Origin of the sequence: Streptomyces sp. NPDC091287 (assembly GCF_044768525.1) — a bacterium.
GTDB lineage: Bacteria > Actinomycetota > Actinomycetes > Streptomycetales > Streptomycetaceae > Streptomyces.
Window position 1 is genome coordinate 1 of sequence record NZ_JBIVUV010000020.1, and the last position, 45,546, is coordinate 45,546.

Consider the following 45,546-nt stretch of genomic DNA (forward strand, 5'->3'; position numbering starts at 1 on the left):
GAGCTGATGACCGGGCGGGGTCGGTCCAGGGGCAGCTGGAGGATGGCGGGAGCGTCCGCCAGCTCCGCACGCCAGAACTCCACCTGAGACGACAGATCGGTTTCGGGCCCCTGAGCCGTCACCCACAGCATGTGGTCGTCAGGGGCCAGTCGCACCAGGCCGGCACGGAGCAAGGGCTCGGCTGCGGAGCCCGAAGACCCTGAAGAGTCGAGTGCGAGGTCGAACGGCGCCAACGCTTCCTGCGTGACCCGCCGAAGCGCGGCGGCCTCGGGGTCCGGCTCCGCCGACACGTCCACGACCGGCAGGACAACCGGCGGCCGTTGGCCACCCGGGTGGCCTCCCGCGGAGTTCAACGTCGCTCCCAGCGCTTCGACGTCCAGCTCGCCCCTCAGTCGGACAGCGCCAGGTATGTTGTAGAACGGATTGCCCGATTCCAAGGTCACGTCAGCCCACTTTCCCGTTATGTGACATGGCAATGAGTAAGTCACAGCCCCATCAGGCTGCGCGCCGCCGCATCGACGATTGCCGTCACGCGTTTGACATTCGGTTCTAGAAAGAAATGATCGCCGTCGATCTCGACGCTCCGGAATCTCCCCGTCGTGAAGCGGGACCATTGCCGGACGTAACTCAGCGGAGTTCCCTCGTCCTGGCTCCCGTAGAGGCCGATCACCGGGATCGGCACTCCTCGCTCACGGATTCCCTGTGCCGCGTCCGACAGGTGCAGATCCGCCTTCAGCGCAGGCAGCATCATCTGTGCGAATGCCGGATCGGCCGCCAACTGCGCATGGAGGCCGCTCACGGATGCGAGCCGGCTGAGGAGTTCTGCGTCCGATAGGCCACGAGCGCTCGACCTCAGCGGGCCGCTCCACGGGGATCGCCGTCCGGAGACGAAGAGCACGGCATCGGATTCGCTCCGGTCGCCGAACAGTTCCTGCCCCACGCGGGCCGCCAGTGTCGCCCCGAGGCTGTGCCCGAACAGGACGGTCTTCTCGTCGGCCAGTGGTGCGATCGCCTCGACGAGTGCGCTCACCACCCGCTCGGCGTCCGCCTCGGCCGGCTCCGCGACGCGGTCCTCCCGGCCCGGAAGCTGGACCGCGTAGACATTGACCAGCCGCGACAGGTGGCGGGGCCAGTCCCGGAAGACCCTGGCCCCGCCACCCGCATAGGGAAGACAGATGAGATTGCACAGGGTCACGGGGCGATCCGGCGTAAGATTCTTGAGAATCTCACCCATCCTCCCCACCTCGCTCCGTGCGGTCGTTCCCTTTCGCGCGTGCAGTGTCGGGGATGTGCTGCTCAGTCAAGGTAGGACTCAAGCGTGCCCGTCCGGCGAACGTCCAGGGTGGCGCAGTGGAAAGAGCCGCCGAAGCTGTTGAAGTTCCGGAAGTTGCACGGAATCGGAGTGAATCCCCAGTTCTTGAACATCTGGATCATCGGTTCGTCCTGGGCTTCGACGATCACCCGCTTTTCGTCCAGCATGAGGATGTTCATGTTGATCCACTTGCTCGTCATGTAGAGCGGGTGCGAGTCGGGGATCACCGGAGCCGGAGCGGCCATCACGTCCCAGCCCTTGAACATGGAGGGAACGTCGAGCACGCGCTCGGGGTTGATGAGCAGCTTGCCGGGCGCCAACGGCGCGATGGTTGCGTCGATGTGCATGGGGTGCGGGTCGTCGAACTCCACCACCCTGACGCGGTACTCGTCACCCAGGCAGCGGCGGACCCACTCGATGCCGAACTCATTGGTGACGTTGCTCTTCTGCGCGACGATGTCGCGCCCGAAGCGGAGGAAGTCGGCGGCGTCGAAGGTGGGCTCGAACTCGGTCACCACCAGACGCGTCGGCTCGCCTTCTGCCGGCTCGGTCCAGTCGAGATCGTACTGGGCGTCCGTGAGCTCCGGCTTGGGGCCGGCGGTCCACCGCGCTCCGCTGTGGAAGTACTCCTTGAGCAGTGGCCGGTACGCCAGGGTCTCGTAGTAGCGCGACCGCCAGGCCATCGGGCACTCGATGATCTGGTCGCCCACGACCAGCAGGGCGTCGCGCGGCATCGCGGCGTACAACCCGGTGCTCGTCCACGCGCCGGTCGAGTAGGGCTGGGACTGCGGGATCGGCTCTGGGCGGCGCACGGTGACGCCCTCGCCCTCCAATATGCGGACGAACTCCTCCAGCTCCTCGCTGGCGGCCTTCACCTGGTCGGCCGGGAACGCCTGTCCCGCGTACTTCTGGAACGTGCCGTGCTGATTGGTGGGGAGCACCGGTGCCAGCGACGAGTGCCACGGCGGGAAATGAGCATCGTCCATGATGCCCACGATGACTTCTTCGAGCGGATCCCACTCCGTGTGGGACGAGACCTTGCTGCTCGTGGAGACCTGCGGTGTGTACTCGTCGGGGCGGAAGATTTCAGACATCAGGATGTTCATCCGTCCTAGTGGTGTGTGCGGGATGTTCGCTGGTGGACCCGTGGACGACGACGGGAGCGTCAGTCGTAGATGTACGAGTCCTTCTTGGAGAGCCGCTTTGCTCGCCGCCGCCAGGCGAGGTACCGGCCCAGTGAGCGAAACGGGCTCGTCAATTTGCCTATAACGCCGAATCTAGAAGACATTGATCCCATATTTCTTCGTGAACATCTGAGCGTCGTGGGCATTGTCGACCATCGGCTCGTCCTTGATGTTCAATGACGTGTTGAGCAGCATCGGAACGCCAGTCTTCTCGTACCACTCCTCCAGTACCTGGCGAAGTACCGACGAGCTGTCTTTCCTGACTACCTGGACGCGTGCTGTGCCGTCCACGTGCGTGACGCTTGCATAGTCGTGCAGGGCCCGGCTGGTGAACTGCATGTACTCGTTCATGGGGCCTTCGAAGTACTCGCCTGCGAACTCTTCCAGAATCGCGGGCGCGAACGGGCGGAAGAGCTGCCGCCGCTTGATGCGGTTCACCGTGTCCTTGAGGTCGTACCGGCAGTCCGCCAGGAGGCTGCGGTTCCCCAGCGCGCGCGGCCCGAACTCCGCCCGCTCCGATGCCACGCCGCAGACCTTCTCGGCCAGGAGCTCCTCCACGATCGCAGACGGGTTGGACCGCGGGAGCTCCGTCCCGAGATACGGATCGACCCACGTCAGCTTGGCGCGTCGAACCAGGGCCGCGGCACCGAGCGCGCTGCCCGCGTCACCGGGGTTGGGCATGATCCACAGGTTCTTGCCCTCGATGCGCGAGTTGGCGACGCAGTTGAGCGCGCATCCGCCCATGAGGACGAGGTTGTCCTTCGGGCAGAGCTTGACGAGCTCCAGCAGCTTCTCCTCGAAGAGCAGCTGGACGGATGCGGCCAGGTCCTCGTTGCGCGCGTCGGGGTAGATGTCGTCGCAGCCCAGGTGCAGATTCCTTTCCAGCAGTGGGCTCAGGTCGTAGCGGGGCTCCCCATAGGCGGCCATGCCCATCGTGATGTACTCGTCGGAATTCGGCTTGAGCCCGATGCGCTTGGTGATCGCGGAATAGAGCAGACCCAGCGAGTAGGGATAGCGCCAGCTGCGCACCTTCTTCATGTTGTCCCATATGGAAATGGTGTCCCATTCGCCGATCGCATCGACGACGAGGATGTTGCAGTCGTCAAAGGGCGCCGTGTAGTAGCCGGCTGCGGCATGGGACTCATGGTGAGAGAAGGAAACGTCTGCACGGGTGCGCCGACGCGCCAGCTTCTGCCCCGCGTAGAGCCGCCGCGTGGCCTTGAGCCAGGGGCGCTCGTAATACGCGACCGTATCGGCCTTGCGCATCATCTCAAGCTGTGTGGGATGCAGCCAGCGGTCTCCCTTCTCCCGGGAGTAGCGCTCGCTGTGTGAGGCGTGAATGATGTTCGTGTCGTCCAGAAGACATAGTGCAGCGTCGTGAAAGCCTTCCGAAAACCCCGCTATGAGTGCCAATGTGAACTCCTTAGTCGGTGACTGCTTCACGTATCGGCCGGTCTGGAGCGGCCAACCCGCTGGCAAGGATGTTGTTCCACAGGGCCAACATGTCGGCGATCTCCGCCTTCGAGTACAGCCCGTCACGACACAGGATCGACACCTCAAGGCCGTCCCCGACCGCGGTCACCTCCAACGAGAAGTCGTGTCGCACGCTGTCGCGGTCCTCCGCGTACTCGTCGATCGCAATCAAGGTGTCGCCCGCCACGCGGTCCGTGCTCTCTTCCTGGTTGAGCGCGAACCAGACCTCCATGTACGGGGTTTGGTTGGGGCGGCGTGGGGGGCGGGTGGCGGCGACGAGGAGGTCGAAGGGGAGGTCTTGGTGGTCTTGTGCGTCGAGGACGGTTTCGCGTGTGCGGTGGGTGACGTCGCGGAAGGTGGGGTTTGCGCCGAGGTCGGTGCGCAGCACGAGGTTGTTGACGAAGAACCCGATGAGGTGGTCGAGGTGGGGGTGGTTGCGGCCTGCGACGGGGGTGGCGATGACGATGTCGGTGTGGCCGGTGAGTTGGTGCAGGAGGATGTTGTAGGCGGCGAGGAGGACCATGAAGGGGGTGAGGCCTTCGTCGCGTGCCAGGGTGCGCAGGTCGGTGGTGAGTTGGGGGTCGAGGGTGAAGCTGTGGGTGTCGCCTTCCCACCGCGGATCGGCCAGTGGCTGCCTGTCGTAGGGCAGTTGCATGTAGGCGGGGGCTCCGTCGAGCTTGTCGCGCCAGTACGTCTCCAGCGCCTGCCTGCGATCCGCGGTCAGCAGCACCTCCTGCGACAGCGCGTAGTCCGCGTACTGCACGGGCAGGTCCGGCAAGGGCGCGGCCTCGGGTTCGCCCGCGCACAGCGCCGGGTAGAACGCGGCCAGCTCGTCCAGGAACACGGCGGTCGACCAGCCGTCGGTCACGATGTGGTGCATGTTGAGCACCAGGACGCTCTCCTGAACGCTGGTCACGATCAGCCGCGCGCGGAACAACGGGCCCCTGGCCAGGCGGAAGGGCGTGGTGAGCTCTTCCCGGATTGCAGCGTCCACGTCGTCCGGGCTGCCGTCGCGGCAGTCCACCACGGGCAGGGCGACCTCGTACGCCGGGCCGATCACCTGGACTGGGACCCCGCGCTCCGCCGCGAACACCGTCCGCAGCACCTCGTGCCGCGCAACGATGGCGCTCAGAGACGCCTGCACCACGTCGGGGCGCACCGGACCGCGGAGCCGCAGGATCAGGGGCGTGGTGTACGCCAGGCTTCCGGGCGTCACCTGGTCGGCGAGCCACAGCCTGCGCTGGCCGTACGACAGCGGTACCCGGTCCGAGCCCGCAGGTCGCGGCAAGGGCACGGGCCGCGGGCTCACTCCCCGCAGGCCTTCGATGTGACGGACGAGGTCATGGACGGTCGCGTGGCGCAGGAACTCGGAGAAGTCGATCTGCACCGCGAAGTTCTGCTCCAGGCGCGCGATGATGCGCGTCGCGCCGAGGGAGTCGCCGCCGAGCTCGAAGTAGTTGTCCGACACTGAGATCGGGCTGATCCCCAGGACGTCCTCCCAGGTGTCGGCGACGATGCTCATGGCCTCGGACATCGCCTCCCGGTTGCCGCGCTCCACCTGCGGCGGATCGATCTCCAGGAGCTTGCGCCGGTCGACCTTTCCGTTGGTGGTCAGTGGGAAGGCATCGACGTACGTGATGGTGCGCGGGATCATGCTCTCCGGCAGGACTTTCTTGAGCTGCGAGCGCAGCAGCGCCTCGTCAGCCGGAGCAGCTGTCGTCGCCCTCACGTAGGCACGCAGGAGCGAGGAGCCGTGCTTGTCCTTGTCGGCGACGACGGAGCATTCGGCGACCCCTTCGACCGAGCTAATGGCCGTCTCGACCTCGGCCGGCTCCACGCGGACGCCGTGGATCTTCACCATGTCGTCGCAGCGCCCGACGAATTCCAACTCGCCGTCCGGCGTGATGCGACCCAGGTCGCGCGTGCGGTACAACTGATGACCGCGCCGGTCCGTGAACGGATTCGGCACGAAGCTCTCCGCCGTCAGGGCGGGCCGGCCCAGGTACTCCTGGCCGACGCCGACACCGCCGATGTAGATCTCGCCGACCTCCCCCTGCGGCACCGGCTGCATCGACTCCGACAGCAGGTAGATGTCCGTGTTCGGCAGCGGACGCCCCGCGAGGTTCGAGGGCGAGTCGGCGCCGAGGACGCCGATCGTCGAGGAGATGGACCCCTCGCTCGCCCCGTACACCTGGCCCACGTCGGCGTGCGGCAGCCACTTCTTGACCAGCGCGTCCTGGAGGGCGTCGCCGCCCAGGACCAGCTGGGTGATCAGCGGGACGTCCTCGGGCTCGATCACCGCGAGGGGCCCGGGCGTTCCCATGTACAGCGTGACCGCATCGCGCCGCAGCGCTGCACTGATGACCCGCGCACCGCGCCGCTCCTGCCGGGGGACGACGCTCAGCTGCGCGCCGTTCAGCAGCGCCATCCACACCTCGGCGGACATCACGTCGAAGGAGGTGGTGGCGAGCTGGGCGATGTTGGTCGCGGTGCCGATGTCCATGGCCGCGCCCATCCCGAGCGCCCAGTTGCACAGTCCGTCGTGCGTGATGACGACGCCCTTCGGATGCCCCGTTGACCCCGAGGTGTAGACGACGTACGCGGGCCGTTTGGCCGCGGGGGCGCCCGCGGCGGCCCACTGCGACGACTCCTCCACGGGCGTCAGCCGCTCATAGTCCAGGGACGACCAGTCGTTCGGAGCCGTGTCGTCCTTGTGGGAGACCAGGACGGAGCAGCGGGCGTCACGCGACAGCCAAGCATTGCGCTCGGCGGGCGCGGCCGTGTCCAGGCACAGGTAGACCGCACCGATCCGGACGGTGGCGACGATCGCTACGACCAGGGCGATTCCGGGCTCCAGCGACAGCCCCACGACATCGCCCGTGCCGACTCCAGCGGCGGTCAGCGCTGCGGACACCGCCTGGCTCGACGTGTCCAGCTCGGCGTACGTCAGGAGCTCGCCCATGCACAGGAGTGCCGGCGCATCTGCATGCCGGCTGACGACGCCAGCGATCTCGTCGATCAGATTGAGGTCCAGCAGGTCCCCTCGCTCGGGGCCGGCGAGCGACTCGCCCTCCTTGAGCTCGGGCAGGCTGTTGTGACCGGCGGTGATCGGAGTGCCGCCCCGGGACGTGCCGTGCCGCAGTACGTCGACGAACCGCTCGCTCAGCGACGCGATCGTGTTCGCGTCGAACAGGTCGCTGCGGTAGTTGACTTGGATTTGCATACTGGTGCCCTCGAAAACCTGGAAGGTCAGGTCCAGCGACGAGCCGGGCAGTGGCGCCTGCGTCGGGGCCGCCATGAGGTCACCGATGGCGTACTCGGAGACGGACTCCGGCTGGTAGACCAGCGACGTCTGCAAGTACGGGGTTTGGTTGGGGCGGCGTGGGGGGCGGGTGGCGGCGATGAGGAGGTCGAAGGGGAGGTCTTGGTGGTCTTGTGCGTCGAGGACGGTTTCGCGTGTGCGGTGGGTGACGTCGCGGAAGGTGGGGTTTGCGCCGAGGTCGGTGCGCAGCACGAGGTTGTTGACGAAGAACCCGATGAGGTGGTCGAGGTGGGGGTGGTTGCGGCCTGCGACGGGGGTGGCGATGACGATGTCGGTGTGGCCGGTGAGTTGGTGCAGGAGGATGTTGTAGGCGGCGAGGAGGACCATGAAGGGGGTGAGGCCTTCGTCGCGTGCCAGGGTGCGCAGGTCGGTGGTGAGTTGGGGGTCGAGGGTGAAGCTGTGGGTGTCGCCTTCCCACTGCGGATCGGCCAGTGGCTGCCTGTCGTAGGGCAGTTGCATGTAGGCGGGGGCTCCGTCGAGCTTGTCGCGCCAGTACGTCTCCAGCGCCTGCCTGCGATCCGCGGTCAGCAGCACCTCCTGCTGCACCGCGTGGTCCGCGTACTGGAGGGGCAGCTTGGGAAGCGGCGAGGGCTCGCCCGCGCACAGCGCCGGGTAGAGCGCCGCCAGTTCGTCCTGCAGGACGATGGCTGACCAGCCGTCGGTCACGATGTGGTGCATGTTGAGCACCAGGACGCTCTCCTGAACGCTGGTCACGATCAGCCGCGCGCGGAACAACGGGCCCCTGGCCAGGCGGAAGGGCGTGGTGAGCTCTTCCCGGATTGCAGCGTCCACGTCGTCCGGGCTGCCGTCGCGGCAGTCCACCACGGGCAGGGCGACCTCGTACGCCGGGCCGATCACCTGGACTGGAACCCCGCGCTCCGCCGCGAACACCGTCCGCAGCACCTCGTGCCGCGCAACGATGGCGCTCAGAGACGCCTGCACCACGTCGGGGCGCACCGGACCGCGGAGCCGCAGGATCAGGGGCGTGGTGTACGCCAAGCTTCCGGGTGCCGCTTGCTCAGCAAGCCATAATCTCCGCTGTCCGTAGGACAACGCCTCCCTGCGGATTCCCGAGTTCAACGTGCGGCCCTCTCGGAGTTGTCTGTGCCTACTGCATCTCAGCCAGTGGATCTTAACGGTGAGATGAGTGGTGTCAACAGAATTTAAGGCGGGCGGAGATGTGCTCGCAGGGAGCGTAAGTCACCCTGCGATGAAAGAAGTCGGAGGTCACCGTGGAACAACCCGGCCCGCTACTTGACGCGTTGGCTGGGCGCTCAACGGGACCGGGCAGGCAGGGTCCCAAGCGCATGGAGTATGCATCGGTCATGGTATGACGGGCCGTGGCGGAGCGCCACAGGTCTCCAGATCATTAGCAGGTTCCTGCTACCGCGAGCAGGAGATTCGCCTGCTCAGTAGGGCTAGTGCATTGTCCACGAACGTTTGCCGGGGTTGATCAGGCGGCTTGAGGCCGTGGCCGTCCCCAGCGTTGTTGGCGTTCGCTTCGGACTTTGGCGCGTTCGCGGCGTTGGGCGGCCAGGACGTCCGGGTGGCGGGCATTGGCGTTGCGCCACCGCAGGTAGTCCTGCAGCTTCCGGGCCAGTGCCGGGTGGTTGGGGTGGTTGGAACCGCCCATGATGAAGTTCCGTAGAGGGCCGAAGAGCTTGCGGAGACTCCAGTGCGTGAACGGCTGCCCCAGTCCGACGGGGCGTGTCTTGGCCGTCGTGATGATGAACTCGCGTTCGTCATCGCTGATCAGGCGGGGACGGGCTCTCGCCCACCGAGGGTCCAGCGCGGCCAGGCCCCTCTCGTTGAACGCGTTGATCACGTCCCGAACGGTGTCCTCATGAGCGGTGACCAGCCGGGCGATCGCTGTCACCGGGGTGCCCGACGCCGACGCCATGATGATCAGAGCCCGTCTGACCCGCACGGACTCATGCCTGCCCCGCCGGACGATCCGCTGCAGCCTCTGTCCCTCTTCATCGGTTAACCGCCTTGCCCCGACCAACTCCGCCATTGACCTCACCCTCAACAGCGATCACGTTGCCATCAAGAGTGAGGCTGGCAGACCCCCACCGCGAACATCAACCGCCCCTGTCACCCGACCCGGCGAACATTAGTGAACAAGGCGCTAGATACCTCGCGTACTGGACTAAAACAGACCACGCTTCGGTGGTGCCCCGTGTCGTCCTTGGGTATTCGCTGTCCCATCAATCGGTAGTACCTTGACAGTGGTCAAGGCCGGGGGTTCAATGTGATCATATTCAAGCGGGATATCCAAAACTCACGGTTGAATAATTCTTGCTATCCGGGCAGTTCGCCCCATGAAGCGGACATTTTCTGCATCGAGGAGATACAGCAAGTGCGGGTCCCCTGATATGCGCGCCTCACGAGGTCCTCTGAAGAGTCGCAATTTCCGCTTGCTCGTGACCTGCAACGTCATTTCTGTTGCTGGCTCGTCGATTGCGAACGTCGCCATACCCTTCGCGGTTCTCGGGGTGGGCGGCTCGGCGACCGATGTGGGGTTCGTGGCGACCGCCAAGCTCATCCCCATCGTCGCGTTCCTGTTGATCGGCGGGGTGCTCGCGGACCGGTTGCCGCGTCATAGGGTCCTGGTGGCAGCGAATGGCCTGCAGGCTATCGCCGCAGGTGCGGCGGCTGCACTGATCCTCGGCGGGCACGCGCGAGTCTGGCAGCTGGCGGTGCTGGCCGCAGTGAGCGGCATCGGCGTGGCGATGAGCTATCCGGCGTCCCAGGGGCTGCTCCCACAAACGGTGCCGGCCGATCAAAGACCGTCGGCGGTATCCCTGGACCGCATGTCCAGGAACACGGCGTCCATTGGCGGAGCTGCGCTCGGCGGCGTTCTCATCGTGCTGTGGGGGCCGGGCTGGGGGCTCGTTTTCGACGCCGCGAGCTTTGCCGTCGCCGGAGCGCTGAGATTCCGGATGCAATTCCCCGGCCTGCCGCGGGTGCAGGTCTCCAGCATGCTGACCGACCTGCGCGCCGGCTGGCGCGCTTTCACTTCGCGTCGCTGGCTATGGATGATTGTTGCGCAGGCCGCGGTCATCACCACCGTGAGTTCGGCTCTGATCAGCGTGCTGGGGCCATTGGTCGCGCATTCCGATCTCGATGGCGCGAGCAGTTGGGGATTCATCGTGGCCGCCTACGGTTTCGGCGCGGTCGTGGGCGGCTTCGTCTTGCTCAGGTTCCGGCCCAAGCGAATACTCCTCGCCGGAATCCTGTCGCTTCCCGCTCTCTCCCTGTTGTTCTTCGCGCTCGCTGTTCCTCTGTCGACCCCTCTCGTCGTCGCAGCGTCGTTCCTGGCTGGGGCATTCCTGGAAGTATTCGAGGTGAGCTGGGTTATCACGCTGCAACAGGAAATACCGCCCGACGAGCTTTCCCGCATATCCTCTTATGACGCGCTGGGAAATTACGCGCTCGCCCCGGTGGGAATCGCCGCGGCCGGCGGGCTTGCCGGCTCCTTCGGGGCCTCGGTCATCCTGACGTTCAGCGGCGCCCTCATCGTGCTCCTCACCTGCGCTGTCCTCTTCGTGCCCGAAGTCCGGCACATGCGACGGCGGCTGCCCGCGCCTTCCGGCACCGGCGATGCAGTGACCGTTCCATCAGCGGCGGGCGACAACTGAAACGTAAGCATTCAGAAGGCCCGGTCGGGTGCTCGTCTCCTGACGATGCGATAGGTGGCGGGTGGGTGCAGAGCTGTATCAGTGGTCATGTTGTCGGGGCTGGAGTCTGCGTCGCCTGAGGATCTCCTCGTGGTGATCGGGACAGGTGGCGGTCGTGGAGGCTCAGGCGGCGGAACTGGCCGCGTCCAAAGAACGGTTGACGGAGCGGGTGGCGGAGTTGGAGCGTCGCTTGGGGCGCAACTCCCAGAACTCCTCGATGCGGACGTCCTGGGATACCTTCGGTCGGCCGGAGAAGTAGCCGCAGATCAAGAGCGGGCGCAAGCGGGGACGTCAGCCGCCGCCGTCAGGTCCGTGATATCCCGTTGACCACGGTGTAGGTGACCGAGTACCGGTGCCGATGCGCGTGCGGGACGGTGACCGCCGCGCGGATGTCCGATGAGATCGCCGGATCCCCCTCCCCTTTCCCCTCCTCCTACGGCCCGAACCTGCGGGGCGCTCGCTGTCTATCTGCTGGTCTTCCAGCGCATCCCCGCGGAGCGGACAGCGATCCTGATCCGGGATGTGACCGGAGCCGAGGCACCAACTGCTGCAGCGAGCGAGCACTCCGCCCGGTCAAGACCCACTTAAGATCTCCGGATGTCACCAAGCCGCCGACGGCGCCACGGCATGGCGTGCCGTGCGCTCCTGCCTCGACTCCGCCCGCAAACACGGGCTGAGCGCCTTCGTGGCCATCCGCAGCGCCTTCACCGGCGACCTCTGGATGCCACCCATCGAACAAGTTGCCTGATCAGGGCACTTCACACACCATCATCAATCAGTCGCATTCCTTCTGCATGCGTACACTGAAACCCTGTCAAAGATCTTTGGCCCGGGTGCTGGTCCGCCCAGATGAGGAGTGCTCTGTGAACGCAGTCCTACCCTTGGACGTTGTCGATGCGGCGCTGTCCAGAGAACTCGCTGCTGGGATGACGGAAGTGGAGAGACGGCTGATCGAGTCCGTGGCAACGGACAACGACGTTCTCGCCGCGGCGGCACGTCACTTGATCAGTGCCGGCGGGAAGCGCCTGCGACCGTTCCTGGTCTTCCTGGGAGCCCAGTTCGGCAACGAGCGCGACGAGCGTCTGGTGTCGGCGGCGGTCGCTGTGGAGCTGACGCATATCGGCACCCTCTACCACGACGACGTCATGGACGAGGCGACCATCCGACGCGGCGTGCCCAGCGCGCACCTGCTGTGGGGCACGCCGATCGCCGTCTTGACCGGGGACTTCCTCTTCTCCCGCGCGTCTCTACTGATAGCGGGTCTGGGCGACGAGGCGATCCAGCTCCACGCGAAGGCGTTCATGCGCCTCGTCGACGGCCAGTCGGCCGAGACGGCCGGACCACCGCAGAGCGAGGACGACGGCCTGGGCCACCACCTCGGTGTGCTGGGCAACAAGACCGCGTCGCTGTTTGCCGCCTCCGGTGAGCTGGGCAGCCTGCTGTCCGGCGCCTCCGCCGAGGTCACCGCGCGCATCGGCAGGGCCTGCGAGGCCTGGGGGATGGCCTTCCAGTTGTCGGACGACGTGCTCGACGTGACCAGCGAGTCAGAGGAGTCCGGCAAGGCTCCGGGAGCCGACCTCCGGGAGGGCGTTCCCACCCTGCCGATGATCTACGCGCTGCGCTCGTCGCACCCCTCGGACGCACGGCTCGTGGAACTGCTGCGTGCCGGCCAGCTGACGGACCCGGCACAGCACGCGGAAGCCCTGGCGCTCCTCCAGAAGCATCCGGCCATCGACATGGCCCGGGCCGAGGTGCGGGAGTGGGCTGAGGTCGCCCGACGGGAGATCCGGGCGCTGCCCGACGCACCGGCACGCGCGGTGTTTGAGGCGCTGTGCGATTTCGTCGTGGAGAAGACCCGCTGAACCCTCCGAATTCTTTGCACCCTCTGATTAGCGGCCGCCGATCCGGACCGGGCCCTGGTCATGGTCCTGCGGGCAGCCGGCCCGCTGGCGGAAGTCGCCGTACGGGACCGGTCCGTTCGCACGCGTCACAACGACCAGGCAGGAGGACCGGGAGCCAAGGCTGGGCCTGCGGGCCGACGGTCTGAGGTTCCCCTCGTAGCGTGGAGTCCGTGACAGCATGTGGCGTTCACAACGAGGCGGGGTCCCACCGCGGGTACCGTGCCATTCTTCGAGGCGCTGGACCTCCCCGATGAAGAGGAATCCGTCATCGACGAGAACTTCCACGACAAGGAAGCTCCGCACTACCGGTCCTGCTGCGAGATCCCCCGCACGAAGATCTCGAAGGCGTGGCTCCTCGACTGGATCGAGGAGCGAACACCGGAAGGTGTCGTCGTGGACCTCGGCAGCGGTACGGGCAGAGTAGCCGAACACCTCGCGTCGTCCCCCCGCCGTGTCGTCGCGGTGGACCGTTCCGTCGGGATGTTGGTACGCACGTCAGAGCTTTCCGCCCGAGCGGGGCGTTGCCCTGCGGGGCGACATCTGGAGCCTGCCCCTCAAGGACGGGGTGATCGACGGGGTCATCTGCTCGGGCGTCCATCTTCCCGAGTGGCGGCGCGCACTGCGAGAAGCGGCGCGCGTGCTGCGCCCCGGCGGGCGACTCATCGTGCGGGAACCCAACGCCCGCTGCAAGCTCTTCGAGCCCACCGAGAAGGCGATGAACTGGCGTGCCGCCAAAGGCGGTACGGCTCAGGAGGCGACGGAGGGAGAGCCGCAGGAAGGCCTCTCACCCGTTGAGAAGCCACTCTCGCCCAAGCACTTGGTGGAAGGCGCCGAGGCCAAAGGATTCGAAGTCACCACACTGGGGTCGGCCATGCTCTTCGGCTCGACTCCGCTGCAGCCGACCCGCTCCGCGGGGACATCCCACCAGCTCACGCTCTTGCACAGCATGTAGAAGACGTCCAACAGGGCAAACGCATCCCGCCCGTTGGCACGCACCAACTCGTAAGGGTTGTGAAGGTCTCCTCGGCCACTGTGCGCTGCTTCGCGCATGGGGCTCGGCATCACGGCGCGAAGCAATCGACGGGCTGCTCGGGGAGCGGCAGTCCCGAGGCTTAAGCCGAAAATCCCCAGATTCTCCCCAAGCGGTTTCGAGAGGGTCAGCCCAGGTGAGAGCGCCATCTAGTGTCCCGTGGATGCGAAGGATGCGATGCCGTATAGCCTGGGAAAATGCTGACCGAAGTCATCGCGACCCGCTACGTCACGCCCCTGCGTGAGGGGGGTTCGCTCCCCGGGATCGTCGAGGCCGAAGACCTGGGCACGTACGTCATGAAGTTCACCGGGGCGGGACAGGGGCGCAAGACGCTCGTCGCGGAGATCATCTGCGGGGAACTCGGCCGTCGGCTGGGGCTGCGGGTGCCGGAGCTGGTGACCATCGAGCTCGACCCCGTCATCGGACTCGCCGAGCCCGACGAGGAGGTGCAGGAGCTGCTCCGCGCGAGCGGCGGACTGAACCTCGGGATGGACTACCTGCCGGGCTCGTTCGGGTTCGATCCGCTCGCCTACGAGGTCGGGGCGGCCGAGGCCGGGCGGATCGTCTGGTTCGACGCGCTGATCAACAACGTCGACCGCTCCTGGCGCAACCCGAACCTGCTCGTCTGGCACGGCGACCTCTGGCTCATCGACCACGGCGCGACCATGATCTGGCACCACAACTGGCCCGGCGCCCAGGCCTCCGCCGACAAGCCGTACAACGCCTCGGACCATGTCCTGGCGCCCTTCGGGCCGGACATCGCGGCCGCGGCCGCCGAGCTCGCCCCGCTGGTCACCGAGGAACTGCTCACCGAGGTGGCCGCCGACGTGCCGGACGTCTGGCTGGCCGACGAGCCCGGCTTCGCCTCCGCCGACGAGGTGCGCCGGGCCTACATCGCACCTCTGCTCGCGCGGGCCGCCGACATCCACGGGCGGATCACGCTGGACGCACCGGCCGCGACCCGGCCCTCCCAGGCGCCGGGCTGGCTCACCGAGCGGCTGCCGCCCCGGCCGGAGCGGGCCGCCGACGACCGCGCCGCGGCGTCCGCCCGTACCGGTGAGGAGGGTGGCCGATGACGCGCCGCGACGTCTTCGAGTACGCGCTCCTGCGCGTCGTGCCCCGCGTCGAGCGGGGGGAGTGTTTCAACGCCGGGGTGCTCGTCTACTGCCGGGCACACTCGTTCGTCGCCGCCCGTACGCACCTCGACGAGGCGAAGCTGAAGGCTCTGGATCCGAGGGCCGATGTCATCGGGGTGCGGGCCGCCCTGCGCGCCGTCGAGGGGGTCTGCGGCGGCGGTGAGGGGGCCGGTCAGGCGGCGGGCGACGACGCCGGGCGGCGGTTCCGCTGGCTGATCGCCCCGCGCTCCACGGTCGTCCAGCCCGGTGCCGTGCACAGCGGCCTGACCGCCGACCCGGCCGGTGAGGTGGAACGGCTGCTCGACCTCCTCGTGCGCTGATCCACGCCCCGGCGGGACCATGACGGCACAGCGGCGGGCGCTCCCGCCCGGTGTGACGTGCGGCCCGCCGGGGCGTGCGCCGTTGACACCGGGTGCCAGGGCTTCTAGCGTCTCGTCTGCTGAAGGTACTAAGCGGTTGCTCAGCGGTCGGGAGTCTTTCTGACAGGGAAACGCCCCGACCCCCGCTGGGCCCCGATCCAAGGGCGAGGAGAACCAAGCATGTCCACCACCGAGCAGCGCGTCGCCATCGTGACGGGAGCGGCGCGGGGCATCGGCGCCGCCACCGCCGTACGTCTCGCGGCCGAGGGCCGTTCCATCGCCGTACTCGATCTCGACGAGGCGGCCTGCAAGGACACGGTCGAGAAGATCACCGCCGCCGGGGGCACCGCGCTCGCCGTCGGCTGCGACGTGTCGGACGCCGGCCAGGTGGAAGCCGCCGTCGCGCGGGTCGCCGCCGAGCTGGGCGCGCCGACGATCCTCGTGAACAACGCGGGCGTGCTCCGCGACAACCTGCTGTTCAAGATGAGCGAGTCCGACTGGGACCTCGTGATGAACGTGCACCTCAAGGGCGCGTTCCTGATGGCGAAGGCCGTCCAGGCCCACATGGTCGAGGCCAAGTTCGGCCGGATCGTCTCGCTCTCCTCCTCCTCGGCCCTCGGCAACCGGGGCCAGGCCAACTACTCCGCGGTCAAGGCGGGGCTCCAGGGCCTCACCAAGACGCTCGCCAAGGAGCTCGGCAAGTTCGGCGTCACCGCCAACGCCGTCGCGCCCGGCTTCATCGTCACGGAGATGACCGCGCAGACGGCCGCCCGCGTCGGCATGGGCTTCGAGGAGTTCCAGGCGGCGGCCGCCACCCAGATCCCGGTCCAGCGCGTCGGCCGTCCCGAGGACGTCGCGAACGCCATCGCCTTCTTCGCGGGCGACGACGCGGGCTTCGTCTCCGGCCAGGTCATGTACGTGGCCGGCGGACCCCTCAACTGATCCGAAGGGCAGCGGACATCATGACGGTGCAGGACAGCGGAAAAGTCGCCCTGATCACGGGCGCGAGCCGGGGCATCGGCTACGGGATCGCCGAGGCGCTCGTCGCCCGCGGCGACCGGGTGGCCATCACCGGGCGGGGCGAGGAGGCCCTGAAGGAGGCCGTCGAGCGGCTCGGCTCCGACCGGGTGATCGGCATCGCGGGCAAGGCGCACGACGAGGCGCACCAGGCCGTCGCGGTCGAGCGCACGATGGAGGCCTTCGGTCGGGTCGACTACCTGGTGAACAACGCCGGGACGAATCCGGTCTTCGGCCCCATGGCGGAGCTCGACCTGAACGTCGCCCGCAAGGTCTACGAGACCAATGTGATCTCGGCGCTGGGCTTCGCCCAGCGGACCTGGAAGGCCTGGCAGAAGGAGAACGGCGGGGCGATCGTGAACATCGCCTCGGTCGCCGGGGTCTCCGCCTCACCGTTCATCGGTGCGTACGGCATGAGCAAGGCGGCGATGGTCAACCTGACCCTCCAGCTGGCCCACGAGTTCGCCCCGGTCGTCCGGGTCAACGCCATCGCCCCGGCCGTGGTCAAGACCAGGTTCGCCGAGGCCCTCTACGAGGGGCGCGAAGCGGAGGCGGCCGCCGCCTACCCGCTGGGCAGGCTCGGCGTGCCCGAGGACATCGGGGGCGCGGCGGCCTTCCTCACCTCCGCCCAGTCCGACTGGATCACCGGTCAGACCCTCGTGGTCGACGGGGGAATTTTCCTCAACGCCGGCGTGGGCTGAGAGCGGCCTGGGCCGGTTTGGCCCTGATTGAGTCAAGTGCCCCGCCGGGCCAGCGGATTGACCCGGTGGGGCGCTGCGGTATGGTCTGCCGACCCATGGCTGATCGAGGAGCGTGCACGTGTTCTACCGGGCCAGTCTGCAGGCTGCTGCAGCCCTAGCTTCCCTTTCTCTGCTGGCCGGCTGCGGTCTCCTTTCCGACAGCGGATCGGAAACGGACCAGAAGATAACCGTCGGGACGACCAGCTCACCGTCCACACTCGATCCCGCGGCGGCCTGGGACGGTTCCTGGGAGCTGATGCGGAACGTCTACCAGACCCTGGTGAGCTTCCCCTCCGGCAGCACGATCCCGGAGCCGGACGCGGCGGAGTCCTGCAAGTTCACCGACGCCACGAGCATGGCGTACCGGTGCACGCTCAAGAAGAACCTCAAGTTCTCCAACGGCGAGAAGCTCGACGCCGAGGCCGTGAAGTACTCGATCGACCGCATCGTGGACATCCACTTCAAGGGCGGCCCGGCGGGGATGCTCGACTCCCTGGACCGGATCGAGACCAAGGGCGACGACACGGTCATCTTCCACCTGAACAAGTCCGACGCCACGTTCCCGTTCATCCTGGCCACGCCCGCCATGTCGCTCGTCGCCCCCGGCGACTACCGCAAGGACAAGATCCGCGACGACGGCAAGGTCACCGGTTCCGGCCCCTACCTCCTGGAGTCCTACGAGGACCGGGTCACCGCCGAGCTGAAGAAGAACCCGGACTACAAGGGCTTCGCCAACCGGAAGAACGACGCGGTCACCATCCGCTACTTCGAGAAGTCCGCCGACATGGTGAGCGCGCTCAAGGCGGACGAGATCGACGCCACCTACCGGGGTCTGACCGCCGAGGAGGTCGTCAGCCTGGAGGACAACAAGGACGACAACGCCGGCCTCCAGATCGTCGAGAGCACCGGCGCGGACATCCGCTTCCTGGTCTTCAACCCGAAGGACCCGGCCGCCGCGAACCCCGCCGTCCGCAAGGCCATCGCCCACGTCGTGGACCGCGACGCCCTGGTCGCCAAGGTCTACCGGGGAACCGCCGAGCCGCTCTACTCCATGGTCCCCAAGGGCATCGCCGGACACACCACGAGCTTCTTCGACACCTTCGGCGACCCGGACGTCAAGAAGGCGAAGAACATCCTCACCAAGGCCGGTATCACCGAGCCCGTGAAGATGAAGTTCTGGTACACCACCGACCGGTACGGCTCCTCCACGGAGCCCGAGTTCGAGGAGATCAAGCGGCAGCTGGAGGACTCCGGGCTGTTCGAGATCACGCTGCAGGGCGAGCCCTGGAAGGTCTTCCAGGAAGGCTTCAACAAGGGCGAGTACCCGGTCTTCGGCCGCGGCTGGTTCCCGGACTTCCCGGACCCCGACAACTTCATCGCCCCCTTCGTGGGCAAGGAGAGCGTCACCGGCACCCCGTACATCAACAAGGAGATCACCCAGCAGCTGATCCCCGCCTCGCGGCAGGAGAGCGACCGGGGCGCGGTCAGCAAGCAGTTCGAGCGGGCCCAGGAGATCCTCGTCGAGGACGTCCGCCTGCTGCCGCTGTGGCAGGGCAAGCTGTACGTCGCCGCGGGCGAGGACATCGGCGGCGGCGAGCGCGCACTCGACCCGCAGACCGTGATGCAGATGTGGGAGCTGTACCGCAAGGCCAGCTGGTAGACGTCGTACGGAGGGGCTTCCGGGGCCCGTTGTCAGTGGCGACCGGTAGGTTCTGGGATCAAGAACCTGTTGCTCACCGGAGGTTGTGGACGTGACCGATATCGACCTGCTGCCCGAGTCCTGGCGCGCTGTCCTCGGCGAAGAACTCCAGAAGCCGTACGTCAAGGAGCTGGCGGACTTCGTCGAGGAGGAGCGGGCCAAGGGGCCCGTGTATCCGCCGCGCGAGCAGGTCTTCGCCGCCCTGGACGCCACGCCGTACGAGCAGGTGAAGGTCCTCGTCCTCGGCCAGGACCCGTATCACGGCGAGGGCCAGGGACACGGGCTCTGCTTCTCCGTGCGCCCCGGTGTCAGGACTCCGCCGTCGCTGCGCAACATCTACAAGGAGATGCAGCAGGAGCTCGGCCTGCCGATCCCGGACAACGGCTATCTGATGCCCTGGGCCGAGCAGGGCGTCCTCCTGCTCAACGCCGTGCTCACCGTCCGGGGCGGCGAGGCCAACTCCCACAAGAACAAGGGCTGGGAGAAGATCACCGACGCGGTGATCCGCGCCGTCGCCGACCGGCCCGACCCGGCGGTCTTCGTGCTCTGGGGCAACTACGCGCAGAAGAAGCTGCCCCTGATCGACGAGGAGCGCCACGTGGTGGTGAAGGGCGCGCACCCCTCGCCGCTCTCCGCGAAGAGGTTCTTCGGCTCCCGCCCCTTCACCCAGATCAACGAGGCCGTGGCCGCCCAGGGGCACCAGCCGATCGACTGGCGGATCCCCGAACTCGGCTGACGGGCCCCGGCTGACCGGCCTTGACGCCCGTGTCTGACCGGATATGCGGAAGCCCGGCGTTAGCGTCGGACCGACGGCAACCGGCTGGACCGGCGACGGAGGAGACCGCAGTGGTGGAGCAGCAGGAGGCGTCCGATGACGCCGTCATGACCAGGATCGGCCAGGCGATCATGCTGCTCCACGGAGGTGACCGGGAGGAGGCCCGCAACCGCTTCGGCACGCTCTGGTCGGAGCTCGGAGCGGACGGCGACGCCCTGCACCGCTGCACCCTCGCGCACTACATGGCCGACACCCAGGACGACCCCGGCGACGAGCTGGCCTGGGATCTGCGCGCGCTGACGGCCGCCGAGGGGCTGAGAACCGCCGAGGGGCCGGGCGACGAGCCGGACGGCGGGGACGGGCCGGGCGGCGGGGAGGGGCGTGGCGGGGCCCGGGCGACGGAACACCGGGACACCCCGGCCGTCCGGGCGTTCTACCCCTCGCTACACCTCAACCTCGCGGCGGACTACCTCAAACTCGAGCGCCCCGACTCGGCCCGTATCCACCTCCAGCGGGCCCGCGCTGCGGCCGAGTCGCTCGCGGACGACGGGTACGGCGGCGGGGTCCGCGCCGCCATCGACCGGCTGGAGCTCCGCATGCGGGAGCAGTGACCCCGGGCGCCCGCGCGGAGGCGGGAGCGTCAGCGACCGTACGTATCCGAGCAGATGCGGGACTCCGGACTGCCCGCCGGCCAGCCGCCGTACCCCCGGCCGAGCGCGCAGACGTCAGCCCCGCCGCCGGGGACGCGCGGCAGGACGGGCACGGTGACGGACGGGACGCCCGGGACCCGGCGCGGCGTCCGGGACCCCGGCGGGTCCGGGCGCTCCCGAGGAGGGGAGGCCGCCGCCGGTGCGGTGCGCCGGGCCCGCGGTGGGGAGCCGGCCGCGGGCGCGGGGGAGGACGGCAGGGCCGCCCGCGGGCTCGGATCCGGCACGGCCTCCAACGCCTCACGGGCGGGCGGCTGCACGATCTGCGGGGCCACGTCCTGGGCCGGCCCGGTGGCGCCGGGATACGGTGGGGGAACGGCCCGGGGCTCCACCGAGACGCAGCCGGAGACGGCCGTGACCGTCAGCCCGACCAAAAGTTTCGCGGCGATTCTGGTTCTCTGCACCTGGGTAACTCTGCGGTGCGGCCCGCCCGCCGGGGGCCCGGTGGGCGCGGAATGGCCCGCACGAGTGACCCGGTCAGCACGGTGTCACGCCGGCGCCGGCGCCCGGGTCCCGCCCGCGGCCGCCGGAGACGCGACCGTCAGTCGCCGGTGGCGCCGTCCACGCGCTCGCGCACCAGGTCGGCGTGGCCGTTGTGCCGGGCGTACTCCTCGATCATGTGCGTGTAGATCCAGCGCAGATTGAACGGCTTGCCCGCCGAGCCGACGCCCTTGGAGAAGTCGTCCAGGCCGAACGCGGCGGCGTTCTTCCGGGCCGCCGCGACCTCCGCCCGCCAGGTGGCGTCCGCCTCGGCCCAGGTGTCCGACTCCGTCACATGGAACTCGCCGTCGGGGTCCTCCTCGGTGCAGTAGAGGTCCGGCAGCTCCTCGCCCGCCAGCACCTCACGGAACCAGCCGCGCTCCACCTCGGCCATGTGCCGAAGGAGCCCGAGCAACGTGAAGGCGGACGGCGGCACCGAGGCCTCGCGCACCTGGGCGTCCGTCAGCCCCGCGCACTTCATGGCCAAGGTCGCGCGGTGGTAGTCGAGCCAGCCCTCCAACATGGGGCGTTCGGCGGCGTCGAGAGCGGGTTCGGTGCGTTCCGGAGAAGTCATGGGGGCCATAGTTGCTCATGATCATGGCCCTGGCCAGGGAATTCGCGAGCGGACCGGCAGAAGGTCCCAGGACGGCCGCGACGTATGCTGCCGGGGCGTGAACAGCCGCGCACAGCGGCGCGGCACGGCGACAGGGAGACCTCGTGAAGATCGGTTGCATCGGGCTCGGCGACATCGCGCAGAAGGCGTACCTGCCGGTGCTCAGCGCCGTACCGGGGGTCGAACTGCATCTGCAGACCCGCACCCCCGCCACGCTCCACGCCGTCGGCGACACCCACCGCGTTCCGGCCGACGGCCGTCACACGACCCTCGACTCCCTCCTCGCCGCCGGGCTGGACGCGGCGTTCGTGCACGCCCCGACCGCCGTGCACCCGCAGATCGTGGAACGGCTCCTCGAAGCCGGTGTCGCCACCTATGTCGACAAACCGATCGCCTATGAGTACGCCGACTCCGAGCGGCTGGTGAACCTCGCCGAGGAACGCGGCGTCAGCCTCGCCGTCGGCTTCAACCGCCGCCTCGCCCCGGGCTACTCGCAGTGCGCGGAGCACCCGCGCGAGCTGATCCTCATGCAGAAGAACCGGGTCGGACTGCCCGAGGATCCCCGCACGATGATCCTCGACGACTTCATCCACGTCGTCGACACCCTGCGCTTCCTGGTCCCGGGCACCGTCGACCACACCACCGTGCGGGCCCGGATCGTGGACGGGCTGATGCACCACGTGGTGCTCCAGCTGTCCGGCGACGGATTCACCGCGATCGGCATGATGAACCGGCTGAACGGGTCGACCGAGGAGATCCTCGAAGTCTCCGGCCAGGACTCCAAGCGACAGGTCATCAACCTCGCGGACATCGTCGACCACCAGGGCCGTCCCAGCGTGCAGCGGCGCGGCGACTGGGTCCCCGTGGCCCGGCAGCGCGGCATCGAAGCCTGCGTGCACGCCTTCCTCGACGCCGTGCGCCGGGGCGAAACGCTCAGTGCCCGGGACGCCCTGGCGACCCATGAGCTGTGCGAGCGGGTGGTCCGGGAGGCCCTGGAGCAGGCCTCCTGAGCGCCCGCAGCCCCTCGACTGCGCACAGCACGGCCAGCGCCGCCAGCGCCCCGTACACCGGCCAGTCGCCGAGCCGCCCGTAGAGCGTGCTCCCGCGCGCCAGCGGCAGGTCGAACACCTCCGTCGCGCTCGCGTCCGTGCCGAGCGGGCGGCCCACCCGCTCCCCCCGGGGCCCGTACGCCGCGCTGATCCCGGTGAGCGTCGCGTGGACCATCGGGCGGCCGTTCTCGGCGGCCCGCAGCGCCCCCAGCGAGGCGTGCTGGGCCGGGGCCCAGCTGTCCTGGAACGTCGAGGTGGCGGACTCGGCGACGATCACCTGTGCCCCGTCGCGCACCAGCCTGCGGCTCATGTCGGGGAACGCCGTCTCGAAGCAGACCAGGGGGCCGATCCGCAGCCCCCGCGCCCCGTCCGGCAGGGTCATCACCACCTGGCGGTCGCCGCGCAACCGGTCCTCGCCCGCCGCCTTGCCCACGGAGGTCGCCCACCCCAGCAGGGAGCGGGCCGGGACGTACTCGCCGAACGGGACCAGACGCATCTTGTCGTAGCGGTCCCCGGTCGGCCCCTCGGGGCCCACGAGCACCGCCGACTTGAAGATCCCCGACCGCCCCGAGCCGTCCGTCTGCCGGGCGTCCACATTGACCAGCAGATCCGCGCCGACCCGGCGGGACAGGTCAGCCAGCCGCCGCGCGGTCTCCGGACGCTCCCACGCACCCGCCCCGATGCTGCTCTCGCCCCACACCACCAGGTCGACGTTCCGGCCCCGCAGCGAACGGGTCAGCTCCTCGCCCCGGTCGAAGCGGCGCGCGACGCTTCCCGGCCCCTCCACGACGCCCGGCTGCACGACGGCGATCCTGACCGTTCCGGTGTTCGTGGGCCGCGGCGCCCAGGCCCACACCGCCGCGACGGACAGGGCACACACCACCAGCAGGACGCCGGCGGCCGTACGGGCCGCGCGGTCGGCGACCAGCAGGGCCGCGCCGGTGTTCACCGCGAGCACCAGCAGACTCACCAGCCACACCCCGCCCACCGAGGCGACCCGCAGGGCGGGGGCGACCTCCCACTGACTCGCGCCGAGGAGCCCCCAGGGCCCGCCGAGCCCCTCCCAGGACCGGATCAGCTCGATCATCAGCCACCCGGAGGGCACGACGACCACGGCGGCGACGGCACGCGACACGGAAGGGGACCCGCCGAGCAGCCGGGACACCAGCAGCCCCCAGGGCGCCCAGAGCAGTCCCAGCAGGGCGGCCAGCAGCACGATGAAGACGTGGAGGCTCGGCATCAGCCAGTGGTGCACCGCGATGACGAAGCCGATGCCGCCGATCCAGCCGTCCAGCGCGGCCCTGCGGGGTGAGGGCGCGGTGCGGATCAGCAGCAGCCAGGGGACCAGCGCCACATAGGCGAACCACCAGAGTCCGGGCGCGGGAAAGGCGAGCGCGGGCAGCGCCCCGGCGAGCAGCGCCGCCGCGCCCCGGGCCCAGGGGGACGAGAGCGCCCCCGCGCCGGCGGAGCCCCGGCCGCCGGCCTCCGGACCGTCCCCGGAGGCGCCGTCACCGAAGACGCCGTCCCCGGAGGCGCCGCCTGCGCCGGAACCGCCTTCAGCAGCCGCGCCCTCACCGGACATGTTTTCGCCGGGCGCGCCGGCCGCGTTCCGGCCGACCGGGAGACGCCCGCCCCGGATTCGCATGCCGTGCCCTCCTCGGTCGTGCGCGGGCGGGCGGGCGCCGTCACCGCGTCAACCCCTGGACACCCAGTGTGGGGGAGGTGATCCCCGCCGGACACAGGGCGCGGGCCGAGCGGGGCACGGCGGACGGGCCCGGCGCCCTTCGGGCGGCGGCGACGGCAGTGCGACGGCGGGGCCTACGCGCCCTGCGCCCTGCGCCACTTCTCATGGACGGTGACCGTACGGATCAGCCAGCCAGGTTCGGCGCGGTGCAGCTCGAAGGTGTAGCGGCCGCCGGTCACGAAGTCGGGCGTGGCAACCCCGGCCTGCCCGGAATCCGCCCGGCCCGGCGTGTCCGCCTCCGGCCCGTCCGCCGCCGTCTTCCTGGCCAGGCACATCGGATTGAGGTAGTCGGCCCGTACCTCGGCCCGGTCGCCCGTATAGCCGCCCAGGTCCTCCAGGTCGATCCGGCGGTTGACGATGAGGTGCTGACGTACGGGGAAGAGGCGCATCGTCTCCTCCAGCCACCGGGCGATCTCGTCGGCCGGGCCCTCCACACCCCCGGCACCCCGGTAGTCCGCGCGGCCGTCCGGGGTGAACAGGGCGCCGTAGTCCGACCAGGCCCCGTCGTCGACGGCCACCGCGTACCCGGTGATCACCGCATCGATGGCAAGCCGGTCCAGCACGGTCGCGAGTGCCACACGCTGTGTCATCGGGCAAGTCTCGGTCAAGCCGCCCGCCAGGCCAAGGGGCCCGCGCCGACGGGCCGCGTCCGGCGACCCGTCGGGGCGGGGGAGAACGGCTCGGCAGAGCAGGGGAATCGGCTCAACAGGGCACGACGGCGACCGGTCCCAGCGCGTGCGTGACCGCCGTCTGCGCCACCGGGGACAGCCCCAGCCCGAGCGACTCGCCGCCCTTGCGACGGCCGATCACCGTCAGGGCCGCCGTCGCCGACGCGGTCACCAGGGTGCGCGAGGCCGAACCGTTGACCGGCTCCCGGACGATCTCCACCTGCGGGTACTTCTCGTGCCACCCCGAAGTCAGCTCGGCCAGGGTCCGCGCGGCCGAGCCCGCCGCCTCCTGCCGGTCCAGGACGGGGCCGCCCGCGAGCATCGAGGAGAACATCGTCCAGCCGTGCACGATCCGCAGCCGGGCACCCGGCCGGGAAGCCGCGGTGGCGAAGGCGAACTCCAGGACCGCCTCGCTGCTCTCGTCGGCTGCCACCCCCGCCACGATGTCGGTGAAGGCCCCCGCGTCCCCGGGACGGCTCTCGTCCCCCTCCGGGCGGTCCTCCTGCACGACCACGACGGGACAGCTCGCCATCGACGCGGTGGCGAGGCTGTTGGAACCGACCATCAGCGAGCGGAAGCCGCCGAGCCCGCGCGAGCCGACCACGATCATCGACGCGTCCCGGCCGAGCGAGACCAGGGCCGCCGACGGGAAGTCCAACGGGGCCAGCGTCGAGGGCCGCAGCTCCGGAGCGATGAGCGCGCTCCGGCGCACGGACTCGGCGAGGAGGGCCTCCGCCTCGCGCCGTCCGGTCTCCTCGTCGACCTGCCGGGTGATGGGGCGGACGTGGACGATCAGCAGGGGCAGCCCCCGCCGCACGGCTTCGTGGGTGGCCCAGTCGAGCGCCTGCCGACTGTGCGTGGAGCCGTCGACTGCGGCGATCACGGGAAGATCGTTGGTGGTCATGCCTCCGAGCGTACGTCGCCGGGCGGACGGCTCTCACTCGTGGTGGCGGGCGGCTCTCACCGCTGGTGTGGGCGGCTTTCACCAGTGGTGGCGGACGGCCTCTCAGTCGTGGTTATGGGTGGAGGTGGTGTCCTCCGGGGGTGTGCTGCGCCCGCCGTCGCTGCCGCTGGCCACGACGGCGACCAGGGCCACCACGACCGCCACCACCGCGAGCCGGCCGCCCAGCCGCAGCGCCCACCCCGTGCGGGCCTTCGCGGTCGCCCCGGGCCGGCCGGGCAGCTTCTCGGAGCGGCGGGCGGGCCGCATCAGGCGCAGGAGCAGCAGCACGGCGATCGGGAGCTGGAGCAGCCAGACACTCGTGCGGAACCAGCCGTCGTACCAGACGTTGGTCCCGTACAGCAGGGTGTGCCAGACGCTGAGGACGTAGACGACGATCACGCAGCGGTGCAGTACCCGCCAGGTCTTCTGGCCGATGCGGTGGCGTACGTAGAAGATCAGGCCGAGGGGGATCGCGAGGTACAGGGCCGCCTGGCCGATGGGGAGGGCGATCTTGCCGGTCCCCGAGTCGTAGCCGCCGGGGACGAGGGCCTCCACGAAGGCGGTGGCGACCGCGGAGTTCCAGGACGCGGTGTCGTGCCGGACCAGTTCGGCCCCGAACAGCAGGGCGTGGGCCGCGATCAGGGCGATGGTGTTGAGGCTCGTGGTGCGGTGCAGGCGTTCCAGCCGGGGGCCCGAAAGCGGCAGGCGGCCCGGCCGGGGGCCGGACAGCATCAGCCCGAGGATGACGGTCCCCCAGGCCCAGAGCAGGGCGGACCAGCCGAACGCCTGGCTGAGGAAGTACATCCAGAAGCCGCCCGCGTCGGCCATGAACGGCATCACGGTGACCGTGGACGAGGTCTTGTTGCGGATGCGTATGTAGAGCAGGACGAAGATCGCCGCGGTGATGAGGAGCGCCACCAGGCCGTCGGGCCACGAGGCCCGCAGGTCGGAGCGGAGCGTCGGCCGTCTCGGCTCTCCCGGCCGCCGGGGGGCGGGGACCTGGCCGTCGTCCGGTGCGGTGCTTTCGGTGGCCGCGGCCACGGTTCCAGGTCCGGCCTCGGTGGCCGGCGCGGTGCCTCCGGGCGTCTCGGCGGCCGCTGCCGGTTCAGGGGTGGGGAGTGGGTTCGTCATGCGGCCTCTTCGGGGCGGGGGCATCGGGTGGCGGGGGCGGTGCGGCGGCCCCGGGCCACGAGGCGTACGCAGACGCGTTGTTGGAGCAGTCGGACGCGGGGAGGGGAAAGTTCCCGCCCTTCACGTGTGACATGGATCACACTGAGCTGCCGGTGGGGCAAACGCGGCGAACTCCCGTTGTTTCGGCATCTGGTGCTCTTCTCTCCGGGGTGGGTGCGACTGGCACGATGGCTGCCATGGGAGCCGGAACCGCACTCCGACTCGGACGCACCGCGCTGTTCGCGGTGGTGTGCGTCGCCGTGTCCGGACTCGGCCACGCGCTGATGTCCGGCGCGCCCCTGCCCCTGCTCGTCCAGGCCGCCGCGCTGCTGCCGGTGTGCGGGGCGGGATGGTGGCTCGCCGCGCGGGAGCGGAGCGCTCCGGTGACCGTGACGGCCCATGTCCTGGGCCAGTTGGGGCTGCACGCCTTCTTCGCCTGTGCCGGATCCTGGCTGCCGTCCGGCGTCGGCGCGCACCACGCGGGCGGCGGGCGCCGTGCGTCGGACGCGATGAACCATTCCGCTCACGAGGTCCCGATCGGCGGCTCGTCGGACCTGATGGGACTTCTGGCCGCCTTCGACGGGGCGGCGTTCACTCTCGGCATGGCCGCCGCCCACGCGGTGGCCGGGCTGATCTGCGGCTGGTGGCTGTGGCGTGGCGAGGTCGCCCTCGCCCGGCTGGGCCGCTGTCTGGTGCTGTTCGTCCGGGCACCGCTGCGGACGGCCTGGCGCCTGTGGTCCGCGACGCCGCCCGCGCCCGCGCCGCCCGTCCGACGACGTGTCCGCCACCGGCCCCGCCGACCCCGGGACCTTCTCGCCCTGCACGCCATCTCCCGGCGCGGGCCACCGCTCTCCCCCCGCTTCCTCTGACCTCCATCCGCCCTCCGGCCGCTGTGCGCCGGAGGCGGTACGGGTGTGCGCCGCGCACACCCGTGACAGGCATGCCGGTTCACCGGGCCGTCCCCGACGGGGCCCGGGACCGGTCACCGGAGCCGGGCGACCGCTGCCGCGGCTCCGCAAGGACGCGAAGGACTGCTGTGACACTTCCTGCTCCCGCGCTACCGGCCACCGCGCTACCGGCCACCGCGCTACCGGACACCCTGCTACCGGCCACCGTGCTACCGGCCACCGCGCTCCCGGCCCCCGCACCACCGGCCGTCGCAAAGCCCGCTGCCGCCGCGCCGCCGCCCGCCTCCCGGCCGCCGGTCATCCGGGTGTCCACCACCCGCCTGCCCCGCCCCCGGGTCCCGGCCGCCCGGCAGAACGACGGGCAGATCACCGACTGGGCGCTCGCCGCGGGCGGCGGGGACCGGGACGCCGCCGACCGCTTCGTCCGGGCGACCTACGAGGACGTCCGCAGATTCGTCGCCTATCTCAGCTCCGACGTCCCCGGGGCCGACGACCTGGCTCAGGAGACCTACCTCCGGGCGATGAGCGGACTGGCCCGGTTCGGGGGGCGTTCCTGCGCCCGGACCTGGCTGATGTCGATCGCGCGACGCGTCGTCATCGACCGGCACCGCGCCGCCGCCGTACGCCCCCGGACCGCCGACACCGCGGACTGGCAGACCGCCGCGGAACGCGCCCAGCCCCGTCATCTCCCCGGATTCGAGGAGTCCGTCGCGGTGCTGGACGCCCTGCGCCGACTGGACCCGGCACGCCGTCAGGCCTTCGTCCTCACCCAACTGCTGGGCGCGTCCTACGAGGAGGCGGCGGCCGCCGCCGGCTGCCCGATCGGCACCGTGCGCTCCCGCGTGGCCCGCGCCCGCCGCGAACTCGCCGGGCAGTGGCGCGCGGCGCCGACCGAAGCGCACCGGCGCCCGCTCCCCGCATCGGCCTGACCGACCTGCCCAGCCCTTGGTCGGCGCCCGCCCGCGATCCCTAGGGAGTGTCCGCAAAGTATCGTCGTCCGCCCTCTGGGCGGGGCCCGCGGCGTCTGGTGCGTGCTCTCGCAAGGCGCCGGAGTGTCCTAGTAGCGGAGCTACTCGGGCATTTCGGCAACGCCGCGAGAGTGCGTGCCAGGCGTCGTGGGCCAGACGAGACTTTGCGGACACGACCTAGGGGTCCCGGGCGGTGCGCCGTCGGCGGAGCAGAAGCACCGGCAGCAACAGGCACTGGAGGCAGACCGCCACCCAGAACCCCCGCGCCGAACCCGCCGACTCCGCCGCCCCGTACAACTGCCCGCCCACCACCCCGCTGGCGAACGCGCCGATGCCCGCCGCCAGGCGCTGACGCCCGAACACGTTCGCCGGGGCGGCCGACGAACGGGCCAGCGCCTCCAAGTCGTTCTTGAGGAAGAGCACGATCTCCCCGAGGCACAGCAGCGCCCCGCCCACCGCGATCCCCGCGTGCCCCCCGGCCCCGATCGCTGCCATGCCCGCCGCCATCGCGCCGAACCCCCACCGCAGGGCGGCCGGGTAGCTCAGTGCCGCGACCCGTTCCGCCAGCAACGGCTGTGCGACGACGAGGAGGGCCGCGTACCCGGTCAGGACGGCCCCGTAGAAGGCCGCCGATGTCCGGGGGACCGCGTACAGCGCCAGATAGTGCTGGAAGAACATGAACGCGTACACGCTCAGCACGGTCACCACGAACGGGGAAGGCCCCGGGTGCGGGGCGCCGGACCCCGGGGCCCGACCGGCGGCGGGCGCTGTGGAGGACCCATCGGACGACCTGTCGGACGACCCATCGGACGACCCGTCGGAGGGCCGGTCCGCCGCGCCCGCCGGCAGCAGCGCGTGCCCGGCCCCCACGAGCGCGAACAGCACGGTGACGCAGGAGAACAGCACCCCGGGGGAGCCCATGACGAGCGGCGCGGCGGCCGGAGGGCCCAGCGCCATCCCCGCGTTGAACGCCGAACTGCTCGCCGACAGCAGCCGGGGGCGCTGCGCCTCGGCCGCCCCCTCCACCAGATACGCCTTGTTCGCCGGGAGGTACAGCGCCGCGCCCGCCGACACCAGCAGCAGCGCTCCGACCGCAAGGACCGGGCTCGTCAGCCCGGGGACGAGCGCGGCGAACCCCGCCGTACGCAGTCCCAGCGCCAGCAGCATCGCGCGCCGCAGCCCGATCCGCCCGGTCACCGGCCCCGCCACCACCCCGCCGGCGAACTGGATCAGCGAGGCGACGGCCAGCACGATGCCGACCGTGCCGAGACCGAGGCCGAGCCGTTGGTGCAGCAGCACCGACATGTAGGGCAGCACGGCGAAGCTGCCCAGCGTGATCAGGAACGAGCCCCCCAGCAGGAACCGCTGGGGACCGGTGAGCGGCGGGCGGCCCGTCCGGCCGGGAGCGGTCCTCGGCCGGGCCCGGCCCGACCGCCCACGGTCCGCGCCGGCCCCCGGAGTCCCGTCCGTCCGGCCGAGGCTCACCTTCCCGGGCTCACGGCGCCCCGGCGACGACCGGGCGGACCCGGACGGCCGCGCTCCACGCCCGGTGCTGGGCCAGCTCCGCCGTCCGCCCCTCGGCCAGCACCATGCCCGTACAGCCCCGCTGGTCGCCGACGTGGACCACGCTCTCGCCGGGCTCGCGGACCGGGAACCACTCCACCGCCCCGGGGAACGCCCCGAGTTCGTCGAGGCCGTGCCAGCCCTTCAGCACCCCGGGCCGCTCCGCGTACACCAGGACGAAGCCGTACGCGGGCCCTCCGGTGTCGAGCGGGGTGTCCAGCAGGGCCGGGCGACGGCCGAGCGCCTCGTCCATCATGGCCGTGTAGACGTTGGTCCGCAGCGTCCGGCACAGCACCTCGCCGACCAGCGCGCCGCCGATCCTGCGGTTGATCTCCACCAACTCGGGCCCGTCGGCGGTCAGGACGAACTCCACATGGGCGAAGCCGCGGGTGTGCCCCGCCGCCGCCAGGACCCGGCCCACCCATGCCTCGATCCCGGCCCGCTCGCCTTCGGCCAGCGCCACCGGGAAAGCCGCCGCCTCCTCCCGTACCACCGCCGCCCGGGACGTCTGGCGGCTCAGCACCCCGAGCAGCCGGGTGGTCCCGTCCCAGCCGATGGTCTCCGCGCTGTACAGCGGACCGGCGAGGAACGCCTCGGCGAACAGCTCGCCGACCAGCCGCTGTCGCGCCGCCTCCGCCAGCGCCCGGTGCAGGGCCTCCTCGTCGTGCACGATCCACACAGAGCGCGAGGAGGTGCCCGCCGAGTCCTTCAGGACCGCGGGCAGCCCCACTGCCCGCAGCACCTCCCCGGCGCCTTCGGGACCCGGCGGGACGGATACGGCCGCACTCCGGCTCAGCCCGCGCGCGTGCAGCGTCTCCCGGACCCGGCGCTTGTCCCGCAGCAGCCGTACGGTCCCGGGAGCCGCGCCCGGAAGCCCCAGTTCGGCGGCCAGTTCGGCGGCCGGCAGGCTCCAGGTGTCCGTCGTGTTGATCAGCCCGGCCAGGCCGGGCACGGCGGCCAGAGCCCGACGGGTGGCCTCCGGATCCATCGTGTCGACGTCCACGACGTCCAGCGCGTCCGGCGGCAGGACCGCCAGCTCGTGCCGGTAGACCGAACGGTCGCCGGTCAGCAGGCACAGCCGGTGCCCCGCTTCGGCGGCGGCCTCCGCCATCCTGCCCAGGCCGAAGGACAGGGACTCCAATGTGGCGATCGTCATGGCAGCAGCTCCACGGTCGGTACGGGGGAGGGGGCGTCGCCCTCGACGGTCCTGGCGGCCTCCGGCGCGGCGCGCCCGGCCCACTCCATCACCGACCACGGCGGCCGCAGATCGGCCGGCGACGCGATGGTCCGGGGCCGCAGCCCGGCCGGGTCCAGGGCCTCGGCATGCCGGGCGAACACCCGCTCCGCGTACCGGTGTCCGGTGTCGGCGCCCAGCATCAGATGCAGCCGCCCGGGATCGTGGGCCGCCTCCCAGGACGCCGCCAGATGGGCCGCCCCGGTGGACAGTCCCGCGAACACCGCGTGCTCCCGCAGCAGCCCGACCGCCCCCGCCATCGCATGGCGGAAGTCCAGCCAGTGGACGGTGTCGTACAGCTCGTGGCGGACGTTTCCGAACGGTATCGAGCTGCCGATGCCCGCGATGATCGCCTCCGGGTCCTCGAACCGCTCGCTCCCGAACGTCACGCTGCCGAACGGCTGGATGCCCACCAGCCGCACCGACCGCCCCGACTCCCGCAGCGCGCGGGCCAGTCCACCGGTCGACGCACCCGTGCCCACCGCGCCGACCACGGTCAGCGGACCCTCGGGCAGCGCCCCGGTGAGCAGCTCCGCGAACTCCCGGTAGCCCTCGTGGTGGACCTGGTCGTGGTACTGCCGCATCCAGTGGAAGTCCGGCCGCTCCGCCAGCAGCCGGCGCACATGGCGCACCCGCAGCTCCTGGTCCAGGCGCAGGCTCTGCGAGGGCGGCATCGCGTCGACCGTCGCGCCGAGGATCTCCAACTGCGCCCGCATGGTGGCGTCCACGGTGGTGGAGGCGACGATGTGGCAGCGCAGCCCGTAGCGGTGACAGGCCATGGCGAGCGCCAGCGCGTAGATCCCGCTGGAGCTGTCGACCAGGGTCTGCCCGGGGACCACCCGGCCCCGGCGCAGCAGCGAGCGGACCGCGCCGAGCGCCGCGTACACCTTCATCGTCTCGAAGCGGGCGAGGACGATGTCGCCGGTCAGCCGGATCAGGTCCGGGGTCTTCACCGCGTCGGTGATGTGCTCGTGGACCGTCGCGACGGCCGGGCGCGCGGAAGCGTCCGGCCCCGCGGCGCGCGGACGGGCGTCCGCCCCGGCCCTCACTTGCGCCGCCCGCGCACGATCAGCCGGTCCGAGCGCTGGTCGTAGCCGGACGCGTCGAACCCGCCGAAGCACTCCACGTCGGTGAAGCCCGCGCTCTCGAAGAGGGCGTGGAGCTCGGCCGCCGAGTAGAGCCAGGAGGTGATGGACGCCGTCCGCGCGGTCGTGCCGCGCACCAGCGTCCAGTCCGTGCGCAGCCGCCGCCAGCTGTCGAGCACGGTGTCGCGCTGGACCACGTAGGCGCCGTCGGGCAGATCGACCGCCTTCGGCCGCCCGATCCAGCCCGCCAGCACCTCCTTGCCCATCACGTCCACCAGGAGCTGCCCGCCGGGGGCGAGGCTCTCATGGGCGTTGCGCAGCACCCGGAGGTTGTCGTCGGCCTCGTCGAAGTAGCCGAACGACGTGAAGACGTTCAGCACCACGTCGAAGGCGCCCGGCTGCCGGTACGTGAGCATGTCGGCGCGCTCCAGCCGGACCTCGGCGCCCGCCGCGTCGCAGGCGGCCCGGGCGCTCTCCAGCATGGAGGGCGACAGATCGACCCCCGTCACCTCGTACCCGCGCTCCGCCAGCGGCACCACGAAGAGACCCGGCCCGCAGCACAGGTCCAGGACTCTCGTGCCCGGTGGGAAGTCCAGCAGGGGAGAGGACGCGACCAGGGCGGCGGTGGACTCGGCCCGCGCCGCCGAGAACATCGTCGGGGCGAAATCGGACCAGAGCGCGTCGTCCTCGTACCAGTGCATGCCTCGCGGCCTCCTCCCGGGCCCGGGGCCCCGTGGGTGTCCTGCTGCCGTCGCCACGCCGGCCGTGTCACGTCACCGGCCGCCGCTTCCGTCACCGGACGGGCCTCCCGCACCCGGCGTCTCTCCAGTAGTCGGCCGCCCCGCCGGAGAAGTTCCCGCACGATCGCCGTCCGGCGTCGGACACCACCCGCCCCGCACCGCCCGTCACCGAGCGGGCCTCACCGGCGGCCCCCGGGCGGTGTGCAGGCGACGTAACCGTCGTTGTTCGCCCGGTGTCATCCCCGGGTAACGGGCCCTTCCTAGATTCGGGGGTGACCGCAGCCCGCCCCCGCGTCCCTCCGGGAACGCCCGCCCCCGAAGGGCCCCCATGACCGTGCCGACCCCGCCGCCGGACGCTCCCGCCACCGACCGGGTGCGCACGGTCTGCTCGTACTGCGGTGTCGGCTGCGGGATCGTCCTCGACATCGCCGCCGGCCCCGACGGCCGCCGCACCGTCGTGAAGGCCTCCGGGGACAAGGAGCACCCGTCGAACGCCGGCCGGCTGTGCACCAAGGGCGCCACCGGCGCGGACCTCCTCGCCGCCCCCGGACGGCTGACCACCGCCCTGGCCCGCCCCGACCGCAGCGAGCAGCCCGCCCCGCTCGGCCGGGACGCCGCCATCGCGGAGACGGCGCGCCGACTGCGGTCCGTGCTGGACACCCACGGCCCGGACGCGGTGGCCCTCTACGTCTCCGGCCAGATGACGCTGGAGGCGCAGTACCTCGCCAACAAGCTGGCCAAGGGCTTCATCGGGACCAACACCATCGAGTCCAACTCCCGGCTCTGCATGGCGAGCGCGGGCAGCGGCTACAAGCTGTCCCTCGGTGCGGACGGGCCGCCCGGGTCCTACGAGGACTTCGCCCACGCCGACGTCTTCCTCGTCACCGGCGCCAACATGGCCGACTGCCACCCGATCCTCTTCCTGCGGATGATGGAGCGCGTCAAGGCGGGCGCGAAGCTGATCGTCGTCGACCCCCGGCGCAACGCCACCGCGGCCAAGGCCGACCTGTACCTCCGGATCCGGCCCGGCACCGACCTGGCCCTCCTCAACGGGCTGCTGCACCTCCTCGTCGAGAACGGGCACACCGACCCCGGGTTCATCGCCGAGCACACCGAGGGCTGGGAGCAGATGCCCGCCTTCCTCCGCGACTACCCGCCCGCCGCCGTGGCGGAGATCACCGGCATCCCCGAGGACGACATCCGGCGGGCGGCCCGCTGGATCGGCGAGGCGGGCGACTGGATGAGCTGCTGGACGATGGGCCTCAACCAGTCCACCCACGGCACCTGGAACACCAACGCGATCGTCAACCTGCACCTGGCGACCGGAGCGATCTGCCGCCCCGGCAGCGGCCCGTTCTCGCTCACCGGCCAGCCCAACGCCATGGGCGGGCGCGAGATGGGCTACATGGGACCCGGACTGCCCGGCCAGCGATCGGTCCTGGTCGACGAGGAACGCGCCTTCACGGAGGAGCTGTGGGGCGTTCCGCCCGGCACCCTGCGCGCGGACGGCTCGGGCAGCGGCACCGTCGACATGTTCCGGCGCATGGCCGAGGGAGAGATCAAGGCCTGCTGGATCATCTGCACCAACCCGGTCGCCTCGGTCGCCAACCGCCGGACCGTCATCGAGGGCCTGGAGGCCGCCGAATTTGTCGTCACCCAGGACGTGTTCGCCGACACCGAGACCAACGCGTACGCCGATATCGTCCTGCCCGCCGCCCTCTGGGCCGAGTCCGAGGGCGTGATGATCAACTCGGAGCGCACCCTCACCCTCTCCCGCCGTGCCACCGACCCGCCGGGAGAGGCCTGGCCGGACTGGCGCGTCATCGCCGCGGTGGCCTGCGCCATGGGGTACGAGGACGCCTTCGGCTACACGAGCGCCGAGGAGGTCTTCGCCGAGATCACGCGCGCCTGGAACCCGCGCACCGGCTACGACCTGCGCGGGGTGACGTACGAGCGGCTGCGCGGGACGCCTGTGCAGTGGCCCAGCGCCGCCGTCGACGGCCCCGCCCGCAACCCCGTGCGCTACCTCAACGACGGCGTCAGCCAGGAGCTGACCGTGCGGCCCGACGGAAGCGTGCCGAGGCTCGCCTTCCCCACACCGAGCGGCCGGGCCGTCTTCCACGCCCGCCCGCACGTGCCGCCGGCCGAAATGCCCGACGAGGACTTCCCGCATTTCCTCAACACCGGGCGGCTCCAGCACCAGTGGCACACCCTCACCAAGACCGCGAAGATCACCAAGCTGAACCGGCTGGACCCGGGGCCGTTCGTGGAGATCCACCCCGACGACGCCGCCGCCCTGGGCATCGGCGAGGACGACGGCGTCGAGGTCGCCTCGCGGCGCGGCCGCGCGGTGCTGCCGGCCCGGATCACCGACCGGGTCGGGGCGGGGGAGTGCTTCGCCCCGTTCCACTGGAACGACCTGTTCGGCGAGTACCTCGGTGTGAACGCCGTGACCAACGACGCGGTCGACCCGATCTCGTTCCAGCCCGAGCTGAAGGTGTGCGCGGTCCGGCTGGCGAAGGTCGCCGCACCCGCGCCGCGCAACGAACCCGCCGCGGCGGAACGGCCCTCGCCCACCGGTGGCCCCGGTCTCCGATCCGTGGGCACGTCGGGCCCGGTGAACACGTCGGGTCTGGTGGGCACGCTGGGCCTGATGGACACCGCCCCACCCGTCCTCACGGAGACGGAACGCCGCTATCTGACCGGATTCCTCGCAGGCCTGGGCACCCGGCCGGAGGGCACCCCGGTGCTTCCGGCGGGCGCTCCGTTCGCCCCGGACCACGCGCTGTGGGTCAACGGCGTGCTGGCCGGCACGTACTCCCGGCTCGCGGGGACGCCGGAGCCCGAGCCCGCCCCCGCGGCGACGGCGGGCGCCGCGGAGGAACCGGGCCGGCCGGTCGTCGTGCTGTGGGCCTCGCAGACCGGCAACGCCGAGGAGGTCGCCGCGACGGCCGCCCGGACACTGGACGCCGAGGGGTACCGCACCACGCTCCTCGGCATGGACGACGGGACGCCCGACGCCCTGCCGAGCCCGGCCGACCTCCTCGTCGTCACCAGCACCTTCGGCGACGGCGACGCCCCCGACAACGGCTCCGGCTTCTGGGAGGCGCTGAACGCCCCGGGGACCCCGGGCCTGGAGGGCGTCCGCTACGCCGTACTCGCGCTCGGCGACTCCAGCTACGACGACTTCTGCGGCCACGGCCGCCGTCTGGACGAACGCCTCGGCGAACTGGGCGCGGAGCGGCTGGTCCCGCGCACCGACTGCGAACCGGAGTACGAACAGCCCTTCGGGCAGTGGCTCAAGGAGGTCCGGGCGGCGCTGGAGGCGACGACACCGGAAGGGACGGAGCAGGCGGCAGCGGCCGCACCGCCCGCAGCGGCCGCGGCGACGGCGTCGCCGGTCGGGACGGCTCCCGCCCGTCCCTCCAGGGCCGCGCCCGTCACCGCCCTCCTCACCGGGAACCGCCTCCTGAGCCTGCCCGGCGCGACGAAGGAGGTCCGTGCCTTCACGATCGACACGCGGGGCGCCGACACCCCCCTGACGTACACGGCCGGGGACGCACTGGGCGTACAGCCCCTCAACTCGCCGGATCTGGTGGCCGAATGGCTCGCCGTCACCGGACTCGACCCCGCCGCCGAGGTGGATGTCCCCGGGCACGGCCCGGTCGCCCTGGAGACGGCCCTGCACCGCCACCTCGACATCGCCCGCATCACCCCGGACCTGCTGCGTCTGGTCGCCGACCACACGGGGGACCGGTCCCTGAAGAAGCTGCTGCGCCCCGACAACAAGGGCGAGAGGGACCGGTGGATCTGGGGGAGGCAGGCCGTGGACGTCCTCGCCGAACACCCGGTACGGGCCACGGCCGCCGCCTGGGCCGGGGTGCTCGGGCCGCTCCGGCCCCGGCTGTACTCCATCGCCTCCAGCCCGCTCCTGGACCCTCACCGGATGCGGCTGACCGTCTCCGTGATCCGCTACGAGAGCCCCCGCGGCCGGATGCGCAAGGGCGTCGCCTCCACGTTCCTCGCCGACGCCGCACCGGACAGCCCCCTGTCCGTGTTCGTCCAGCGCAACGAACGCTTCCGCCCGCCCGCCGACCCGGCCACCCCGATGATCATGGTCGGACCCGGTACGGGAGTCGCCCCGTTCCTGGGCTTCCTGGAGGAACGCCGGGCGCTCGGCCACCCCGGCGCCAACTGGCTCTTCTTCGGCGAGCAGCACCGTGCCACGGACTTCTACTACCGCGACGAACTCGACGCGCTGAGCCGCTCGGGCACCCTGACCCGGCTGGACACCGCCTTCTCCCGCGACCAGCGGGCCAAGGTCTACGTCCAGGACCGGATGCGCGAGCACGGGGCCCAGCTCTGGTCCTGGCTCCGCGACGGCGCCCACCTCTATGTCTGCGGCGACGCCTCCCGCATGGCCAAGGACGTCGACCGGGCCCTGCGCGACATCGCCGTCGCCCACGGGGGACTCGAACCCGACGCGGCGGCCGCGCAGGTCAAGCAGCTAGCCTCGGACCGCAGATACGTGCGTGACGTGTACTGAACGAGGGAGCGCGGCCCCATGGGGTGGACAGAAGTACCGGTGGACACCGAACCGGCGGCCGCCGCTGTCCTGCTCATCGGCATCCCCGGCAGCGGCAAGAGCACAGTGGCCGCGGCTCTCGCCGCCCGCTTCGCCGCCTCCGCCCACATCGAGGTGGACGCCCTCCAGGAACTCATCGTCTCCGGCGGCCGGTGGCCCTCGCCCGACGGGGACGAGGAGGCGGACCGGCAGATCTTCCTCCGGGCCCGCAACGCCTGCCTGCTGGCGGACAGTTTCGTCGCCGCGGGCTTCCTCCCGGTCATCGACGACGTCGTCGTACGCCGTGCCCACCTCGACTTCTACCGCGCCACGCTCACCGGCGTACCGCTGCACTGCGTGGTCCAGGCCCCGGGCGCCGCGAAGGCCAGGGAGCGCAACCTCGCCCGGGACAAGACGCTGACGACGGACTGGTCCCCGCTGGACGACGCCATGCGCGCCGAACTGGCCGGGGAGAAGATCTGGATCGACAGCGCGGAGCTGACCGTGGACGAGACGGTCGACGCGGTCCTGTCCGCCACCGGCCTGACGCCTCCACCGGCCTGACGCCTCCGCAGCCTGAGGCCCCGGCGTTGTCAGACCCCCGCCGTACGGTGGGGACCATCTATCCGCGCTGCTGGCTGCTGCGCTGCTGGATCGCCCCGCCCGGCTGCTCCCGGGCGGGGCGCACAACGCCTACGGGGTGGTGCCCGCCGACTCACCCGCGTGCGGGCTGAGCACCCCGGCCCAGATCAGGATGAAGAGGACGATGCCGAGGAGGATGCGGTAGATGACGAACGGCATGAAGCTCTTGGTCGTGATGAACTTCATGAACCACGCGATGACGGCGTATCCGACGAAGAACGCCACCAGCGTCGCGAAGATCGTCGGGCCCCAGGAGATATGCCCCTCGCCCACGTCCTTGAGCTCGTAGGCGCCCGAGGCGAGCACCGCGGGGATCGCCAGCAGGAACGAGTAGCGGGCGGCCGACTCGCGGGTGTAGCCCATCAGCAGACCACCGCTGATCGTCGCGCCCGACCGGGAGACCCCGGGGACCAGCGCCATCGCCTGGCAGAACCCGAAGATCAGACCGTCCCTGACCCCCAGCTCCTTGAGCGTCTTGCGCTCCTTCACCACCCGGTGCTTGCCGCCCGACTCGTCGCGCGCGGCCAGCCGGTCGGCGATACCCAGCACGATGCCCATGCCGATCAGCGTCGTCGCGATCAGCCGCAGATCGCGGAACGGGCCCTCGATCTGGTCCTTGAGCGTGATGCCCAGTACGCCGATGGGGATCGAGCCGACGATGACCAGCCAGCCCATCTGGGCGTCGTGGTCACCGCGCATCGAACGGTCCGTCAGCGAGCGGAACCAGGCCGACAGGATGCGTGCGATGTCCTTGCGGAAGTAGATGAGCACCGCCGCCTCCGTGCCGATCTGACTGATGGCGGTGAAGGCGGCCCCCGGGTCGTGCCAGCCGGCGAACGCGGCGGTCAGCCGCAGATGGGCGCTGGAGGAGATCGGCAGGAACTCGGTCAGTCCCTGAACGAGTCCCAGGACGAATGATTCGAACCAGCTCATGGGGCTTTGGCCATCCCGGAGGTGATCGTGCATCGGCCACGGACGACTGGGCCCGTCGGCTGCGTGCGGAGTACGGAGTGCGGTCAAGGACAACAAGGACATCGAGGTCGCGGGCAGCGTATCGCCTGAAAGTAAACGTCAGGCCTACCGCACCGGTCATCCACGTGCCGCCGTACGCTCAGTCCTCCGGCGTGTCCCGGCCGAGCCGGTGGCGCTTGCGCCAGGCGACCAGTGCCCCGCCGAGAGCGGACAGCACGATGAAGCCCATGGCGGCCAGAAAGACCGGCGAGGTCGGCGACGCGGCCTCGCTGCCGGCTATCACGTACGCCGCCGTGTTCGGGATCGACCCCAGCCCGGTGGCCAGGAGGAACGGCGGAGCGCTCATCCGGGAGGTCGCCGCGCAGTAGTTGGCGGCGGCGAACGGGACCCCGGGGAAGAGCCGCAGCGCCAGGACGGACCGGAAGCCGTGCCGGCTCAGCACCCCGTCCGCGGCGGTCAGCAGCCTCCCGCGCAACAGGGTCCGCAGCGCGTCCTGGCCCAGCACCCGCCCCAGCATGAACGACACGCCCGCGCCCAGCACCGTGCCCGCCAGCGCCGCCGCGAGACCCGCCTGCGCGCCGAACAACGCGCCCGCGGCGATGTTGAGCAGCGGGCGCGGCACGAACGCCACCGTCAGCGCCCCGTACGCCAGCCCGAAGAGCATCGCGGCCGTGCCCCCGGTCAGCTGGGGCGGCCAGCCCGACGCCAGCAGCCGCTGTGGTTCGAACAGCAGCATCGTCGACGCGGCCCCCAGCAGGACCACCACGAGCAGCGAGAACCGGGACCACGGTGACAGCAGCGCCCTGGAGAGGCGCAGGGCGGGGCCGGTGGCGGGCCGGGCAGTGGGGACGGGGTCGAACATTCGGGGAGAGTAACCGAAAACGCTGTGTGATCGCCGTAATGTGCCTCGCGTGAACCCCGCCGCCGACGCCCCCGCCCCGCCGGACAGCACCCTCGCCGACACCGTCCTGGAGCGGCTCGTCGCCGTCTACGCCCCGGCCGCCGACCCCGTACGGGCCGAGGGAGCCGCCGCGTACATGAAGCACGTCGCCCCCTTCCTCGGGATCCCCACCCCCGAGCGCCGGGCCCTGTCGCGGGCCGTGCTGGCGGGCGCCGGGCGGCCGGACGAGGCGGACTGCACGGCGATCGCGCTGCGCTGCTGGCGGCTGCCGGAGCGGGAGTACCAGTACTTCGCCGCCGACTACCTGCGCCGGTACGTGGGCCGCTGCACCTCGGGCATCCTGCCCCTCCTGCACCACCTCGTGACCACCGTCCCCTGGTGGGACACGGTCGACGTGCTGGCCGCGCATGTCGCGGGACCTCTGGTCGCCGCCGAGCCGGCGCTCGCCCGGGAGATGGACCGGTGGATCGACGACCCCAGCCTCTGGGCGGCCAGGACCGCCCTCCTGCACCAACTGCGCTACCGGGAAGCCACCGACACCGACCGGCTCTTCGGCTACTGCCTGCGCCGCGCGGACCACCCCGACTTCTTCATCCGCAAGGCGATCGGCTGGGCCCTGCGGGAGTACGCCAAGACCGATCCCACCGCCGTACGCGACTTCGTCGGGGGAGCCGGGACCCGCCTGTCGCCGCTCTCCGCGCGCGAGGCGCTCAAGAACCTCTGAGGCGTCGGGACGAGGCGTCGGGAAAACCATTCGACGGCAACGCCCCGCCCGGCCATGATCAGGGGCATGTTCCGGTACGCCTTCCCCGCAGCGCCGTCCGCAGTCGCGGACGCGCCGAAGGCTGCCGCGAACGACGCGGCCCTCGCGGCGGCGTTCTCCGCGGAAGCGGCAGCGTGCACCGCCGCCGCAGCGCCCATCGGCGGCGCCCGAAGCTGACCCTCCCCCGACAGTCCGGCGGACCCCGTAAGGGGAGGGTCGGCGGGGCCCTGGGGTCTTCTCTTCTCAGCTTCGAGTCATCCAAGGAACGAGCCATGTCCAAGACGGCTTACGTGCGCACCAAGCCGCACCTCAACATCGGCACCATGGGCCACGTCGACCACGGCAAGACCACCCTCACCGCCGCCATCACCAAGGTCCTCAGCGAGCGCGGTGACAGCTCCACCTCCTACGTGTCCTTCGACCGGATCGACCGGGCCCCCGAGGAGGCCCAGCGCGGCATCACCATCAACATCGCGCACGTCGAGTACGAGACCGACACCCGCCACTACGCGCACGTCGACATGCCCGGACACGCCGACTACATCAAGAACATGGTGACCGGAGCGGCGCAGCTCGACGGGGCGATCCTCGTCGTCTCCGCGCTCGACGGGATCATGCCGCAGACCGCCGAGCACGTCCTGCTGGCCCGTCAAGTGGGCGTCGACCACATCGTCGTCGCCCTCAACAAGGCCGACGCGGGCGACCCCGAGCTGACCGACCTGGTCGAGCTGGAGGTCCGTGAGCTGCTCTCCGCGCACGGGTACGGCGGCGACACCGTCCCCGTGGTCCGGGTCTCCGGGCTCAAGGCGTTGGAGGGCGACCCACGGTGGACGGCGGCGATCGAAGGGCTGCTGGACGCCGTCGACACGTACGTACCGATTCCGGTGCGCTACACCGACGCGCCGTTCCTGCTGTCCGTCGAGAACGTCCTGACCATCACCGGCCGGGGCACCGTCGTCACCGGCGCCGTCGAGCGCGGCACCGTCCGCGTCGGCGACCGGGTCGCGGTGCTGGGCGCGGACATCGAGACGGTCGTTACCGGTCTGGAGACCTTCGGCAAGCCGATGGAGTCCGCCGAGGCCGGGGACAACGTCGCGCTGCTGCTGCGCGGGGTGGAGCGCGACCGGGTCCGCCGCGGCCATGTCGTGGCCGCGCCCGGCAGCGTGGTGCCGAGCCGCCGGTTCACCGCCCAGGTGTATGTCCTGTCGACGAAGGAGGGCGGCCGGTCGACCCCGGTGGCCACCGGCTACCGGCCGCAGTTCTACATCCGTACGGCGGACGTCGTCGGCGATGTCGACCTCGGCGAGTCGGCGGTCGCGCGCCCCGGCGACACGGTCACGATGACCGTGGAGCTGGGCCGTGACGTGCCACTGGAGTCCGGTCTCGGCTTCGCGATCCGCGAGGGCGGCCGCACGGTCGGCGCGGGCACGGTCACCGCCCTGCTCTGAGCACCACCGCTGCCCGCCACCCCTGGTCCCGGGGGTGGCGGGCAGCGCGGCGCGGGAGGCGACAATGGAGGCGTGAACGAGCCGATACCCGTCATCCGCGAGGTCGACTGCGGCACCGCCCGGCTGCTGCCCGACGTGGATCGCGACCGGGCCTGGCTGCTCACGGTCGACGACGCCCCCCAGTCCTACGTCGACCTCGACGACCCGTCCCACCTGGAGTTCGAGTACGTGCGCCGGCTCGCCCACGTCGTGGACGGCGCGGCCGGGCCGGGCGAGCCCCTGGACGTCCTGCACCTGGGCGGCGGGGCGCTGACCCTGCCCCGCTATGTGGCGGCGACCCGCCCCGGATCACGCCAGGACGTCGTCGACGCGGACCGCGAGCTGCTGCGGCTGGTCCAGGAGCATCTGCCGCTGCCCGAGGGCAGCGGCATCACCCTGCACGCGGCCGACGCCCGGGAGCGGCTTGAGGCGGTGGTCCCCGCCTCCGCCGACCTCCTGATCGCGGACGTCTTCGGCGGATCCCGTGTTCCGGCGCACCTGACCTCCGTCGAGTACGCGCGGGCCGTGGGCCGGGCGCTGCGCGGGGACGGGATCTACGCCGCCAACCTGGCCGACAGCGCGCCGTTCGCCTTTCTCCGCTCCCAGCTGGCGAACTTCGCCGCGGTCTTCCCGGAACTAGCGCTCATCGGGGAACCGGCCGTGCTGCGCGGGCGGCGCTTCGGCAACCTCGTCCTGCTCGCCTCGTACGCGCCCCTCGACGTGGCCCCGCTCGTCCGCGCCTGCGCCGGCGACGCCTTCCCCGCACGGGTCACCCACGGCCCCGCGCTGACCCGGTTCATCGGCGGGGCCCGCCCGGTGGCGGACGTGGATGCGGTCGCCTCGCCCGAACCGCCCGACGGAGCCTTCAGCGTCGGCTGAGGCTCCGTCGGGCGGTTCGGAGGCGGGAACGGGCTGGGCGCCGCGGGTCAGCCGGTGGGCTCACCGGAGAGGCGGACCGTGCTCAGGATCTTCTGGATGGTGGTGTCCGGAAGCTCGTCCTTGACGCCGGCGGCGGCGTAGAGGACCCAGGTCGAGTAGTCGCCCTTGGAGTTCTTGAAGGAGAAGGCGATCGACTTCCCGTCGCTGTCGCACTTCTCCTTGTTGGCGAGGCCCAGTGCGGTGCCCTGGACGACGCTGCCGGAGAGACCCGACTCGGTGGTGTACGCCTTGGGCTTACTGGTCTTGACCTTGGTCTTGGGATCCAGCTGGGCGTAGGCGGCCCACACCCAGTTGGCGGCCTCGATCGCCGCGGCCTCGTCGGTGCTCTTGGCGCCCTGGGCGCCCTTCGTCCCGACGCCGGCCAGCCCGGTGTCCTCCTGGCTGCCGTCCCCGTCGGAGTCGTCGACGCACCACTTGCTCTTGTAGTAGGCGGGTGCGGAGAAGCCGGCGACCGGCTTACCGGTGGGATCCTTGGCGTCCTCGAAGCCGGAGAACATCCCCGAACTCGCGACCTCCCAGTCACCGGGAACGTCGAACTGCGTGCCCCACTTGGGGTTGGTCACGACCTTCCACCCCGGAACGACCGGCTTGGGGTCGCTGTCGGAGCCCCGCGGGTTCTCCGCGGGCGGTGCGGAGCCGGTGGCCGATTCGCTGGGCTTGGCGCTCGGCGACGCGGACTTCTTGTCGTCGGCGACGTTCTTGCCGTCGTCGTCCTTGCCGAGCACGAGGAAACCGGTGACGCCTGCCGCGACCACGACCGCGGTCGCCGCGACGATCGCCACGATCGTCGTCTTCTTCTTGTCGTCGCCGGGCTTCGGCCCGCCGGGCGGACCCGGGACGGCGTACTGCGGCACCGTCGGCTGCTGGTAGGGATTGGGCTGCTGGTACCCGGGCTGCCCGGCGGGCGGGCCCTGCGGGTATCCATAGCCCGGCTCCGTGGGCTGCCCCGGCTGGCCCTGCGGCGGATATCCCGGTTGCTGGTAGGGATTCGGCTGCTGGTACCCCGGCTGCTGGTACGGGTTCTGGTTCTGGTCCTGCGGGTTCTGCTCGCCCCCGGGCGGCTGCGTTCCTGGCCACATGGCCAGTAACCATAGATGGGGTACCCGGTCACTTCTACGGCCGCCCTGTCCCAGAGCCGTCACAAGGGGATGGCCAAACGGTGCTACTGGTGAGTAACCTTCGGGCATGAGCGCTGAACAGATGACCGTGGGCGAGATGCTCGTCGCGACGGTCCCGATGGCCCGGACCCTCAACCTCGACTTCCTGGAGACGACCCCGGAGCGCGCCGTCGTCCGGCTGCCCGACCAGGCGGACTACCACAACCACCTCGGCGGACCCCACGCCGGAGCGATGTTCACGCTCGCCGAGTCCGCCAGCGGCGCGATCGTCATCGCCGCCTTCGGCGACCAGATGTCGCGCGCCGTGCCGCTCGCCGTGAAGGCCGAGATCGGCTACAAGAAGCTCGCCAAGGGCGAGGTCACGGCGACCGCGACCCTCGGCCGCCCCATAGCCGACGTCGTCGCCGAGCTGGACGCCGGACAGCGGCCGGAATTCCCCGTCGCCATCGAGATCCGGCGTGCCGACGGCGCGGTCACCGGCGAGATGACCGTCGTGTGGACCCTGCGCCCCAACAGCTGAGAAACGGCCGTACGCACCCGGGCCGCGGGCCCCCCCCGGGGGGGGGGGGGCCCCGCCCCCGGGGGGGGGGGGGCCGGCACCCGGGGGGCCCCCCCCCGCGCCCCACCGGGGGGCGTAGCCCCCACCCCCAAACCCGCCCC

General features: G+C 70.8%; 40 protein-coding genes and 1 pseudogene. 22 read left to right on the plus strand and 19 right to left on the minus strand.

Translation table 11 applies throughout. From position 1 onward, the window contains the following. The 6 genes from ACIQRW_RS29775 to ACIQRW_RS29800 all read right to left on the minus strand — a co-directional run. On the minus strand, nucleotides 1-443 hold a 443-nt coding region (locus tag ACIQRW_RS29775; protein ID WP_403765907.1), incomplete at its 3' end, for a hypothetical protein. Nucleotides 444-484: 41 nt separating this feature from the next. Beyond that, the gene (locus ACIQRW_RS29780) at nucleotides 485-1,234 is read right to left on the minus strand and encodes a thioesterase II family protein (protein WP_403765910.1); all 750 of its coding nucleotides are present in this window, start codon (nucleotides 1,232-1,234) and stop codon (nucleotides 485-487) included. Between the two features lie 62 nt (nucleotides 1,235-1,296). Then, nucleotides 1,297-2,406 (minus strand): amidinotransferase, encoded by a 1,110-nt coding sequence (locus tag ACIQRW_RS29785; RefSeq protein ID WP_403765913.1) that lies wholly within the window; start codon nucleotides 2,404-2,406, stop codon nucleotides 1,297-1,299. A 183-nt stretch (nucleotides 2,407-2,589) separates the two neighbouring features. Further along, complete coding sequence (locus tag ACIQRW_RS29790) at nucleotides 2,590-3,909, minus strand: carbamoyltransferase C-terminal domain-containing protein (RefSeq protein WP_403765916.1); 1,320 nt, start codon at nucleotides 3,907-3,909, stop codon at nucleotides 2,590-2,592. A 10-nt stretch (nucleotides 3,910-3,919) separates the two neighbouring features. Further along, nucleotides 3,920-8,371 carry an amino acid adenylation domain-containing protein gene (locus tag ACIQRW_RS29795; RefSeq protein WP_403765919.1) on the minus strand — a complete coding sequence of 1,484 codons (4,452 nt, stop codon included), beginning with the start codon at nucleotides 8,369-8,371 and terminating at the stop codon, nucleotides 3,920-3,922. A gap of 373 nt (nucleotides 8,372-8,744) precedes the next feature. After that, nucleotides 8,745-9,305 (minus strand): helix-turn-helix domain-containing protein, encoded by a 561-nt coding sequence (locus ACIQRW_RS29800; RefSeq protein ID WP_403765922.1) that lies wholly within the window; start codon nucleotides 9,303-9,305, stop codon nucleotides 8,745-8,747. A 361-nt stretch (nucleotides 9,306-9,666) separates the two neighbouring features. Here ACIQRW_RS29800 and ACIQRW_RS29805 point away from each other — a divergent pair, with 361 nt between their 5' ends. The 12 genes and pseudogenes from ACIQRW_RS29805 (at nucleotide 9,667) to ACIQRW_RS29860 (ending at nucleotide 20,239) form a co-directional block, all read left to right on the plus strand. Next, a complete protein-coding gene (locus ACIQRW_RS29805) occupies nucleotides 9,667-10,932 on the plus strand; it encodes an MFS transporter (RefSeq protein ID WP_403765925.1) in 1,266 nt (421 codons plus the stop codon). 208 nt (nucleotides 10,933-11,140) lie between these two features. Next, entirely contained in the window at nucleotides 11,141-11,230 is a 90-nt protein-coding gene (locus ACIQRW_RS29810; protein ID WP_403766305.1) for a hypothetical protein, read from the plus strand. A 667-nt stretch (nucleotides 11,231-11,897) separates the two neighbouring features. Continuing rightward, nucleotides 11,898-12,833 (plus strand): polyprenyl synthetase family protein, encoded by a 936-nt coding sequence (locus tag ACIQRW_RS29815; RefSeq protein ID WP_403765928.1) that lies wholly within the window; start codon nucleotides 11,898-11,900, stop codon nucleotides 12,831-12,833. Nucleotides 12,834-13,265: 432 nt separating this feature from the next. After that, nucleotides 13,266-13,376, plus strand: a pseudogene (locus ACIQRW_RS29820) (methyltransferase domain-containing protein); the annotation flags it as partial. Continuing rightward, nucleotides 13,324-13,824, plus strand: coding sequence for a class I SAM-dependent methyltransferase (locus ACIQRW_RS29825; RefSeq protein ID WP_403765931.1), 501 nt, complete (start codon nucleotides 13,324-13,326; stop codon nucleotides 13,822-13,824). The pseudogene ACIQRW_RS29820 and the gene ACIQRW_RS29825, both read left to right, overlap by 53 nt. Before the next feature lie 275 nt (nucleotides 13,825-14,099). Next, on the plus strand, nucleotides 14,100-14,978 hold the full coding sequence (locus ACIQRW_RS29830; protein ID WP_403765934.1) for a HipA family kinase: 879 nt from the start codon (nucleotides 14,100-14,102) through the stop codon (nucleotides 14,976-14,978). Beyond that, the gene (locus ACIQRW_RS29835; protein WP_403765937.1) at nucleotides 14,975-15,358 is read left to right on the plus strand and encodes a DUF3037 domain-containing protein; all 384 of its coding nucleotides are present in this window, start codon (nucleotides 14,975-14,977) and stop codon (nucleotides 15,356-15,358) included. Before ACIQRW_RS29830 ends, ACIQRW_RS29835 begins: the two co-directional genes overlap by 4 nt. Nucleotides 15,359-15,577: 219 nt before the next feature. Further along, on the plus strand, nucleotides 15,578-16,339 hold the full coding sequence (fabG, locus tag ACIQRW_RS29840; RefSeq protein ID WP_403765940.1) for a 3-oxoacyl-ACP reductase FabG: 762 nt from the start codon (nucleotides 15,578-15,580) through the stop codon (nucleotides 16,337-16,339). Between the two features lie 20 nt (nucleotides 16,340-16,359). After that, nucleotides 16,360-17,115, plus strand: coding sequence for an SDR family oxidoreductase (locus ACIQRW_RS29845; RefSeq protein WP_403765943.1), 756 nt, complete (start codon nucleotides 16,360-16,362; stop codon nucleotides 17,113-17,115). 118 nt (nucleotides 17,116-17,233) lie between these two features. Beyond that, complete coding sequence (locus ACIQRW_RS29850; RefSeq protein WP_403765946.1) at nucleotides 17,234-18,814, plus strand: ABC transporter substrate-binding protein; 1,581 nt, start codon at nucleotides 17,234-17,236, stop codon at nucleotides 18,812-18,814. 91 nt (nucleotides 18,815-18,905) lie between these two features. Next, nucleotides 18,906-19,589, plus strand: a complete 684-nt coding sequence (locus ACIQRW_RS29855) for a uracil-DNA glycosylase (RefSeq protein WP_403765949.1) — start codon at nucleotides 18,906-18,908, stop codon at nucleotides 19,587-19,589. A 110-nt stretch (nucleotides 19,590-19,699) separates the two neighbouring features. Further along, complete coding sequence (locus ACIQRW_RS29860) at nucleotides 19,700-20,239, plus strand: hypothetical protein (RefSeq protein WP_403765952.1); 540 nt, start codon at nucleotides 19,700-19,702, stop codon at nucleotides 20,237-20,239. A gap of 29 nt (nucleotides 20,240-20,268) precedes the next feature. Here the strand turns inward: ACIQRW_RS29860 and ACIQRW_RS29865 are convergent, their stop codons facing one another. Both ACIQRW_RS29865 and ACIQRW_RS29870 read right to left on the minus strand, forming a co-directional pair. Next, on the minus strand, nucleotides 20,269-20,739 hold the full coding sequence (locus ACIQRW_RS29865; protein ID WP_403765955.1) for a hypothetical protein: 471 nt from the start codon (nucleotides 20,737-20,739) through the stop codon (nucleotides 20,269-20,271). A gap of 137 nt (nucleotides 20,740-20,876) precedes the next feature. Next, nucleotides 20,877-21,398, minus strand: coding sequence for a DinB family protein (locus tag ACIQRW_RS29870; RefSeq protein ID WP_403765958.1), 522 nt, complete (start codon nucleotides 21,396-21,398; stop codon nucleotides 20,877-20,879). A 134-nt stretch (nucleotides 21,399-21,532) separates the two neighbouring features. Between ACIQRW_RS29870 and ACIQRW_RS29875 the strand changes: the two genes are divergently transcribed. Next, entirely contained in the window at nucleotides 21,533-22,438 is a 906-nt protein-coding gene (locus ACIQRW_RS29875) for a Gfo/Idh/MocA family protein (RefSeq protein ID WP_403765961.1), read from the plus strand. Here the strand turns inward: ACIQRW_RS29875 and lnt are convergent. The 4 genes from lnt to ACIQRW_RS29895 all read right to left on the minus strand — a co-directional run bounded on the left by lnt (nucleotide 22,362) and on the right by ACIQRW_RS29895 (nucleotide 26,963). Further along, on the minus strand, nucleotides 22,362-24,122 hold the full coding sequence (lnt, locus tag ACIQRW_RS29880; RefSeq protein ID WP_403765964.1) for an apolipoprotein N-acyltransferase: 1,761 nt from the start codon (nucleotides 24,120-24,122) through the stop codon (nucleotides 22,362-22,364). The genes ACIQRW_RS29875 and lnt overlap by 77 nt on opposite strands. Nucleotides 24,123-24,295: 173 nt before the next feature. Next, on the minus strand, nucleotides 24,296-24,811 hold the full coding sequence (locus ACIQRW_RS29885) for a nuclear transport factor 2 family protein (RefSeq protein WP_403765967.1): 516 nt from the start codon (nucleotides 24,809-24,811) through the stop codon (nucleotides 24,296-24,298). A 112-nt stretch (nucleotides 24,812-24,923) separates the two neighbouring features. Then, the gene (locus ACIQRW_RS29890; protein ID WP_403765970.1) at nucleotides 24,924-25,793 is read right to left on the minus strand and encodes a universal stress protein; all 870 of its coding nucleotides are present in this window, start codon (nucleotides 25,791-25,793) and stop codon (nucleotides 24,924-24,926) included. 102 nt (nucleotides 25,794-25,895) lie between these two features. Next, nucleotides 25,896-26,963: a ferric reductase-like transmembrane domain-containing protein gene (locus ACIQRW_RS29895; protein ID WP_403765973.1), complete on the minus strand. Its 1,068-nt coding sequence runs from the start codon at nucleotides 26,961-26,963 to the stop codon at nucleotides 25,896-25,898. A gap of 236 nt (nucleotides 26,964-27,199) precedes the next feature. On the opposite strand from ACIQRW_RS29895, the gene ACIQRW_RS29900 reads away from it, so the two are divergent. Continuing rightward, nucleotides 27,200-27,871 (plus strand): hypothetical protein, encoded by a 672-nt coding sequence (locus ACIQRW_RS29900; RefSeq protein ID WP_403765976.1) that lies wholly within the window; start codon nucleotides 27,200-27,202, stop codon nucleotides 27,869-27,871. 344 nt (nucleotides 27,872-28,215) lie between these two features. Further along, entirely contained in the window at nucleotides 28,216-28,839 is a 624-nt protein-coding gene (locus tag ACIQRW_RS29905) for a sigma-70 family RNA polymerase sigma factor (RefSeq protein ID WP_403766308.1), read from the plus strand. 216 nt (nucleotides 28,840-29,055) lie between these two features. Here the strand turns inward: ACIQRW_RS29905 and ACIQRW_RS29910 are convergent, their stop codons facing one another. From ACIQRW_RS29910 to ACIQRW_RS29925, 4 genes are read right to left on the minus strand one after another with little or no spacing between them, the layout of a single operon-like run. After that, nucleotides 29,056-30,363, minus strand: a complete 1,308-nt coding sequence (locus ACIQRW_RS29910; protein WP_403765979.1) for an MFS transporter — start codon at nucleotides 30,361-30,363, stop codon at nucleotides 29,056-29,058. A gap of 10 nt (nucleotides 30,364-30,373) precedes the next feature. After that, nucleotides 30,374-31,597 carry an ATP-grasp domain-containing protein gene (locus ACIQRW_RS29915; protein WP_403765982.1) on the minus strand — a complete coding sequence of 408 codons (1,224 nt, stop codon included), beginning with the start codon at nucleotides 31,595-31,597 and terminating at the stop codon, nucleotides 30,374-30,376. Next, nucleotides 31,594-32,724 carry a pyridoxal-phosphate dependent enzyme gene (locus ACIQRW_RS29920; RefSeq protein ID WP_403765985.1) on the minus strand — a complete coding sequence of 377 codons (1,131 nt, stop codon included), beginning with the start codon at nucleotides 32,722-32,724 and terminating at the stop codon, nucleotides 31,594-31,596. Before ACIQRW_RS29920 ends, ACIQRW_RS29915 begins: the two co-directional genes overlap by 4 nt. Further along, the gene (locus ACIQRW_RS29925; RefSeq protein ID WP_403765988.1) at nucleotides 32,721-33,461 is read right to left on the minus strand and encodes a methyltransferase domain-containing protein; all 741 of its coding nucleotides are present in this window, start codon (nucleotides 33,459-33,461) and stop codon (nucleotides 32,721-32,723) included. The genes ACIQRW_RS29920 and ACIQRW_RS29925 overlap by 4 nt, the downstream gene beginning before the upstream one ends. A gap of 367 nt (nucleotides 33,462-33,828) precedes the next feature. Between ACIQRW_RS29925 and ACIQRW_RS29930 the strand changes: the two genes are divergently transcribed. Both ACIQRW_RS29930 and ACIQRW_RS29935 read left to right on the plus strand, forming a co-directional pair. Beyond that, on the plus strand, nucleotides 33,829-38,046 hold the full coding sequence (locus tag ACIQRW_RS29930) for a molybdopterin-dependent oxidoreductase (RefSeq protein WP_403765991.1): 4,218 nt from the start codon (nucleotides 33,829-33,831) through the stop codon (nucleotides 38,044-38,046). Nucleotides 38,047-38,064: 18 nt separating this feature from the next. Continuing rightward, on the plus strand, nucleotides 38,065-38,628 hold the full coding sequence (locus ACIQRW_RS29935; RefSeq protein WP_403765994.1) for an AAA family ATPase: 564 nt from the start codon (nucleotides 38,065-38,067) through the stop codon (nucleotides 38,626-38,628). A 129-nt stretch (nucleotides 38,629-38,757) separates the two neighbouring features. Here ACIQRW_RS29935 and ACIQRW_RS29940 read toward each other — a convergent pair whose 3' ends face one another. Further along, on the minus strand, nucleotides 38,758-39,639 hold the full coding sequence (locus ACIQRW_RS29940) for an undecaprenyl-diphosphate phosphatase (protein ID WP_329153036.1): 882 nt from the start codon (nucleotides 39,637-39,639) through the stop codon (nucleotides 38,758-38,760). Nucleotides 39,640-39,817: 178 nt separating this feature from the next. Further along, nucleotides 39,818-40,540: a TVP38/TMEM64 family protein gene (locus tag ACIQRW_RS29945; protein ID WP_403765997.1), complete on the minus strand. Its 723-nt coding sequence runs from the start codon at nucleotides 40,538-40,540 to the stop codon at nucleotides 39,818-39,820. 49 nt (nucleotides 40,541-40,589) lie between these two features. On the opposite strand from ACIQRW_RS29945, the gene ACIQRW_RS29950 reads away from it, so the two are divergent. The 4 genes from ACIQRW_RS29950 (at nucleotide 40,590) to ACIQRW_RS29965 (ending at nucleotide 43,708) form a co-directional block, all read left to right on the plus strand. Beyond that, the gene (locus ACIQRW_RS29950) at nucleotides 40,590-41,303 is read left to right on the plus strand and encodes a DNA alkylation repair protein (protein ID WP_403766000.1); all 714 of its coding nucleotides are present in this window, start codon (nucleotides 40,590-40,592) and stop codon (nucleotides 41,301-41,303) included. Between the two features lie 66 nt (nucleotides 41,304-41,369). Continuing rightward, nucleotides 41,370-41,519: a hypothetical protein gene (locus tag ACIQRW_RS29955; protein ID WP_403766003.1), complete on the plus strand. Its 150-nt coding sequence runs from the start codon at nucleotides 41,370-41,372 to the stop codon at nucleotides 41,517-41,519. Between the two features lie 95 nt (nucleotides 41,520-41,614). After that, on the plus strand, nucleotides 41,615-42,790 hold the full coding sequence (gene tuf, locus ACIQRW_RS29960) for an elongation factor Tu (RefSeq protein WP_403766006.1): 1,176 nt from the start codon (nucleotides 41,615-41,617) through the stop codon (nucleotides 42,788-42,790). 72 nt (nucleotides 42,791-42,862) lie between these two features. Then, nucleotides 42,863-43,708: a spermidine synthase gene (locus tag ACIQRW_RS29965; RefSeq protein WP_403766009.1), complete on the plus strand. Its 846-nt coding sequence runs from the start codon at nucleotides 42,863-42,865 to the stop codon at nucleotides 43,706-43,708. A 47-nt stretch (nucleotides 43,709-43,755) separates the two neighbouring features. Here the strand turns inward: ACIQRW_RS29965 and ACIQRW_RS29970 are convergent, their stop codons facing one another. After that, nucleotides 43,756-44,847 carry a hypothetical protein gene (locus tag ACIQRW_RS29970; protein WP_403766012.1) on the minus strand — a complete coding sequence of 364 codons (1,092 nt, stop codon included), beginning with the start codon at nucleotides 44,845-44,847 and terminating at the stop codon, nucleotides 43,756-43,758. A gap of 121 nt (nucleotides 44,848-44,968) precedes the next feature. Between ACIQRW_RS29970 and ACIQRW_RS29975 the strand changes: the two genes are divergently transcribed. Beyond that, the gene (locus ACIQRW_RS29975; protein ID WP_032792876.1) at nucleotides 44,969-45,406 is read left to right on the plus strand and encodes a DUF4442 domain-containing protein; all 438 of its coding nucleotides are present in this window, start codon (nucleotides 44,969-44,971) and stop codon (nucleotides 45,404-45,406) included. Nucleotides 45,407-45,546 lie beyond the last annotated feature (140 nt).

What these genes read in the sequence shown, in the direction of transcription:
- ACIQRW_RS29780 (WP_403765910.1), bottom strand. Translation starts at nt 1,234, where the DNA reads ATGGGTGAGATTCTCAAGAATCTTACGCCGGATCGCCCCGTGACCCTG.
- ACIQRW_RS29785 (WP_403765913.1), bottom strand. Translation starts at nt 2,406, where the DNA reads ATGTCTGAAATCTTCCGCCCCGACGAGTACACACCGCAGGTCTCCACG.
- ACIQRW_RS29800 (WP_403765922.1), bottom strand. Translation starts at nt 9,305, where the DNA reads ATGGCGGAGTTGGTCGGGGCAAGGCGGTTAACCGATGAAGAGGGACAG.
- ACIQRW_RS29805 (WP_403765925.1), top strand. Translation starts at nt 9,667, where the DNA reads ATGCGCGCCTCACGAGGTCCTCTGAAGAGTCGCAATTTCCGCTTGCTC.
- ACIQRW_RS29815 (WP_403765928.1), top strand. Translation starts at nt 11,898, where the DNA reads ATGACGGAAGTGGAGAGACGGCTGATCGAGTCCGTGGCAACGGACAAC.
- ACIQRW_RS29830 (WP_403765934.1), top strand. Translation starts at nt 14,100, where the DNA reads ATGCTGACCGAAGTCATCGCGACCCGCTACGTCACGCCCCTGCGTGAG.
- ACIQRW_RS29835 (WP_403765937.1), top strand. Translation starts at nt 14,975, where the DNA reads ATGACGCGCCGCGACGTCTTCGAGTACGCGCTCCTGCGCGTCGTGCCC.
- fabG (WP_403765940.1), top strand. Translation starts at nt 15,578, where the DNA reads ATGTCCACCACCGAGCAGCGCGTCGCCATCGTGACGGGAGCGGCGCGG.
- ACIQRW_RS29845 (WP_403765943.1), top strand. Translation starts at nt 16,360, where the DNA reads ATGACGGTGCAGGACAGCGGAAAAGTCGCCCTGATCACGGGCGCGAGC.
- ACIQRW_RS29870 (WP_403765958.1), bottom strand. Translation starts at nt 21,398, where the DNA reads ATGGCCCCCATGACTTCTCCGGAACGCACCGAACCCGCTCTCGACGCC.
- lnt (WP_403765964.1), bottom strand. Translation starts at nt 24,122, where the DNA reads ATGCGAATCCGGGGCGGGCGTCTCCCGGTCGGCCGGAACGCGGCCGGC.
- ACIQRW_RS29885 (WP_403765967.1), bottom strand. Translation starts at nt 24,811, where the DNA reads ATGACACAGCGTGTGGCACTCGCGACCGTGCTGGACCGGCTTGCCATC.
- ACIQRW_RS29890 (WP_403765970.1), bottom strand. Translation starts at nt 25,793, where the DNA reads ATGACCACCAACGATCTTCCCGTGATCGCCGCAGTCGACGGCTCCACG.
- ACIQRW_RS29895 (WP_403765973.1), bottom strand. Translation starts at nt 26,963, where the DNA reads ATGACGAACCCACTCCCCACCCCTGAACCGGCAGCGGCCGCCGAGACG.
- ACIQRW_RS29900 (WP_403765976.1), top strand. Translation starts at nt 27,200, where the DNA reads ATGGGAGCCGGAACCGCACTCCGACTCGGACGCACCGCGCTGTTCGCG.
- ACIQRW_RS29915 (WP_403765982.1), bottom strand. Translation starts at nt 31,597, where the DNA reads ATGACGATCGCCACATTGGAGTCCCTGTCCTTCGGCCTGGGCAGGATG.
- ACIQRW_RS29925 (WP_403765988.1), bottom strand. Translation starts at nt 33,461, where the DNA reads ATGCACTGGTACGAGGACGACGCGCTCTGGTCCGATTTCGCCCCGACG.
- ACIQRW_RS29930 (WP_403765991.1), top strand. Translation starts at nt 33,829, where the DNA reads ATGACCGTGCCGACCCCGCCGCCGGACGCTCCCGCCACCGACCGGGTG.
- ACIQRW_RS29935 (WP_403765994.1), top strand. Translation starts at nt 38,065, where the DNA reads ATGGGGTGGACAGAAGTACCGGTGGACACCGAACCGGCGGCCGCCGCT.
- ACIQRW_RS29940 (WP_329153036.1), bottom strand. Translation starts at nt 39,639, where the DNA reads ATGAGCTGGTTCGAATCATTCGTCCTGGGACTCGTTCAGGGACTGACC.
- ACIQRW_RS29945 (WP_403765997.1), bottom strand. Translation starts at nt 40,540, where the DNA reads ATGTTCGACCCCGTCCCCACTGCCCGGCCCGCCACCGGCCCCGCCCTG.
- ACIQRW_RS29955 (WP_403766003.1), top strand. Translation starts at nt 41,370, where the DNA reads ATGTTCCGGTACGCCTTCCCCGCAGCGCCGTCCGCAGTCGCGGACGCG.
- tuf (WP_403766006.1), top strand. Translation starts at nt 41,615, where the DNA reads ATGTCCAAGACGGCTTACGTGCGCACCAAGCCGCACCTCAACATCGGC.
- ACIQRW_RS29970 (WP_403766012.1), bottom strand. Translation starts at nt 44,847, where the DNA reads ATGTGGCCAGGAACGCAGCCGCCCGGGGGCGAGCAGAACCCGCAGGAC.
- ACIQRW_RS29975 (WP_032792876.1), top strand. Translation starts at nt 44,969, where the DNA reads ATGACCGTGGGCGAGATGCTCGTCGCGACGGTCCCGATGGCCCGGACC.